56 protein-coding genes and 2 tRNA genes (1 of these 58 running past the window's edge) are annotated in these 57,671 nt (G+C 39.6%); 5 read left to right on the plus strand and 53 right to left on the minus strand.

The window, feature by feature from the left end:
- Positions 1–173: 173 nt before the first annotated feature.
- Positions 174–264 (minus strand) — tRNA-Ser (locus NE558_RS11005).
- A 42-nt stretch (positions 265–306) separates the two neighbouring features.
- Positions 307–392, minus strand: a tRNA-Ser gene (locus NE558_RS11010).
- 425 nt (positions 393–817) lie between these two features.
- Here NE558_RS11010 and pepT point away from each other — a divergent pair.
- The 3 genes from pepT (at position 818) to NE558_RS11025 (ending at position 4,496) form a co-directional block, all read left to right on the plus strand.
- On the plus strand, positions 818–2,047 hold the full coding sequence (gene pepT / locus NE558_RS11015) for a peptidase T (RefSeq protein ID WP_256150122.1): 1,230 nt from the start codon (positions 818–820) through the stop codon (positions 2,045–2,047).
- Between the two features lie 319 nt (positions 2,048–2,366).
- Complete coding sequence (tyrS, locus tag NE558_RS11020; RefSeq protein WP_330643461.1) at positions 2,367–3,596, plus strand: tyrosine--tRNA ligase; 1,230 nt, start codon at positions 2,367–2,369, stop codon at positions 3,594–3,596.
- A gap of 321 nt (positions 3,597–3,917) precedes the next feature.
- Complete coding sequence (locus tag NE558_RS11025) at positions 3,918–4,496, plus strand: DJ-1/PfpI family protein (protein WP_256150124.1); 579 nt, start codon at positions 3,918–3,920, stop codon at positions 4,494–4,496.
- Positions 4,497–4,630: 134 nt separating this feature from the next.
- Here NE558_RS11025 and xerD read toward each other — a convergent pair whose 3' ends face one another.
- From xerD to spoIVB, 7 genes are all read right to left on the minus strand, one after another.
- Entirely contained in the window at positions 4,631–5,515 is an 885-nt protein-coding gene (gene xerD / locus NE558_RS11030) for a site-specific tyrosine recombinase XerD (protein WP_256150126.1), read from the minus strand.
- A 154-nt stretch (positions 5,516–5,669) separates the two neighbouring features.
- Complete coding sequence (locus tag NE558_RS11035; protein ID WP_256150127.1) at positions 5,670–6,245, minus strand: stage II sporulation protein M; 576 nt, start codon at positions 6,243–6,245, stop codon at positions 5,670–5,672.
- Between the two features lie 53 nt (positions 6,246–6,298).
- Complete coding sequence (locus NE558_RS11040; RefSeq protein WP_256150129.1) at positions 6,299–6,829, minus strand: NUDIX hydrolase; 531 nt, start codon at positions 6,827–6,829, stop codon at positions 6,299–6,301.
- A gap of 47 nt (positions 6,830–6,876) precedes the next feature.
- A complete protein-coding gene (locus tag NE558_RS11045; protein WP_256150130.1) occupies positions 6,877–8,073 on the minus strand; it encodes a pyridoxal phosphate-dependent aminotransferase in 1,197 nt (398 codons plus the stop codon).
- Between the two features lie 262 nt (positions 8,074–8,335).
- Complete coding sequence (locus NE558_RS11050; protein ID WP_256150131.1) at positions 8,336–9,268, minus strand: dipeptidase; 933 nt, start codon at positions 9,266–9,268, stop codon at positions 8,336–8,338.
- 279 nt (positions 9,269–9,547) lie between these two features.
- The gene (locus NE558_RS11055; protein ID WP_256150132.1) at positions 9,548–10,363 is read right to left on the minus strand and encodes a sporulation initiation factor Spo0A C-terminal domain-containing protein; all 816 of its coding nucleotides are present in this window, start codon (positions 10,361–10,363) and stop codon (positions 9,548–9,550) included.
- Between the two features lie 443 nt (positions 10,364–10,806).
- A complete protein-coding gene (gene spoIVB / locus NE558_RS11060; protein WP_256150133.1) occupies positions 10,807–12,072 on the minus strand; it encodes a SpoIVB peptidase in 1,266 nt (421 codons plus the stop codon).
- A gap of 276 nt (positions 12,073–12,348) precedes the next feature.
- Between spoIVB and NE558_RS11065 the strand changes: the two genes are divergently transcribed.
- Complete coding sequence (locus NE558_RS11065) at positions 12,349–13,065, plus strand: GntR family transcriptional regulator (protein ID WP_256150134.1); 717 nt, start codon at positions 12,349–12,351, stop codon at positions 13,063–13,065.
- Positions 13,066–13,669: 604 nt separating this feature from the next.
- Here the strand turns inward: NE558_RS11065 and eno are convergent.
- The 12 genes from eno to NE558_RS11125 all read right to left on the minus strand — a co-directional run bounded on the left by eno (position 13,670) and on the right by NE558_RS11125 (position 26,674).
- Entirely contained in the window at positions 13,670–14,983 is a 1,314-nt protein-coding gene (eno, locus tag NE558_RS11070; protein WP_256150135.1) for a phosphopyruvate hydratase, read from the minus strand.
- A 131-nt stretch (positions 14,984–15,114) separates the two neighbouring features.
- Positions 15,115–16,662, minus strand: coding sequence for a 2,3-bisphosphoglycerate-independent phosphoglycerate mutase (gpmI, locus tag NE558_RS11075; protein ID WP_256150136.1), 1,548 nt, complete (start codon positions 16,660–16,662; stop codon positions 15,115–15,117).
- A gap of 26 nt (positions 16,663–16,688) precedes the next feature.
- Positions 16,689–17,438, minus strand: coding sequence for a triose-phosphate isomerase (gene tpiA / locus NE558_RS11080; RefSeq protein WP_256150137.1), 750 nt, complete (start codon positions 17,436–17,438; stop codon positions 16,689–16,691).
- 14 nt (positions 17,439–17,452) lie between these two features.
- Positions 17,453–18,355 (minus strand): polysaccharide deacetylase family protein, encoded by a 903-nt coding sequence (locus tag NE558_RS11085; protein ID WP_256150138.1) that lies wholly within the window; start codon positions 18,353–18,355, stop codon positions 17,453–17,455.
- 10 nt (positions 18,356–18,365) lie between these two features.
- Complete coding sequence (locus NE558_RS11090; protein WP_256150139.1) at positions 18,366–19,559, minus strand: phosphoglycerate kinase; 1,194 nt, start codon at positions 19,557–19,559, stop codon at positions 18,366–18,368.
- Positions 19,560–19,741: 182 nt separating this feature from the next.
- Positions 19,742–20,770: a sugar-binding transcriptional regulator gene (locus NE558_RS11095; RefSeq protein WP_256150140.1), complete on the minus strand. Its 1,029-nt coding sequence runs from the start codon at positions 20,768–20,770 to the stop codon at positions 19,742–19,744.
- Between the two features lie 125 nt (positions 20,771–20,895).
- Positions 20,896–21,192 carry a hypothetical protein gene (locus tag NE558_RS11100; RefSeq protein ID WP_066052258.1) on the minus strand — a complete coding sequence of 99 codons (297 nt, stop codon included), beginning with the start codon at positions 21,190–21,192 and terminating at the stop codon, positions 20,896–20,898.
- 14 nt (positions 21,193–21,206) lie between these two features.
- On the minus strand, positions 21,207–21,671 hold the full coding sequence (locus NE558_RS11105; protein WP_066052263.1) for an NUDIX hydrolase: 465 nt from the start codon (positions 21,669–21,671) through the stop codon (positions 21,207–21,209).
- Positions 21,672–21,775: 104 nt separating this feature from the next.
- Positions 21,776–22,432, minus strand: a complete 657-nt coding sequence (locus NE558_RS11110) for a PrsW family glutamic-type intramembrane protease (protein ID WP_256150141.1) — start codon at positions 22,430–22,432, stop codon at positions 21,776–21,778.
- Between the two features lie 152 nt (positions 22,433–22,584).
- The gene (locus tag NE558_RS11115) at positions 22,585–23,916 is read right to left on the minus strand and encodes an ABC transporter permease (protein WP_256150142.1); all 1,332 of its coding nucleotides are present in this window, start codon (positions 23,914–23,916) and stop codon (positions 22,585–22,587) included.
- Positions 23,913–26,009, minus strand: coding sequence for a COG1361 S-layer family protein (locus NE558_RS11120; RefSeq protein ID WP_256150144.1), 2,097 nt, complete (start codon positions 26,007–26,009; stop codon positions 23,913–23,915). Before NE558_RS11120 ends, NE558_RS11115 begins: the two co-directional genes overlap by 4 nt.
- Positions 26,009–26,674, minus strand: a complete 666-nt coding sequence (locus tag NE558_RS11125) for an ABC transporter ATP-binding protein (protein WP_256150295.1) — start codon at positions 26,672–26,674, stop codon at positions 26,009–26,011. The genes NE558_RS11120 and NE558_RS11125 overlap by 1 nt, the downstream gene beginning before the upstream one ends.
- A 225-nt stretch (positions 26,675–26,899) precedes the next feature.
- Between NE558_RS11125 and NE558_RS11130 the strand changes: the two genes are divergently transcribed.
- On the plus strand, positions 26,900–27,145 hold the full coding sequence (locus NE558_RS11130) for a hypothetical protein (protein WP_256150145.1): 246 nt from the start codon (positions 26,900–26,902) through the stop codon (positions 27,143–27,145).
- Between the two features lie 69 nt (positions 27,146–27,214).
- Here NE558_RS11130 and hflX read toward each other — a convergent pair whose 3' ends face one another.
- The 32 genes from hflX to NE558_RS11290 all read right to left on the minus strand — a co-directional run.
- A complete protein-coding gene (gene hflX / locus NE558_RS11135; protein WP_256150146.1) occupies positions 27,215–28,492 on the minus strand; it encodes a GTPase HflX in 1,278 nt (425 codons plus the stop codon).
- A 24-nt stretch (positions 28,493–28,516) separates the two neighbouring features.
- Positions 28,517–29,356 (minus strand): diaminopimelate epimerase, encoded by an 840-nt coding sequence (gene dapF / locus NE558_RS11140; protein ID WP_256150147.1) that lies wholly within the window; start codon positions 29,354–29,356, stop codon positions 28,517–28,519.
- Between the two features lie 49 nt (positions 29,357–29,405).
- Positions 29,406–29,633: a DUF378 domain-containing protein gene (locus NE558_RS11145; protein ID WP_066052285.1), complete on the minus strand. Its 228-nt coding sequence runs from the start codon at positions 29,631–29,633 to the stop codon at positions 29,406–29,408.
- 60 nt (positions 29,634–29,693) lie between these two features.
- Complete coding sequence (locus NE558_RS11150) at positions 29,694–30,965, minus strand: M16 family metallopeptidase (RefSeq protein WP_256150148.1); 1,272 nt, start codon at positions 30,963–30,965, stop codon at positions 29,694–29,696.
- A gap of 131 nt (positions 30,966–31,096) precedes the next feature.
- Positions 31,097–33,244: a polyribonucleotide nucleotidyltransferase gene (locus NE558_RS11155; protein ID WP_256150149.1), complete on the minus strand. Its 2,148-nt coding sequence runs from the start codon at positions 33,242–33,244 to the stop codon at positions 31,097–31,099.
- A gap of 171 nt (positions 33,245–33,415) precedes the next feature.
- Positions 33,416–33,679, minus strand: coding sequence for a 30S ribosomal protein S15 (rpsO, locus tag NE558_RS11160; RefSeq protein WP_256150150.1), 264 nt, complete (start codon positions 33,677–33,679; stop codon positions 33,416–33,418).
- A gap of 146 nt (positions 33,680–33,825) precedes the next feature.
- Positions 33,826–34,725 carry a DMT family transporter gene (locus NE558_RS11165; protein WP_256150151.1) on the minus strand — a complete coding sequence of 300 codons (900 nt, stop codon included), beginning with the start codon at positions 34,723–34,725 and terminating at the stop codon, positions 33,826–33,828.
- A gap of 18 nt (positions 34,726–34,743) precedes the next feature.
- Complete coding sequence (locus NE558_RS11170) at positions 34,744–35,700, minus strand: bifunctional riboflavin kinase/FAD synthetase (protein WP_256150152.1); 957 nt, start codon at positions 35,698–35,700, stop codon at positions 34,744–34,746.
- 11 nt (positions 35,701–35,711) lie between these two features.
- A complete protein-coding gene (gene truB / locus NE558_RS11175; protein ID WP_256150153.1) occupies positions 35,712–36,614 on the minus strand; it encodes a tRNA pseudouridine(55) synthase TruB in 903 nt (300 codons plus the stop codon).
- 12 nt (positions 36,615–36,626) lie between these two features.
- Positions 36,627–37,589, minus strand: a complete 963-nt coding sequence (locus NE558_RS11180; RefSeq protein ID WP_256150154.1) for a DHH family phosphoesterase — start codon at positions 37,587–37,589, stop codon at positions 36,627–36,629.
- Positions 37,573–37,956, minus strand: coding sequence for a 30S ribosome-binding factor RbfA (rbfA, locus tag NE558_RS11185; RefSeq protein WP_066052305.1), 384 nt, complete (start codon positions 37,954–37,956; stop codon positions 37,573–37,575). The genes NE558_RS11180 and rbfA overlap by 17 nt, the downstream gene beginning before the upstream one ends.
- A gap of 12 nt (positions 37,957–37,968) precedes the next feature.
- Positions 37,969–40,428, minus strand: coding sequence for a translation initiation factor IF-2 (infB, locus tag NE558_RS11190; RefSeq protein WP_256150155.1), 2,460 nt, complete (start codon positions 40,426–40,428; stop codon positions 37,969–37,971).
- Between the two features lie 44 nt (positions 40,429–40,472).
- Positions 40,473–40,787 carry a L7Ae/L30e/S12e/Gadd45 family ribosomal protein gene (locus tag NE558_RS11195; RefSeq protein WP_256150157.1) on the minus strand — a complete coding sequence of 105 codons (315 nt, stop codon included), beginning with the start codon at positions 40,785–40,787 and terminating at the stop codon, positions 40,473–40,475.
- Positions 40,780–41,055 carry an RNase P modulator RnpM gene (rnpM, locus tag NE558_RS11200; protein ID WP_256150158.1) on the minus strand — a complete coding sequence of 92 codons (276 nt, stop codon included), beginning with the start codon at positions 41,053–41,055 and terminating at the stop codon, positions 40,780–40,782. The genes NE558_RS11195 and rnpM overlap by 8 nt, the downstream gene beginning before the upstream one ends.
- Before the next feature lie 19 nt (positions 41,056–41,074).
- Positions 41,075–42,217 carry a transcription termination factor NusA gene (gene nusA, locus NE558_RS11205; RefSeq protein ID WP_256150159.1) on the minus strand — a complete coding sequence of 381 codons (1,143 nt, stop codon included), beginning with the start codon at positions 42,215–42,217 and terminating at the stop codon, positions 41,075–41,077.
- A gap of 23 nt (positions 42,218–42,240) precedes the next feature.
- Positions 42,241–42,708: a ribosome maturation factor RimP gene (gene rimP / locus NE558_RS11210; RefSeq protein WP_256150160.1), complete on the minus strand. Its 468-nt coding sequence runs from the start codon at positions 42,706–42,708 to the stop codon at positions 42,241–42,243.
- A gap of 272 nt (positions 42,709–42,980) precedes the next feature.
- Positions 42,981–43,673, minus strand: a complete 693-nt coding sequence (locus tag NE558_RS11215; RefSeq protein ID WP_256150161.1) for a DUF554 domain-containing protein — start codon at positions 43,671–43,673, stop codon at positions 42,981–42,983.
- A 408-nt stretch (positions 43,674–44,081) separates the two neighbouring features.
- Positions 44,082–44,339: a hypothetical protein gene (locus NE558_RS11220; protein WP_256150162.1), complete on the minus strand. Its 258-nt coding sequence runs from the start codon at positions 44,337–44,339 to the stop codon at positions 44,082–44,084.
- Between the two features lie 15 nt (positions 44,340–44,354).
- Positions 44,355–44,702 carry a helix-turn-helix domain-containing protein gene (locus NE558_RS11225; protein ID WP_256150163.1) on the minus strand — a complete coding sequence of 116 codons (348 nt, stop codon included), beginning with the start codon at positions 44,700–44,702 and terminating at the stop codon, positions 44,355–44,357.
- A 539-nt stretch (positions 44,703–45,241) separates the two neighbouring features.
- Positions 45,242–45,970: an amino acid ABC transporter ATP-binding protein gene (locus NE558_RS11230; RefSeq protein WP_256150164.1), complete on the minus strand. Its 729-nt coding sequence runs from the start codon at positions 45,968–45,970 to the stop codon at positions 45,242–45,244.
- Positions 45,957–46,628 carry an amino acid ABC transporter permease gene (locus tag NE558_RS11235; RefSeq protein WP_256150165.1) on the minus strand — a complete coding sequence of 224 codons (672 nt, stop codon included), beginning with the start codon at positions 46,626–46,628 and terminating at the stop codon, positions 45,957–45,959. Before NE558_RS11235 ends, NE558_RS11230 begins: the two co-directional genes overlap by 14 nt.
- Before the next feature lie 35 nt (positions 46,629–46,663).
- Complete coding sequence (locus NE558_RS11240; RefSeq protein ID WP_256150167.1) at positions 46,664–47,464, minus strand: transporter substrate-binding domain-containing protein; 801 nt, start codon at positions 47,462–47,464, stop codon at positions 46,664–46,666.
- Positions 47,465–47,537: 73 nt separating this feature from the next.
- Positions 47,538–48,182 carry a deoxyribose-phosphate aldolase gene (gene deoC, locus NE558_RS11245; RefSeq protein ID WP_256150168.1) on the minus strand — a complete coding sequence of 215 codons (645 nt, stop codon included), beginning with the start codon at positions 48,180–48,182 and terminating at the stop codon, positions 47,538–47,540.
- 390 nt (positions 48,183–48,572) lie between these two features.
- Positions 48,573–49,385, minus strand: coding sequence for a transporter substrate-binding domain-containing protein (locus tag NE558_RS11250; RefSeq protein ID WP_256150169.1), 813 nt, complete (start codon positions 49,383–49,385; stop codon positions 48,573–48,575).
- Between the two features lie 487 nt (positions 49,386–49,872).
- Entirely contained in the window at positions 49,873–51,852 is a 1,980-nt protein-coding gene (locus NE558_RS11255) for a bifunctional 4-hydroxy-3-methylbut-2-enyl diphosphate reductase/30S ribosomal protein S1 (RefSeq protein WP_256150170.1), read from the minus strand.
- Positions 51,849–52,439, minus strand: coding sequence for a lysophospholipid acyltransferase family protein (locus NE558_RS11260; protein ID WP_256150171.1), 591 nt, complete (start codon positions 52,437–52,439; stop codon positions 51,849–51,851). The genes NE558_RS11255 and NE558_RS11260 overlap by 4 nt, the downstream gene beginning before the upstream one ends.
- Entirely contained in the window at positions 52,436–53,119 is a 684-nt protein-coding gene (gene cmk / locus NE558_RS11265) for a (d)CMP kinase (protein ID WP_256150172.1), read from the minus strand. Before cmk ends, NE558_RS11260 begins: the two co-directional genes overlap by 4 nt.
- Before the next feature lie 14 nt (positions 53,120–53,133).
- Complete coding sequence (locus NE558_RS11270) at positions 53,134–54,369, minus strand: NAD(P)/FAD-dependent oxidoreductase (RefSeq protein WP_256150173.1); 1,236 nt, start codon at positions 54,367–54,369, stop codon at positions 53,134–53,136.
- 4 nt (positions 54,370–54,373) lie between these two features.
- Positions 54,374–55,018 (minus strand): histidine phosphatase family protein, encoded by a 645-nt coding sequence (locus NE558_RS11275; RefSeq protein WP_256150174.1) that lies wholly within the window; start codon positions 55,016–55,018, stop codon positions 54,374–54,376.
- Positions 55,019–55,311: 293 nt separating this feature from the next.
- Positions 55,312–56,028 carry a pseudouridine synthase gene (locus NE558_RS11280; RefSeq protein ID WP_256150175.1) on the minus strand — a complete coding sequence of 239 codons (717 nt, stop codon included), beginning with the start codon at positions 56,026–56,028 and terminating at the stop codon, positions 55,312–55,314.
- Between the two features lie 210 nt (positions 56,029–56,238).
- Complete coding sequence (locus NE558_RS11285) at positions 56,239–57,387, minus strand: D-alanyl-D-alanine carboxypeptidase family protein (RefSeq protein WP_256150176.1); 1,149 nt, start codon at positions 57,385–57,387, stop codon at positions 56,239–56,241.
- Between the two features lie 107 nt (positions 57,388–57,494).
- Positions 57,495–57,671 carry the 3' portion of a hypothetical protein gene (locus NE558_RS11290; RefSeq protein ID WP_256150177.1) on the minus strand. The gene runs 171 nt beyond the window's last position, so the window shows 177 of its 348 coding nt (coding positions 172–348); the start codon falls outside the window, past its right edge; it ends in the stop codon at positions 57,495–57,497.

Below are 57,671 nucleotides of genomic sequence, written 5' to 3' on the forward strand. Positions count from 1 at the left end.
GAATTGACTATGGGTTGTGTGTTTGTATCTCTACTGTTTAGTTTTCAAGGATCAACCCGCTTTTTTCAGCGGCGAAAGTTATCTTATCAGATTCCTTTCTTTTTGTCAAGCACTTTTTAACTTTTTTTCGAAAGTTTTCCTTTTTTTCAAAATTCACTTTCGTTGAGTTAAAATGGCGGAGAAGGAGGGATTTGAACCCTCGCGCCGCGTTAACGACCTATCCGCTTTCCAGGCGAACCCCTTCAACCACTTGGGTACTTCTCCATAATGATCTCAGTCAAAAAATGCTTTATTAAGTTGTAGCAACGGAGAGAGTGGGATTCGAACCCACGGCCCCTTTCGGAGTCACTGGTTTTCAAGACCAGCTCCTTAAACCACTCGGACATCTCTCCATATGGGTTTTCATCGCTTTTCTTGAGCAGCGAAACCTTTAATATTATATCCATGTAGATACCATATTGTCAAGAACTTTTTCTACTCTTTTTTCACTTTTTCGCCTCAAAATGTTTTTACATCAGCGGCGGTGCTACTTAATATATCTTAAAATCATCCTCTTGTCAACCCTATTTTCCATTTTTTTTGACAACTTTTATCTTTTTTTGTTTTTTCTGTTACTTAATAAGGATAACGTCAATTTCGTGACATAATATCTTCCCATAAGGGTGGCTTTTATATTGAATGAATGCTACAATATAAAAATCTATATCATTAAAAATTGGTTATAATAATGAATAATCTTTTTTCTATATTATATCTTATATTTACATCTATTAAGAAAAAAGCAATCAAGCATTTCTACCAAGGAGGAAATCATTCCATGAAAACTGTTACCCAACGCTTGTTAACTTACGTTAAACATAATACAACATCGGATTTTAATTCAGCAACCTATCCCAGCACGCGTACCCAACTGCATTTTGCTGATTATTTGGCAAAAGAGTGTAGAGAAATTGGTCTTGTAGACATCACTGTCGATCAAAATGGCTATGTCATGGCTACACTACCCGAAACTGTTCCTGGTGCACCAGTAATCGGTTTTATCGCTCACATGGACACTAGCCCTGATGCAAAAGGGGATGGAATTATGCCTAATATAGTAGAACAGTATGATGGAGGAAATATTCCTTTAAATAATATTAGTATTTCCCCCGAAGAATTTCCCATACTACAAAATTATATCGGCGATACTTTAATCACATCTGATGGCACTACCCTTTTGGGTGCTGATGATAAGGCTGGCATTGCTGAGATTCTCACTGCTATGGATTATTTGAAAAGACATCCAGAGATACCCCATGGAAAAATTCGAATTGCCTTTACACCGGATGAAGAAATTGGCCGTGGTGTTGATTACTTTAGTGTAGAAAACTTTGGTGCGGATTTTGCTTATACTGTTGATGGTGGAGAGTTGGGTGAGCTACAATACGAAAACTTCAATGCAGCCCGTGCTGTCATTCATATATCAGGAAAGAATGTGCACCCTGGTACTGCAAAAAATATAATGATTAATGCAACCCTTTTGGGAACTGAAATTGCAGCTTTGCTTCCGGAAAAAGAGATTCCTGCCAAAACAGAAGGATATGAAGGCTTTTTTCATCTTTGTTCCTTCCAAGGCACGGTTTCTTCTGCTACTCTTACCTATATCATTAGAGATTTTGATAATAGTACCTTTGAGCACCGTAAAAATATGATGCAAATGATTGTTGACCGAAAAAAAAATCAATATCCCAATGCCATTAGTTTAGAAATCAGGGATGAGTACTATAATATGTCATCTTGCATTGCGGAGCATATGTCTATTGTAGGTTTGGCAAAAGAAGCAATGGAGGTCTGCGGCGTAACGCCAATTATCCGCCCAATTAGAGGTGGCACCGACGGAGCACGGTTATCCTATATGTCCTTACCATGTCCTAACCTGTTTACGGGTGGCCATAACTTCCATGGCCCTTATGAATTCATTCCTGTGTCTGCGATGAACAAAGCAGTAAAGACGATTATAAAAATTGCTGAGATGGGAAGAAACCTTGACTTTAAAAAAAAGGTATGATAGAATAACGCCATATTGAATATCAGCGTTGATTGAGATATATGGGCAAAACTGGTTACAGCCGCAGAGAGCAGCTTGTTTGGTGAAAAAGCTGCAGTACAGTCTTTGTAAATTACGCCTCATGAGCTTTGTGCAGGGAATGGCACAGCGGTTGCTCTCCGTTATATGAGTCGGAAGATGTTTGTCTTTTTGTATTGATAAACATAAATTAAGGTGGTACCACGGGTTCTCTCGTCCTTTCGGCGATAGGACCCTTTTGTTTTGTCCATAATATTAATAACCAACCCGAAAAAATGAAAAGAAGATAAGGAGAATGGATATGAATGCTTATGAAGTTTTAAAAGAACGAGGCTTTATCGAACAGCTAACCCACGAAGATGAAATTAAGAGCCTTTTCCAAAAAGGTGGTGTTACATTTTATATAGGTATTGACCCCACTGCAGATAGCCTTCACGTAGGACACTTTTTAACCGTTATGGCAATGGCACATATGCAGCAATGTGGCAATCGTCCAATCTGCTTAATGGGCGGTGGCACAGGAATGATCGGAGACCCCTCCGGCAAAGCCGATATGCGTAAAATGATGACCGTGGAAACCATTGACAATAATGTCGCATGTATCAAAAAGCAGCTATCCCGCTTTATCAATTTTGATAATGACAAAGCTATTATTGTAAACAATGCCGATTGGCTGAGAAATCTCAATTATATTGAATTCCTTCGTGATGTTGGTGTTCATTTTTCCGTAAATCGTATGTTAACTGCCGATTGCTTTAAAGTGCGTATGGATAAAGACGCCGGACTCTCATTTTTGGAATTTAACTATATGATTATGCAGGCTTACGATTTCCTGGAGCTGCATGAACGCCATAACTGTATTATGCAATTAGGTGGTAATGACCAATGGTCCAACATCATTGCTGGTGTAGAATTAATTCGCCGCAAACTAAGTAAACCTGCTTATGGCATGACCTTTAAATTGCTTACAAACAGTGAAGGCATTAAAATGGGGAAAACTGTAAGCGGTGCCGTTTGGCTTGATCCGGAAAAAACAACACCCTACGAATTCTACCAATACTGGAGAAATATCGGCGATAAGGATGTTGAAAAATGCTTGGCACTGCTCACCTTCCTTCCCATGGATGAAGTACGTCGACTGGGTGCATTGCAGGGAAGTGAAATCAATCAAGCAAAAGAAGTCCTGGCTTTTGAACTGACACAAATTGTTCATGGTGAAGAAGAAGCTACAAAAGCGCAAGAGGCAGCACGTGCTCTTTTTGGAAAAGGCGCTGTTGCAGGTTCCGTTCCCACAACAGAATTATCCTCTGCTGATTTTGCCGAGGGTATGGACATTTTAACCCTTCTTACCGAAACCGGCGTAGTACCTTCCCGTTCCGAAGGAAGACGTGCCGTACAACAGGGTGGTGTCAAAGTGGCTGATCAAGCAATTACCGATATAGATTTTAAAGTAACAGAGAGTTTATTTACAGATGGAAAGCTTTTACTGCAAAAAGGAAAGAAAGTGTTTCATAATGTAGTTTTAAAATAACACTTCTCTTGTTTCATCAATATTTAATAGTAATCTTATCACATTAAAGGAGTTGCCAAAACAGGCAGCTCCTTTTAAATTTTTTTCATTCCTTAACATAATATCTTTGTCAGTGAACATTCAGATTTTGATTCTCATTCAGTTTTCGCATTTGTTTCCAAGAGACAAAACAAGCCAAATTTTCAGTAAACTACAATTTAAAAAGCTTCCCGCTTCTTGATTTTCCCATAAAATAGCATTATACTATTCTTATAACACTAGTCCTTTTATTCGTGATGTGCAGCAATATGCTGTTCCAATAAAACAAAGGAGGAATTTTTTATGGCAAAAAAAGTGTTACTATTAGCAGGCGACTACACTGAGGATTATGAAACAATGGTTCCCTTTCAAACCTTGCAGGTTTTAGGGTACCAAGTGGATGCGGTTTGCCCCGAAAAAAAAGCGGGGGATATTATTCGCACAGCAATCCATGATTTTGAAGGCGATCAAACTTATTCTGAAAAAAGAGGCCATAATTTTGCTTTAACCGCCGATTTTGATGCAGTAAACACATCTGATTATGAAGGTTTATTCATCACTGGCGGGCGTTCTCCTGAATACTTAAGGTTAAATGCTCGTGTTATTGAGATAGTACAGGAATTTTTTGCGGCAAATAAGCCCGTTGCAGCAATCTGCCATGGTCCACAATTATTGGCGGCTGCAAATGTTTTAAAAGGGAAAAAAGCTACGGCATACCCAGCTGTTGGCCCTGATGTTACTTTGGCAGGTGGCGAATATGTTGCAGTGGATGCTGATCAAGCAGTGGTTGACGGTAATTTGGTTACTTCACCCGCTTGGCCTGGAGATTCTGCAATTTTAATCGAATTTGCAAAACTCATGGGTGCAAAAATTGAAATCTGATTAGTATAAAAATAAATGAAACCTCCATAGTTTTTAGACCATGGAGGTTTTTTTCTATCCTATGACAAAGCATTGCGTGGAACTTAAAAAGAGTGCCGTTTAAACGACACCCTTTTAAACATCTTATCATGTACCTAAGCCCTAGGGTGAGCCTTGGCGTAAACACTCTTTAATTTTTGATTTGTTAGCTTTACATATATTTGAGTGGAAGAAATATCTGAATGCCCCAACATCTCCTGTACAGATTTAAGATCTGCACCATTTTCAATCAAATGTGCTGCAAAGGAGTGCCTTAGCATATGAGGGGTAATTTCTTCATCAATACCAGCTTTTTTCGCATAGCATTTTATAATTTTCCAGAATCCCTGTCTTGTCATAGGTTTTCCGTTGCAATTAACAAAAAGCATATCCTCGTTATCCGCCAGAATCATTCTGCTGCGACCTTTTTCAATATACTTTTTCAGTGCCGCTTTTGCCTGACTGCCAATGGGAATAATGCGACTCTTTCTTTCAGCTCCGCATCGTATATACTCCAAAGGCAAATTTACATCGGAAACTTTCAGAGATATCAACTCAGAAACTCGTATTCCTGTGGCATAAAGCAACTCTAGCATAGCCTTATCTCGTATTCCTTTTGAGTCAATACCTTGTGGTTGTTCCAATAATTGCTCAACCTTGTCCAAAGTAAGAATACCCGGCATCTTCTTTTCGATTTTAGGTAGCTCCAAATTCGCCGCCGGATTATCTGTTATTGCCCCCTGCCTAATCAAATAATTATAGAAAGCACGAATTGAAGCAATATTTCTGGATACAGTTGCCCCCGCCTTTTTCTTGCTTTGCAGCTCATAAATGTATGACATGACGTTGGTATAATTCACCATCAGCGCATCACTCACACCACATACCCGCATAAATTCGGTAAAACCTCTCAAATCTCTTATGTAAGAAAGCACCGTATTCTCAGATGAGTGCTTATCATTTCTGAGGTAGCTCGCAAATTCATTTACTGCTCGTTCCATGCCCAAGACCCCTTTTTATCATGTATGTCTAATTATACTTAGTTTTCACAGGGTTGTCACTATTTTTTGTAAAAAAAACCAATTATCGTTATTTTTTACCTTCAACTTATTTCTTTCTGCTGAAAAACTACACAAAGATTCTTTTCTTCTTTGTTTATAACGGGTATAAAACCACTTCAATCCCAGCTCCGATGGCAATTAAAATAACAGAGGCAGCGAACAATAAGCAATACTCTGTTTGCTTTCTTCTGCGTTCCCGCTTCAAGCCTCTTTTCCCTTTTCCCTCATTCCAAGTTAAAAGGTAATAAATTGCCGTACACATTATAAAAATATAAGCTGGAATTAAAACAATATTTTGGGGTAAAAGTGTAATCATAGCACTCCATACTCCCTTAAAACCATAAGTGACCATCATCATGGCTGAGGCAAAACCTATTGAAATACTGCGAAGCAAAAAGGCCATACCAGAAAGAAATAAACCCAATTGCAGCCATCCCCCAAGCCAAATAATAATATCATACTTCAGGTATTTCCAAAAAGTTGCAGTAAAGCTGCCTGTCTGCTGTATTTCAATGGCATTACGAACCACCCCCGATAGTTCCGATTTTGCATCTGCACCCATCAAATTCGCCGCGATTGCGCCACCCAATACACCAAACAAAAAAGAAAGACAAACGATAAAAATTATCTTTTGTCCTCTTTTATCTAACCAAGTTTTTCGTTTTACCATAAATGCCATCCTCCTCTCGCAATCCTCTGCTAACAGGATATGGCTCGTCTGCGTTAAATATGCTTGCTTTTATATGCAAACAACGCAGCGATTGTTTTTCCGTCTTTTATCTGTCCTAAAGATATCATTTCCAATGCCTCATCCAGCGTATAGCTTTCCAATTCAATAAATTCATCCGGATCAAGCTTTTGCTGCCCCTGGGTTAAATCAAATGCAAAATAGAGAGAAATTGTCTCCGAGCAAAAACCCACAGAAGGATAGAATTCACATATAAACTCCAGCCTGCCGGCTTTTTGACCAGTTTCTTCTTCCAACTCTCTGCGAACACAAAGTTCACATACCTCGCAGTCATTCAAAACCCCCGCTGGGATTTCCAAAAGTGTTTCTCCAAAAGCATGGCGATACTGTCGCACGAAAAGTAATTTTCCATCATTCATAATCGGCAATACTGCCGCTGCATTTTTATCTCTGAGTACAGTTTCTCGATAAGCCGCATTTCCATCTGGCATCTCAATTTTATCAATGGTTACTCTAAGAATTTTTCCTCTATAAGTTTCGTTACTTTCCAATACCTCATAGCTCATGAAAATAACCCCTTTCTATGGGAAAAGCAGTAAACACTTTCTTCAACTTACACCAATTCTTCTATCATTTCTGCTAGACGATCCATGCCTTTTTTAATTAACTCCATGCTAGTTGCATAGGATAGTCTGATATAGTCAGGCATACCAAAATCAGCACATGGAATAACTGCTACAAATTTTTTGTCTAGTAAAATCGTGGCAAAATCAGCTGCAGAATTTATCTCCACACCATCATGCTTTTTGCCGTATGTCTTAGAAACATCAACGAATAGGTAAAATGCGCCTTCTGGTTTTAATGCCTGAATCAACGGGATTGCTTCTTCTCTTTCAAAAATATAATCCCTTCTCTTTTTAAATTCAACGCGCATTTCCTCAACACAATCCTGAGGACTATTCAAAGCTGTCAAGGTTGCCATTTGAGCAATCGTATTAGGATTGGATGCCATATGTGACTGCAAGGAACCCATTAGTTTTGCAACCTCCAGCGGAGCCGCCGCATAACCAATTCTCCAGCCTGTCATGGCATAGCTTTTGGAAACGCCGTTAATCACAATGGTTCTATCGTAGATTTCCTTGCCCAAGGATGCAATACTAATATGCTTTTTGCTTTCATCATAAATCAATTTCTCATAGATTTCATCAGAAATTACAAAAATATCCTTTTCAACTGCAAAATCAGCTACCATCTTCAAATCTTCATAAGATGTTACCATGCCAGTTGGGTTAGATGGGCTGGTTAAAACCACTGCCTTTGTTTTCTTAGTATATGCTTGCTCCAGTTCTTCTTTGCTCATCATAAACTGATTTTCTTTTTTAGTATGTATTATAACAGGTTCGCCACCTGCAATTCTCACCATCTCTGAATAGCTCAGCCAATATGGTGCAGGAATAATCACTTCATCTCCATCATTTAAGATAGCCATGAAAACATTCATTAACGAGTGCTTAGCACCATTGCTGATGATAATCTGAGCCTGTTCGTATGCCAGACCATTATCATTCTTCAGCTTGTCACATACCGCTTGGCGCAATGCAGGTATACCTGCTGCTGCAGTGTATCTTGTTTGACCGCTTTCAATGGCAGCAATGCCCGCCTTACGTATATGCTCAGGTGTATCAAAATCAGGTTCACCTACACCAAAAGTAACAATATCCTTCCCTTCCGCTTTTAATTGAGCGGCCTTAGAAGAAATAGCCATGGTACTTGAGGGTTTGATACACAATGCTTTTTTTGATAATTCCATAAATTCTACACCTCATAATTATAATTTATATAATAGCATATCTTAATTTCGTCAAGGATACTAAAAATTCTTTTGTATAGCTTCTTAAACATATTATCAAAAAGCATTAATAAAGGCAAGATATTTAATGATTTTGCCCCTGCAATAAATCATAAATATTTCCCCCTAATGAAGCACTTTTTAGATATTTTTACTCCTTGAAATAGATAAGCGCTTTTATAAAATGAGTCTGTCGTTCTATTTCCTCACACCTTTTTTCATCCTACAGCACTGCCTTCAAAACTCGCAATAAATTCTCCGAAAAAATTTTTTCTGCTACTACCTTTCCAAATTCATTTTCAATACTGACAAATAGTGTGTCCATATCTGCAACATTGCTTATCTCCTTTGGTGTACTTTCAATCCCATCAAAATCAGTGCCCAACGAGATAAAATCCTCTCCCATAACAGAAAGCATATGTTGGATATGGTTTAAAATATCATCAATCCCGCCCTGTCCATATTTCACAAGAAAAGGGGAATACAAATTTAGACCTACCACTCCGCCCTTTTCCGCAATTTTAAGCAACTGATTGTCTTTTAGGTTTCGTGGCACATCGCAAATCGCCCGTGCATTAGAGTGACTGGCAATAAAGGGTTTTTTTGCAAATTTTATAACATCAGAGAATCCAGCTTCTGAAAGATGGGAAACATCAACAAGCATACCCAATTCTTCCATTTCTTCAATTACCTGTCGTCCAAATCTTGTTAAACCACCACGACTCTCCTCCTCTGCCACACCATCAGCCAGTCGATTTCTGTGGTTCCAAGTTAGTGTTATGGATCTAACACCTAAACGATAATAAGTATGAATGGCAGAAATTTCTCCCTCAAGGGCTTCCCCACCCTCTAAAGCAAGCAATGCACTAATTTTATTTTCCAGCCCGTTCTTTATCACATCCGAAAAGCTGTTGATATGACCAATTACTTGTTCGTTTTTCTGCAATTGACTATAATAAAATTCAATATACTTCATAGCTTGTCGCATGGAAATTGGATGATATTTAGAATCAAGCCAAATCGCAAAAAATTGCAGTGGTGCTTTAAACTTATTTAAACGAACAATGTCTATATGCCCGTCATTAGAAAACAGCTCCTGATTTTTCTCATAAAGCCTCACAATGGTATCACAATGTCCATCTGCATATCCTACCACATTCCCATCTCCATTCTTTTTATTCTATATAGTTATAGTAGGACTTGGTAAGAAAAGAACCAAACTGTAATATTTTTCCACTATTAATTCATTTTTTAACAATACATTTACTTCTTTCTCCATTCTAAATATAGATTTCTTCTTCATCAAACCTAATTTAAGGGTTTCTTAGTTTCAAAAATCATTATGAAATTAACCAAAAAACCCTCTTTGCAATTTGCAAAGAGGGAAAATTTTAAATGTTTTTGAAACTTCTACGAAAAATTTTGATGCCATTCATCAACTAATTTTTTTAGAAACCTCATTCTGACGAATACGGAAATATTCTGTTAAAGCCGCAATAAACTGCCCATTTGTAGGCTTGTCCGGTGTCAAATATCCAACTACTTCAAAATAAACCTGTTGTCCATTTTTCTTCCAAGCACTTTCAATGGCATGACGAATTGCTCTTTCAACTTTGCTTGCAGAGGTTTTGAATAATTTACCGATATCAGGATACAATCCTTTCGTAATACCAATTAAAACTTCTTCATTATCAACTGCCATCATGATTGCTCTTCTGATAAAGTGATACCCCTTAATACTTGCAGAAATTCCCATTCGACTTAGCGTGGCTGATATATCTGCTTCTAAATTATGATAACTGCCTTCCATCACATATATCGATGCTTCTTCCTTTGTACTACTACCAATTGATTCTTGCATTTCTCTGTTGTCGCCTTCTACTAACTGGTGGATACGCTCCAGCAACAGTTCGCCTTGAATGGGTTTGGCCATATAATAATCAGCACCCAGTCCAATTGCTCTTCTTACCAGCTTGTCGCTGTCCATTGCCGAAATCAAAATACAAATACAATCGCTGCCTAGCTTCTTGAGACTCTCTAAAACCCAAAAGCCATCACGATCTCCTAAAAGAATATCCAGGAGTACAACATCTGCGTTTAGCTTTCTAACCATCTCCAGAACCGCTGGGCCACTGTCCGTCATGCCGACAACAGTCATATCACCCTTGCGTTCTAAGCAACGCTTTAGTTTTTGCAAATAGAAACCATCCCTATCTGCAAGAACTACCTTTAACTTTTCTGATTCGTTCATTTTGACTCCCCCATTCTTAAATTAAGTTTTCGGTTGAAAAGGCTTCCCTTCCTTTCTCCCGCAAGCACTATTATAACATGGAAATAATTATCCGTCAGTATTCGAGAACATTTCGCAAGATTTTTACCTTTCAAAGTTTTTTGTCAAACTTTACTCACCAAACATTCCTATAAAATTACAATTGAGTATTAATTAATAAAAAATAAAATGAAAAATAGTATGAAATATTTTTTTAGTATAAAATTTGACAAATTATATTCATTATCACCCACAAATGTTGTAGGATATAGATGTCTACATAATAATTACTGTAGTTTTTATGGTATACTAATTGAAAAAAAAATATAAAATTCCTTAAAACTATACAATAGAACTAGTTACCTTAGGAAAAGGAGATATCTCTCGTTAAGAAATATCTCCTCTCTCCTCAAGATCTTTATGATTTACTTTTTGTTCATTTCCTCAAGCATGGATTCAATAAAGGTTCCATAACCTTGCTCCGGATTATTAACCAACACATGGGTTACTGCACCAATCAATTGACCATTCTGTATGATTGGGCTTCCACTCATACCCTGCACAATACCACCAGTCTTTTCTAATAGCCTTTTATCTGTAATACGAATCATCATGTCCTTGCCGCTTCCCTTGCCAATGCTTTCAATTTCAATCTCATATTTTATTACGTTTTCACCCTCGATATTTGATAAAATTTCAGCTTTACCTAATTTTATTTCCTGTTTCAACCCAATGGGCAGAGCAGTGCCATTATATTCATCTGGTTGATTTAAAGTTCCATAGATACCTACTTCAGTGTTCTTTCTTACCGTTCCTAATTCTTTATCCCGTTCAATAATACCAGTCAGTTCTCCTGGCTCACCTTTTTTTCCTTTTACAATATCCGTCAATTCCGACGAAATAATTGACCCTTTTTTTATAATCATCAATCCACCGGTGTCGACGTCAAAAACGCCATGGCCTAATGCACCAAATTGATTGGTTTTAGGGTCATAAAAAGTGATCGTGCCTATGCCTTGGATACTGTCTCTTACCCAAACGCCCAATTTAAACGCCTGTTCAGTCTGGCTATATACTGGAGATAAAGAGATTTGCTTCTGTTCGCCCTTTCTTTCCAGCAATACGTCTATTTTTGCTCCGTTACTTTTAGAAACCACATCAACAAATGTTTCTTTGTTGATTAGCTCTTTTCCATTTGCTTTTAGCAAAAGATCTCCAGATTTTAAAAGACCTCTGCAAGGCTCCTCTGTTTCATTTCCCTTCACATTTACTTCTCCTGTTCCCAGAACCAAAAGACCTTTTGTATCTAGGCTTACACCAACAGTTCTGCCAACAGGAACTAACATGGCTTTTGGAATTACCGTTGCATCTATGGTTTTTATGGGCACCGCATTACATAAATAAAAAGTTACTTTTGTTGTTCCTGCCTGAATAGGATTTGCCAAAATGGAGGAACCTAAAGACAAATGAAAAGCGTCTGCCAATGGTTTTGTGGTAACACCCAAAACGCCAACGCTTTCCTCTGTTTTGGCTGAAATAGGAAGCTGCGTAGCAATTTCCGTTCTTTCACCCTCCAATAGTGTCAAATTATTTGGCAGGAGCCAGCTTACACTGCACCAGAGCAGTGTTGGGATCAGAACCGCCGCAACAGGTATTAATAAACGGCGCTTAATTTCCTTTTTTAACCACATAAGTCCCACTCCCGACTGCCGCTGATTTTGAAACAAAAATTTTTTTGCTTCACAATTAATTTGACCAAACAGAAACCTTGCTATGCAACCTATAAAATACAAAAAAACCAAAAGCCCAATTTTAGCGTGTTAAAGCTTCTGGCACATTTTTCGTCAAGATAAATGATAGGGTTTACAATGTGAATTTCAAGCATTATAATAAAAAAGAATTGTTTTGAATTTTATTTAATGTTTTTTAAATTGAATTTGTTTATCAAGTAGAAAGAGGTACAATATATGGAGCATGCGGAATCTCTGTTGGACTACGCTTTTCGCGAAATTCGGGCACGCATACAAAACGGCACATATCCACCAGGATCAAAATTATCCACACAGGAAATCTCTGATTCTTTGGGAATCAGCAGAACCCCTGTTGTTTCTGCAATTAACCGTCTTGTTGCCCAAGGGTTGGCAATTGCCTTGCCCAGACGAGGTGTCATCGTTGCAGATTTTTCACCACAGCAGCTAAAAGAAATTATCGAAGTACGCGAAATGTTTGAACTTTACGCCGTAAAGGGTGCAATTCAAAATATAGATTATTCCGGAGAAATTTTGGATGAAATGGAACAGGTGGCGAAGGAACTTGCCGGTATTGATAGTCAAAATTTTAATCGGGCAACGGAGCTTGAAATCCGTTTTCACACACTGTTTGTTACCCTTGCCGGAAACTCTCAGCTAACAAAGCTGTACATCAATAACTGGAATATTGGGGCAATGTTTCAAATCTTTATGCTTTCCAAAATGCCTTTGTCAAAGCATCAGCCATCCTTTGATCAGCATTTGGAGATTATTCAGCTATTAAAAGATAAAAATGAAACAGCCTTGTTGGAGTTCATTCCCTACCATTTAACGCCCGTGTATGGTGCCATTGAATGGATTATGCGAAATGGCAATATGGACATGCAGGACTTGTTTAAAATTATGTTGGCGAAATCAGAAGAAAAAAAGTTGTAAAAGCGTATACAAAAAAAGGCATCCTGTTTATATTAGCAAGGATGCCTTTTTTCTTTCTCTTGGCTAAATTCTTTAACTTCAACAAACTTCTTCTTGAAACTTGTCACGAAGCCAAAATTAATATTTTTTTTATACTTGTACATATATACTCTACTAAAAAACCATAGCTTTTTATGTATAATAAACTAAATATTCATTTTATATATAATCCCATAACATTTTTATATGGTACTAATATATAGCTATCTTAAAATGTAAATATAATAATTTTTGTAAATTCACTAGAATTTCAAGTGACCTGTATCTTTACATCGACACATCATTTTTTTAACCTACCCCTTATCAACCTAAAAGGACTATCATATTGACTGACGTCAAGAAATGGGGGCTTTATCAATTTGATTAGCAAAAGAGCTATTACAACAAGATAACAGACATATCTTCCATTTTCCTCTACCTATGAAGCATGCTTGCTGATTCCTTCATTATAAAGTGATACAAAACATTTCCAATGGTATGGGGTATCTAAATTTCTCTCACCGAAAAAAATAAGGCTCTCTATGATTTATACACCATAAAGAACCTAATTCTCATTTCAGCGAAATTATTTTATATTAAAGAACGCATCCATGCCTGCAAATTCTGCTGCATCATCTAATTCCTCTTCAATTCTAAGAAGCTGATTGTATTTTGCAACACGGTCTGTTCTTGCAGGTGCACCTGTCTTAATCTGACCTGCATTCACAGCTACAACAATGTCCGCAATGGTTGTATCCTCTGTTTCTCCACTTCTGTGGGAAACAATGGCTGTCATTTTATTTCTGTTTGCTAACTGAATTGCATTGAAAGTTTCTGTCAAAGTACCAATCTGGTTTACTTTAATCAAAATGGCATTTCCTGCCTTCAATTCAATACCCTTTTGTAAACGTTCTGTGTTTGTAACAAAAAGGTCGTCGCCAACCAACTGAACTTTGTCGCCCAATTCCTTGGTCAATAACTGCCAGCCTGCCCAATCTTCCTCGGCCAGACCATCTTCGATGGAAACAATGGGATATTTATCAGCCAATGTCTTCCAGAATGCAACCATTTCTTCCGATGTTCTTACAATCTCTTTGCCCGCCATTTTGCTTTCACCGGGGAAATGATACTTGCCATCCTTTTCGTCGTACAATTCTGTCATAGCAGGGTCTAAAGCAATTTTGATTTCTTCTCCCCACTTGTAACCTGTTGCATCAACAGCCTCTTTAATCAAGTCAATTACAGCGTCTGCTGTAGGAAGATCAGGTGCAAAACCACCTTCATCACCTACTGCTGTAGAAAGACCTTTGTTTTTCAAAACCTTTTTCAACATATGGTAGATTTCAGCACACATACGAAGGGCTTCCTTGAAGGAAGGAGCACCAACTGGCATAATCATAAATTCCTGGATATCTACTGTGTTGTCCGCATGCTTGCCACCGTTCATAATGTTCATCATAGGAACAGGCATAGTTTTTGCGTTAAAACCGCCCAAATATTGATATAAAGGCATATCCAAAGCTTCTGCCGCAGCCTTTGCCACAGCCATAGAAACACCAAGAATAGCGTTAGCACCTAATTTTGCTTTGTTGGGTGTGCCATCCAATGCAATCATAGCTTTGTCAACAGAAACTTGATCCAAAGCATTCATGCCAATAATTTCTTCCGCAATAATGTCATTTACATTATCCACTGCCTTCTGCACACCGGTACCATTGAATCTCTCTCCACCATCACGCATTTCCATCGCTTCAAAAGCGCCTGTGGAAGCACCACTGGGAACAGCAGCACGGCCCATAATGCTGTCATCAACAATGACCTCAACTTCGACCGTAGGGTTGCCTCTGGAGTCCATAACCTCTCTTGCATAAACATCTGTAATTTCAAAAAAACCTTTCATTCGTAACTTCCTCCTTGTATTTTCTGATTCCTCTTGCTTGCCCTTTTAAAAGGGCTTAAGAGAAACCTTAATATAAAAACAACATCGTCTTTACTTATTAGCTACTTTTCATATACATTATATTTAAATACTCACTTGCTAATCAGCAAGCTTTTCCCTGTCATTTCCTCGGGAATAGTCAAGCCCATCATTTCTAATAGAGTCGGCGCAATGTCCGCCAATCTACCGCCTTCTCTTAACTCAACCCCATCAGTATAATTAATTAATACAAAAGGTACCGGATTTGTAGTATGGGCTGTAAATGGCTCATGGGTCACGTAATCAACCATTTGGTCACTGTTCCCATGGTCTGCACATAAAAACATGTTGGAACCGGTTTCTAATAATGCATCCATTACCCTACCCACACATGTATCTACCGCTTCCACTGCTTTGATTGCAGCTTCTATGATACCCGTATGTCCAACCATGTCAGAGTTAGCATAATTTACAATAATTAAGTCATATTCCTTGGAACGAATCGCCTTAACTAAGCCATCCGTTACCTCATATGCGCTCATCTCCGGTTGTAAATCATAGGTTGCAACCTTTGGCGAAGGCACAAGCCAACGATCCTCGTTGGGATTTGGCTCCTCTACACCCCCGTTAAAAAAGAAAGTAACATGGGCATACTTTTCTGTCTCGGCTGTTCTTAATTGCTTTAAACCCAAAAAAGATATATAAGTCCCCAATGTATTCGTCAATTTCTGAGGCTTAAATGCGACCTCCTTATTGGGTATGGTAATATCATATTCTGTAAAACAAACGTATTTCAAGTCCTGCAATACCTTTTCTCTTTTGAAACCATCAAAATCAGGGTCGCAGATTGCTCTGGTAATCTCCCTTGCCCGATCAGGACGGAAATTGAAGAAAATAACTGCATCATGGTCAGCAATTTTACCTTTTGCCATTCCCTTTTCATCCACAATCACTGTGGGCGGCACAAATTCATCTGTCTTACCTTTTTCATAAGATTGCTTAATTCCGTCAATGGCATCGGTGGCAGTTACGCCCTTGCCTAAAACCATGGCATCATAAGCTCCCTGCACTCTTTCCCAGCGTTTATCACGATCCATGGCATAATAGCGTCCCATGACTGTAGCAAATTCACCAATCTCCATTTCACGCATTTTTTCCGCTAATTCTGCGGCATAATCCGCCCCTGAAGAGGGAGGAGTGTCTCTACCATCTAAGAATGCATGTACATAAACCTTTTCCAAATCATGCTTTTTTGCCAAACGCAGTAATGCATATAAGTGCGTGTTATGGCTATGAACACCTCCATCAGAAACCAAACCAAATAAATGTAGAGCTGAAGCATTTTTTTTGCAATGTTCAATGGCATGAAGCAACTCGGCATTTTCATAAAAATCTCCATCTTCAATGGCCTTTGTTATACGGGTTAACTCCTGATATACAATGCGGCCAGCGCCCATATTCAGGTGTCCAACCTCAGAGTTACCCATTTGCCCTTCAGGCAAGCCAACGTCACGCCCGCTGGCGTACCCCTTCACAAAAGGATACTTTTTAAAAATACCATCTAAAATAGGTGTATTCGCCTGTTTAATGGCATTTCCTTCTACTTTATCATTCATTCCAAAGCCATCCAGTATCATTAATACTGTTGTTTTCTTTCCCATATTTTCACCTCGCTTTCCTCGCTTGGTTATTTCTGATAGTGTACGATTTCCTTGAACTCTTCTTTTAAGCTGGCACCGCCAACCAATCCACCATCAATATCATCCATGGCAAACAACTCTGCCGCATTCTTTCCGCTTACACTGCCGCCATATTGAATTCTTACTTCTTCTGCAACTGCATCGCCGTAAACTTCACCTACAACTTGGCGGATCGCCTTGCAAACCTCTTGCGCCTGAAGAGAAGATGCAGTCTTGCCAGTACCGATTGCCCAGATAGGCTCATAGGCAATTACAACTTTTTCAACCTCCTCAGCACTCAAGCCAAGTAAACCACACTTCACCTGCATACGAATCCATTCTATTGTAATTCCCGCTTCCCTTTGTTCCAAGGTCTCTCCACAACACATGATAGGAGTCATTCCCACCTCTAAAGCCTTCTTTACTTTTCTATTTACCATCTCGTCTGTTTCACCAAAATATTGACGACGTTCAGAATGCCCTAAAACAACATAAGTAACACCCAATTCTTTTAGCATAAGAGGAGAAACCTCTCCTGTATAGGCACCACTGTCCTCAAAATGCATATTTTCGGCACCTACACCAATTCCGCTGCCCTTCAATTCTTCTATAACGGGGTATAAATCAACAAAAGGTACACAAAAAACCACATCAACTGCAGAGGATGCAGCCTTATCCTTCATCAGTCTGCAAAATTCAATCGCCTCTTTAGGCGTTTTGTTCATTTTCCAGTTTCCTGCTATAATCTTCTTTCTCATGAACCTCACCTCTCTTACGGAACAAAGCTCTTTCTGGCCGTCCGCTCTATGTTTTCCATCAAAGTTTCACCATCCCACCCGGATTCCACAGCAATTCTTGGAATCTCGTAGCGAGATGTTTGTTTTGTAATAACCTTTTGTTCCACAGTGAATAATAAGTCAAAGCCCATCTCTTTCAGACCTTCTTGGCATGCAATGGTAAAATGTCCGTTGGGAAATGCCAAAGCCTTGCATCCATCTTGTCTAAGATACGTTTGCAATGCAAGCTCTCCTTTATCCACCTGTTCAAGAAATTCTTCTTCCGTTTCCATATCCGCAGGTACATGGTTGGCTGTGTGGTTATATATTTTAACCAATCGGCTGTCTACCATTTTCTTAGCTTGCTGCCAGTCTAATTTTCTTAATCCTGTCTGGTTGGTAATGCTGTCCGTTACAACAAAGATAGAGGCAGGGACACGATACTCTTGGAAAATCGGAAAAGCCAATTCATAGTTACTCAAATATCCATCATCCATGGTGATGCAGATATATTTTTTATCTAACTCAAGGCTAAACTCATCTTTTTCCTTTTTTCTATTTAGAACCTTCTCTTTTTCCACCCGCTGAAGGAGCTCATTCAAAGTTTCCAGAGATATAATTTCATACCCTGCATTCTTTAAATAAGAAATTTGATCCCTCAGCTCGGCTTGGGTGGTAACAACGCCGTTTCCCTCGCCCATATCTCGTATTGCAAAATGATGATACATCAATACCGGAATATAGTCTGTCGGCGGAAAAATGGTTTTCTCCGCCGGTTCTATCAACTCTTCTTCTTCAACACAGTCCATGGCAACAACCGTTTTTCCCCAAGCAGTCAACTGAAAAAGGAAACTGCATAACAAAACCATCACTGCGAATATTTTCCCCTTGCGTTTCATAATTCAAGCCTTATTTATCTTGCACTGCTACTACACCCGGCAAGTCCTTTCCTTCCAAAAATTCCAATGATGCACCGCCACCTGTGGAAATATGGGTCATTTTCTCCCCAAATCCCAGCTGATTTACAGCCGCAGCAGAATCGCCACCGCCAATAATCGTTGTTGCATCAATATCCGCCATTGCCTGCGCCACTGCCTTTGTTCCTGCAGCAAAGTTTTCAAATTCAAACACACCCATTGGCCCATTCCAAATAACTGTCTTTGCACTTTTAATTGCATCTGTAAATTGTTCTCTGGATTTTTCACCGATATCAAGTCCCATCCAGCCATCGGGAATTTCCAAAGCAGAAACTGTTTTAAACTCTGTGTCATTCTTAAATTCTTTCGTAATTACCGTATCCACAGGAAGCAATAGTTTTACACCTTTTTTTTCAGCTTTTTCCATCATTTCCTTTGCGTAATCCACCTTGTCTGCTTCCAGCAAGGAGTCTCCAACCTTCCCCCCCTTAGCTACAGCAAAGGTATACGCCATACCGCCTCCAATGATTAGTGTATCCACTTTTTCCAATAAATTGTTAATAACATTGATTTTATCAGAAACCTTGGAGCCACCCAAAATTGCCACAAAAGGGTGCTGGGGATTATTCACAGCATTCCCCAAAAACTCAATTTCCTTTTCCATTAAATATCCAACCGCAGATTCCTTTACAAACTCCGTTACCCCTACCGTTGAACAATGAGCCCTATGGCTGCTGCCAAATGCATCATTTACAAAAACATCAGCCAAAGATGCCAGCTCTTTACTAAAAGCTTCTTCATTCTTTGTTTCTTCCTTACGATAGCGTGTATTTTCCAATAGAATTACGTCGCCGTCCTGCATTGATGCCACAGCTTTTTTGGCATTCTCACCTACAACTGTGTCATCTTTTGCAAAAACAACCTCTTTTCCCAGCAATTGAGAAAGTCTTTTTGCCACAGGTGCTAAGGAAAGCTCTGGCTTTGGTTCACCCTTTGGTTTGCCCATGTGGGAACAAAGGATAATCTTACCTCCATCTTCCACGAGTTTTTTGATTGTAGGAAGGGCTGCGGTTATTCTATTTTCATCAGTGATTGCCCCGTCCTGTAAAGGCACGTTAAAGTCGCATCTGACCAAAACCCTTTTCCCCTTTACCTGTAAATCATCAATGGATTTTTTGTTTAACATTCTTCATACTCCTTTCTGTTTTAAAACAGCTTCTACCAAATATGTTATACTTTTCCCCAAAACTTTGCTTTTCCATTCATTTGAAGCATTTGCGCTTAAATAGATTATGATTCCTAATCCTCATAGCACAATGTTTTTATGTTTTAAATATCCTTATAATTTATAAGAAAATGTATTCTTACTTAGGCCTCTAAAGCTCTCAGCATTTTCATAGCGGCGCCCTCATCGGTAATAAATATTCCGCCAGGAATACTCTTGCTAACAGCTAAAATACTTTCGGCCTTTTTCTCACCACCGGCTACCACAATCACTTCATCCATCTTGCTGATTTGATCAAAATCAATGGCAATAGAACGGGTTCTGTAAAGCACCTCACCACTACGGTTAAAATAATAACCGCAGGCTTCTGCAATAGCATCTTGTTTTACTAAATTGGCCATTATTTCTTCATCTAGCCTGCGTTTCTCCGCCATATCCAAGGCATTGCCAACGCCCAAAAGTAAAATATTTGCACGATCCATTTCCTGTATGGTTTCCAGTATTTCAGGCTGCTTTTTCATTTCCTCCAAGGCTGTCTCACTTAAATTATCAGGCAAATGCAAAAGCCGATATTCTGCCTGCAGCTTCTCAGCCAACTGTACCGCTAAGGTATCTGCCTGCAATTCCATTCTACGGCCGATACTACCTCTAGCGGGCACAACCATTTTAGCCATAGGCTTAGACATTTCCGGTGCCGCAAGCACCAAATCCTCCATTGATGAGCCACCGGTAATGGCAATGCGACTTTTCTCATTTGTCTTCTCCAAAAGATGCCGCATAGCAAGCTGGCCCATTTCCTTGCGGCTTCGTTCACTTACATCTGCATCCCCTTGGGCAATGAGAACACGCTTAACACCTAAGAGCATCGCCAGTTTTTCCTCCAAAACTGATAACCCTGTCATTATGGAAAAAACAGTATCCAGCCCCTCTAAAACCTCCAAACCTTCATCCGTAACCACCATGCCTGTCTTTGAAACTTGAACCAATTTTTGCACACTAAACCGTTCAATTTCACTGCGAACCGTTCTTTCTGTCATGCCTAGGGCAAGTACCACCATTCTTCTCCCACAGGGCTGCAAAAGGCGCACAGTCTTTAAAACTCGATACCTTTTAATCATTTCTTCTGTCAAATCAGGGGCAATTTTACGAATTAATTGTAGTTTGTCTTCCATGTCACACCTTCCTTTGGTCTTTTTTTGTCCTATCCTATTTTTTTTGTCCCAACCAAAAGAAAAAAAGGGAGGTGGCGCGCAGTCAGTAGTAAAAACCATACCGGCCACCTGCCGCCCCATCTTCCTTATACTTTTTCTACCTTTACGGAATCATCAACATCTTTGTCTGTGCAGCAGCAATCATCTTCGTTGCAATATTCATCTTCAAGGTCGTCCCAATCGTAGTCCCAATCCTCGTCATACTCGTCATCCATTTTTGTTTTTAGTAAATAAACAACGCCTAAAGCCACCACTGCCAAAACAGCAGCAAGAACTGCTAAAACAATAAACAAGGTTTTCTTTTCATCATCTTCTTTGTGTAACACTACGATTTTATCCTTTAAATCTTCAAAACTGGGTTTTAGCTCAAAATATTTTTTCATACTCCACTACTCCTTTACGTTTTTTTTTCAGAAAATTTCCGTTTCAGAAATTCCTTATTCTTACGCATTTCACTATACTCATAATATGCTTTTTTTAAAATCTGGCGTTCGTCATTAAATTTTAACAGATGATAGGCTTCATGGAATTTATAAAAACCTGCATCGGCGAAATATTCTTCACTTTGAGGCTTACAAAAAAAGGAATTGGCACTCATCAAATACCAATGCACTGTTTTGTTTACGGTATCCTCACTGCCTTTAAACGTATATTGGGTTTTCCCCACATATTTGATAATTTCACCTGTGGCACCGGATTCTTCCTTTACCTCACGCAAAGCGGTTTGCCGATAGGTTTCGCCTTCTTCCACAGTGCCCTTGGGCAATACCCAACCCATATATCTGCCGTTTTGGTTTTTGTATAAGAGAAGAATTTTCCACTTATAAATCACAACGCCTCCACAGCTCACCGCTTCTACCACTGGTTGACCTCCGTAATTGTGTTATTTTCTGCCAAGTATTCTGTTTTAATCAGTATACCGCTTTTTCCTATTTATTTCAAGTCCAACAGTAAAATCGTGTCATTTTATTCTCTAAAAGGTGAAATACGAACCAACTCTTTGATGTGCTTGAGACCCGACCACCATAGCCAAACTTCCAATATCCAAAAGGGAATCCAAAAAAACGAATATTTTTCAAGCAGAAAATAATTATATAGGGCATGAACCATATACGGCACAAAAAAAGCAAGCCAAAGATGTTTTTTCCCGCCGAAAAATTTAGCCAATCCTAAATAGTACCCCATCTGCACACCGAATAATGCATGTCCCGGAACAGAAAGAAATGCCCTGGAAAAGGCAGTGCTGTACCCACCCATAACGGGATGTGTTACATATATAATGTTTTCAATCCACGCAAAACCTAGGGAAACAAAAACACCGTATACTATGCCGTCCAAAGGTTCATTAAAATTACCATTCCTCCATATTAATAGTATTAAAAATATATACTTTGTCACCTCTTCCACCCCTGCTGAGCTGAAAAAAGATGTATAAATGGGTGACTCCATATGAGGGAAAATTTTTTCCAATCCCAATCCCACTGCATAAATAACTGCAGTTGTGTAAATTCCATACAGTAAACCTAGAAAGAGCATTCTCCAAGGCTCTTTTTCATATTTATCTCTTACATAAATATAAAATAAGCCTAAAAAAACTGGTGCGGCTGCCAGTTGGATTAACATTTTCAATCAATCCCCTTTTTTTATGACATTTCTTCCTCCATAGTCTTTCCAAAAAATCAATAGATATCAACATTTACATAAAAAAACACACTATTTTTTGTTTATAATTAAAAATAGTGTGTTTTCATCGTTTATATGTTTATATGTTTTTACTATTCTGTTTTAATTGCCGATAATGCACTTAGCTTCATTGCCCGCTGTGCAGGTAAATAACCTGAAAGAACACCGATGATCGTTGCAAAGGCGATAGAACCAAGATATAACCAAATAGGTATGGATGAAGACATATCACTGCCTTGCTGCATGGCTACAAAATTAACCAGCTTTGATGTAACAAAGCTTACACCAATACCCAAAATCCCCCCTGCAAATCCGATAAACGCAGCTTCTGTTAAGAAAAGAAGCTTAATGTCTCTAAGTGAAGCTCCAATTACCTTCATAATACCAATCTCTCTGGTTCTTTCATATATTGCCATAACCATGGTATTGGTAATACCGATTGCCGCAACCACCAATGAAATTGCACCAATTGCCCCTAAAACCATACGGAGCATTTTTGTGGTCTCTTTCATAGCATCCAATTCATCTGATAAGCTGGTTGCCCGATAGCCCAAATCCTTAATCTGCTGTTGTACAGCCTGAACATTTTTAATATCTTTAACCTTAACCATAACCTGTTCATATTCGTGGGATTGCTGTTTTTGCCCTCTGCCACCGGAAGAACCATTCCGTTTTTTCTCCCATTCTTGCTGTGCTTTTTCTATTTTTTCAAGCTCTTTTATAGGCATAATGACGCTCCAGCCATTACTTCCATCAGCAGACATGGTTCCAACCACTTCGAATTTATTGGCTTTGATGGTTTTATCGGCATGTTTTGAACCATAACTCCAGTCATAGCTAACCTCAACCTTATCGCCAACCAATTCTAATTTTGGTGGTTCAGAATTCATTCTCATTTCCCAGTTTAATTTAGGGTCATAAAATTCTACTCCGCCACCAACAACAATGGATTTTACATCTTCGCCATTCAAAGCTCGGCCCTCATCAATTTTATAGCCCAAAGCCTCCATAGCTGCCGGATCAAGTCCAATAAAATTTGCATCTGCAACAAGCTTACCACTGCCAAGCATCAGGTAAAGATTTTTTATTGGAGAAACAGCCTCAACTCCTGCCATTTGGCGAAAAGATTCCACTGCCACGGCATCCAATTTTACTTTCTTACCGTTTTTATTGGCATCTTTTGCAGAATCATCGTCTTGCATATATCGGCCATTATCGCCATTGGGCGAATAAACATTAATTACTTGCAGGCTCCCCCAACTTTCAAGCTGACGGGCAAAGCTCTCGTTCATTCCAATTCCGATGGACACCATTACAACAATGGAAGCCGTACCAATTACCACACCAAGCACCGTTAGGAATGTTCGGAGCTTTCGCTTCAGCAAATTACGAAGAGCCATATCTAATAAGTCCTTCGTACTCATAAAGACATATCCTCTCTGTCATCCTCGTCCTCTTCGTCTAAGTCACTTTTGCTTTCTGCAAAAGTATTCTGGGGTTCTTGTTTCTGACGTCTAATAAAGATAAATAATCCCATAGCCAAAAGTGCTAATATGGAAATAGAAATCATTACCTTTTTCATATCCATGGGGGCTGTTTCGTTATTTGTATTATCAACATCATCAGGCATCACAGGCTCTGTAACATTTAATACAAAATCTCTGCGTTCTTCCTTCAACTCACCTGTTGCATCTTCATAAGAAATCACAATACTTACAGGTACCTCTCCGCTTTTATTAGGTGTAAACGAGGTCTCAAAATATTCTCCGTTACCTGATTCCATGTTGCCGATATATGTACTCTTATTCTGGCATTCAACATCGCCCTCTACCTTAACCATTACGTTATTCAGTGTAACCTTACCTGTGTTGTTATAACCAAAGGAAACGGCAACTGGTGTACCCATTTCCACTGTTTCAGGTATCGCAAAGTCATCTACCTGCATTTCGGTTACCTGTTTTACATTAATACCAAGTAATTCTGTTGCAGTATATTCCTTGCCTGCTGCATCCTCATACTCAAAGTTTACCGTCAAAGTATATGTCTTGGGCTGAGCCTCAGGAACAACATATAATCTTAATTTCTTTTGAGTCTTGCCCTTTGGTCCGATAGCATCAAAATAGAATGTATTACTGCTGTTTACAGGGGTAAAAATATTTCCTGATTTTTGACTTTCAGAAGAAGTCTCCTCTGCCAATGTTAAAAACATTTTAATATTTTTAACGCCCTTTGTTGCATGGGTGTTTAAAATATCCATGTTTAAGTCAAATTCTTTTCCTGCCATAACAATCAATGGGTTACACTCATAATTGCTTACAATTAATTTTGGCTTGCTGGCATTTTCCTCGTCTTTGCTAGGATTACTAACATTCACCCCTGCATATTGCTTAAAAGAGGTTACCGCTGTTCCACCGGAGGTATATTCTGTAGTAAATAGTATTGCATAATTCTGCGTTTTTGCTGCTGCAGTTCCCGCAAAGGTAAAGGTAAGCGTTGTTGTTGCCCCAGCCTTTAACTCAGAAATTGTTTTCACACTTGCTGATTTAGGAACAACCGCGGAAGCATCTACAGGTTCTGCCTTAACCACAATATTTTTTGCTGAAATCTTACCACTGTTATACAAATCAAAGCTGACTGTGAAATTCTGATTTACACCATAAACGCCACCGGGCTCTTTCATATTTCGTATCTCCAACTGAGATTTCTGCCCTGCTACTCCACCAACATTCACATAATAATCCTGTGCTTTTTCAACAGCCTTTCCAAATTTATCTTTGTATTTCAGTTTTATGGACACAGGATAGTTGCCTGCCGTCATATCAGCACTGGCTACCAGTGAATAGGCAAAATTAACGCTGCCTCCTACGGGAATACTGGCAAAGTGTTTACTGCTAAATCCCCCGCTTAAACTGATTTTTTCTGTAGATAAATTCTCTAAGCTAATATCCACATCTTGTAAATCCTTTTCGCCGTTATTTACAATTTTACCACTTAAATTTGCGCTACTACCGGGAGACATACTGTCTGGACTAAGGGTCATGGCATCCAGTTTAAAGCTTGGTTCATTGTCAAACCCTTTCATTTTTAAATAAATTGTTTCCGAGCTGGTAAATGTGGAATCATTGGCATTTCGGTATGTAAAGTCTAACGTAACAGGGTAACTGGATTCCTTCACTTCACCATTAAAACTAACAACCAATGTTACATTCTGATATCCGTTTGCCCCTACACTGCCTATGTCACCACCACCAGGAATGGTCACACGAAAAGGATCCGTGGGGCTTCTCTTAACGCTGACATAAACATTATCTGCGGGTGCTCCACCTTTGTTTTTTACTTGAATGGTGGCACGGTTTTCCTGTCCAGCTACAACCTCAATCAACGCATCTCCACCAACTATTATTTTTGGGGAACCGTTACTACTAAAATCATCTGCCAATATGACTGACGTTTGCCCCAGAACAACGGAACACATCATAATCAATGCAAATACCCTTTGAAACAACCTTTTACTCATCACTCTTTCTCTCCTTCAACCTGGGTCTTATCCTCAATACGTTCTATAATTCCATCTGAGAGCATTACAATTCTGTCTGCATACTCTGCCAGCTCCAAATCATGGGTTACAATTACTAGGGTCTGGTTATTCTTCTTTGCCATTGCCGTAATCAAATCCATCATTTCATATGTTGTGCGGGTGTCCAAATTCCCCGTTGGTTCATCGGCAAATACTACCTGAGGGCTATTGATAAATGCTCTGGCAATACTAACCCTTTGCTGCTGTCCACCACTCATTTCATGGGGTTTATGATGGGCTCTTTCTTCCAATCCTACATTTTTTAACATCTCCATGGCGCGGTCATTGCGTTCCTTCAAGGGAACATTCTTAAAAATCAGTGGTAACGTAACATTCTCCATGGCCGTTAATGTTGGCAAAAGGTTGTATGACTGAAAGACAAAACCAACATATTTCTGCCTAAAATCCGCCAATTGATCCTCATTCATCCGCTCTATGTGTTTTTTGTTAAAAATAATTTCACCGGAAGTGGGCTTCTCCAATCCCGCAATCAAATTTAATAACGTGGATTTGCCTGAGCCTGATTTTCCCAACAAACAGCATACTTCTCCTTGTCGGATATTTAAGCTGATGCCATTTACTGCCTGAATATGTTCCTTACCCATTTGATAAATCTTTTTAACATTTTTAATTCGAATTACGTTTTGACTCAAGCTTCACACTCCCCTACATTAAAAAATAATGTCGATTTTTAATATTTATCGTAACATATACTTGTTACAGAATTGAACCAGAAAGCTTAAATTTTTCTTAAAATACGGTTTCAATTTGGTAATTTTGGTTGCAATGCCACCATCTTCCTGATATTCTTAAGAAAGGAGTGATTTGTTATGATTACAATATTTAACCGCAAAGGATTATTCATAACCTATTCTTTAGAAAAGCAATGGCAAATTAGAAATCTTCTTTCTGCCCATAAAATTGAATATATCATCTCCACCATGGGCAACTTCTGGCAAACTGATTCCCGAGGTGTTGGTTACACTATACCCGTTAGAGCACAAACAGAATACAAAATATATGTAAAGAAAAAAGATTATGATAAAGCCGTTTATATCTTAGACGAAAACAAATAAAATAAGTTTCATTTTTTACCTGTAAAAAATCTCCTAGGATTCATTCTCAATAAATCCTAGGAGATACTTTTATTGTTTATATTTTTCTAATCGGTTTGCAGATTCTTCATCCACATATACCTCCAATAAAACTCCTTCTGGCGTATGCTCTTCCCGAATGATTTCACATCGCCCATGAACCCAGCCAATAAGTCCCCCTTCTGTGTAAGGAACCAGAACCACCATGGATTTTCGGAAACTCTTTAATAGGTTTTCCACCATACCCAGCATGCCATTCAAGCTATCCCCGGTAAATGCGGAAACCTGTGCAATCTCCCTTGCCTTTGTGTCCATTGGCAAAGGTAATTCAATATCTCTATCCATTTTGTTAAACACGGTAATAACAGGAGTATCACTACACCCCAAATCCTCCAATGTTTTATACACCACCTGCATCTGTTCCTGTCTGTTGGGATTGGATGCATCCACCACATGAAGGAGAATATCCGCATATTTTAATTCCTCTAAGGTTGCCCGAAAAGCTTGTACCAAATGATGGGGCAACTTCTGAATAAATCCTACGGTATCCGTTAGTAAAATCTCAGAACCATTGGGCAATTCTACCTTTCTGGTGGTTGTGTCAAGGGTAGCAAACAGCTTATCTTCCGCCAAAACCCCTGCATCTGTTAGTTTATTAATGAGTGTAGACTTTCCCGCATTTGTATAGCCAACCAAAGATACCACAGGCGTTCCTTTTTTCCCTCTTTGGCTGCGTAATAATTCACGGTGGGTCTGTATCTCTTTTGCCGCACTGTTTAATTCAGCAATGCGGTCTTTGATATACCGTCTGTCTGTTTCCAGCTTTTTCTCACCAGGACCTCTCGTTCCGATGCCGCCCCCCAGTCTTGACATGGATGCACCCATGCCTGTCAAACGGGATAAACGATATTTTAGCTGTGCCAGTTCAACTTGTATTTTACCTTCACCAGAAATGGCTCTTCCTGCAAAAATATCCAAAATTACAATGGTTCTGTCCATCACCTTTGTTTCCAGCATTCGTTCTAGATTCTTCAGCTGTGCCGGTGAAAGTTCATCATCGCAGACAACCCCTGATGCACCGTATGCCTCCACCATCATTTTTAACTCTTCAATTTTACCCTTACCTAAGTAATGACCAGGGTGCACCCGTTCTCGCTTTTGTATGCTTCTGGCCACAGCAACCGCCCCTGCTGTACGCACCAACTCTTCCAATTCATCTAAACATGCCTCTGTTTCCATGGTTGAGCGACTATTGCGTTCATCCGGCTCAACAGCAAACAAAATCACTCTTTCCTCTAAATCAGCAGTATCATGTAAATCTCTCGCCATATATTTCCTCCTCTACACCCAACATTAAATGCCTTTTAACCAAACGCCATCAAAGGAAAATGCCGCTGGGCCTGTCATATATACATGATTATTCTTTTCATCCCAATTTATAGTCAGCTCCCCACCAAGGAGGGATACCTTAACTTCCCTATCGCAAAAACCATTTAAAATAGATGCAACCACCGACGCACAGGCACCTGTGCCACAGGCAAGGGTTTCGCCGCTGCCCCGTTCCCACACACGCATTTTGATGTGTTTCCTGTCTAAAATCTTTACAAATTCCACATTTGTCTTTTTTGGAAATAAGGGATTCCTTTCTACCTGCTTTCCATATTCTTCAACAGGGAACATCTCTGTGTCCTCTACAAACGTGATCCCGTGGGGATTTCCCATAGATACGCAGGTAAATAGAAAGTCATTATTATTGATTACTATGCTTTTTCCAATCACAGGACTGGTTTCATGCTTAACAGGTATTTTCTCCGCCTCCAAAATAGGCTCACCCATATCTACCCGAACAGTTTTCACAATTCCATTTTCAATATTGCATTTTAAATATTTTATTCCACCGCCAGTTTCCAGAGAGATTTCTTCTTTGTTTGTTAAACCTCGTTCATAGGTATATTTCCCAATGCAGCGCACTGCATTTCCGCACATTTCCCCTTCTGAGCCATCCAGATTAAACATGCGCATGCGAAAATCTGCCTTGTCCGATGGCATAATTAATACTAAGCCGTCGGCACCAACACCAAAATGCCTCTCGCTCATGGCAATGGCTAACTTTTCAGGCTGATCCACCGCTTCTTCAAAACAGTTGATATAAATATAATCGTTTCCGCAGCCTTCCATTTTTGTAAAACGCATTTTGCTCCCCCTGTTCTATGTAAAGCAGCGGTTTCCCGCTGCAATTTGATTAATGTCTTGCAATACGAACGGTAGGGTTTTCTTGTACAAGGGAATTATAGAAAGATAATGACCAAAGCCCTGCCAAGCCAACCAGACCAAAAATCACTCTGGAGATCCAGAACATGTTTCCGCCAAAGATGCTGGTTACAACATCATAGCCGAAAAAGCCAATCAATCCCCAGTTTAACGCACCGATAATCACCAGTGTTAATGCTATTGCATTTGCAGTTTTCATAAAAGACCTCCTATAAAAAGAATTACGGAATGATACCGTATCCTTATTATCCCTAGGATTCTATGATTTATGAAAAACTTTTTTTCCTATTTTGTCAATATCTTTACCTTTTACATTTCCAACTGCACTCCAACTCACTTTTTCCGTATCAAAAATCATATTTGTAACCTGCAAAATATCATGGGCTGTTACTTCACTAAGCTTCCCAATGACCTCTTCAGAATCCTGAACCACGCCACGCAAAAGCAAGGCCGATCCTGACGCTGTCATTCTATTCAACGTACTTTCCGTACCAATGATAAAATTGCTAATCAACTGTTCTTTGGTCACATCAATGAGTTTTTGTGGTAGTTGTTTCTTTTTTACATCTTCAATTTCCCGCAAGATAAGGTCATACACCCGCTCCAATTGGTTTGGATTCATACCACCGCAAACAGAAAATAATCCTGTATCGGAAAATGCCGTTGTGTAGCTGTAAATGGAATAGGTCAAACCATTTTCTTCACGAACCTTTTGAAATAATCTAGAACTCATCCCACCACCAAAAATAGTATTAAATACTCCAAGGGCATACTTCATAGGATGATCCCGCTCCACGCTGGGAAAGGCAACACAACTATGCACCTGTTCCACGTCCTTCTCCCTTACTACATGGGCAATTTGATACTCTGCTTTAGAGTCATATTGTATAAATGGCTTCTTTCGTTCCCAAGAACCAAGGGCTTTATTCAGCTCCTCCATCACTTCGTCGGTTTTAAAATTTCCTGCAATGGATAGTACAATATTCTCCGGTTGATAATTTCCTTCATAATAATCACGGATACTCTCCGAGGTAAATGCTGAAATGGTCTCTGTAGTTCCCAAAATGGGCATTCCTAAAGAGCTTCCACGCCAAATACTATCTTGTAAAGCATCATGCACCAATTCCTCAGGCGCATCTTCATACATATTGATTTCCTCAATAATAACATTACGCTCTTTTTCCACGTCTTTTTGAGCGAATAAAGAACGCAAAAGCATATCGCTCATAACCTCTAACGCTCTGGTAAAATGCTCATCCAATACACGGGTATGATAACAAGTGTATTCTTTTGTGGTATAAGCATTAATCTGTCCACCCACAGCATCCATAGCCTGGGCGATTTCCTTTGCACTTCTGTTTTCTGTTCCTTTAAACATCATATGCTCGATAAAATGAGATACCCCATTTTCCTCAGGCTTCTCATTTCTGGAACCATTTTTTACCCAAATACCAAAAGAAATGCTTCGTACATAGGCAATTTCCTCTAAAGCAACAGAAATCCCATTTTGTAATTTTTTAATGATAACCATATAATCTCTCCCATGCAAAACGCTAATTTCTTTTATCATGTTCCAAACTATATTTTTTATGCTTTCATAAAGAAAGAGACTGTGCAGGAAAACCTTCCTTTTCACAGCCTCCTATCTGTTAGATATTATGCTTAATGACTATGCTTTTCTTCCTTAGGCTTTTCTTCCTGAGGTACCGCATCTTTCATTGAGAAATTCAGTCTGCCCTGCTTGTCAATTTCCATCAGCTTTGCGCTAACAATGTCACCCACAGCCAATACATCCTCAACCTTTTCCACACGTTTGTTGGAAATTTTGGAGATATGAACCAAGCCTTCTTTGCCCGGTGCAATTTCAAAGAATGCGCCAAAAGCCATTAGTCTAGTGATTGCTCCTGTGTAAATTGTGCCTGGAATAGGATCTTTTACAATGGCATTAATCATATCGATGGCACGCTGAATATCTGCAGCATTAATACCCTTGATAAAGATTGTGCCGTCATCCTCAGTATCAATCGCACAGCCTGTTTCCTCAATAATCTTTTTGATTACTTTACCTCTTGTACCAATCACTTCTGCAATCTTTTCAACGTCAATCTGCATAGAAGCAATCTTTGGTGCATGAGGAGAAAGCTCTTTTCTGGATTCAGAAATAGCCTTCAGCATGACCTCGTTTAAAATATATTCTCTTGCTCTGCCAGTCTGAGCAAATGCCTGCTCAATCATGGCAAAAGTTAAGCCTTTAATCTTCATATCCATCTGGATAGCGGTTATACCAACGCTGGTTCCTGCAACCTTAAAGTCCATATCGCCAAAGAAGTCCTCAACGCCTTGAATATCAGTGATTTCAACAAAATCATCTTCTGTATCACCTGTTACCAAGCCTACAGAAATGCCTGCAACGGGACGCTTAATGGGAACACCTGCCGCCATCAGGGACAACGTAGAACCACAAATACTTGCCTGAGAGGTAGAACCGTTGGAGCTTAAAATATCGGAAACCAAACGGATTGCATATGGGAATTCCTCTTCACTGGGAATAACGGGCAATAAAGCTCTTTCACCCAATGCACCGTGACCAATTTCACGTCTACCGGGACCTCTGGAGGTTTTTGCCTCACCTACGGAATAACCAGGGAAGTTATAATGATGGATATAACGCTTGCCTGTTTCATTGGTATCTAAACCATCCAAACGCTGGCCTTCACTAATCATGCCCAATGTGGTTACTGTCAAGCACTGCGTCTGTCCTCTGGAGAACAATGCAGAACCATGAACACGAGGCAATACATCAATTTCAGCGGAAAGCTTTCTGATTTCTTCAATACCACGACCGTCAGGACGCTTGTGGTCTTTCAAAATCATACGTCTAACTGTCATCTTCTCAAATTTATAGATAATCTCGCCCAACAATTCGCCGATTTTTGCGTCTTCACCATAAATTGCAGTTAATTTTTCTGTTAAAGCCTCTGTTACTTCTTCAGTAATCACCTTAAGCTTGGCATCTCTGTCCTGCTTCAATTCAGCAAAAACAGCATCTTCCATTCTTGCATCAGTAATATAGCTTGTAACCAAGTCATAAGCTTCCTGATTAATAACATGCTCTTCATAAGGCGCTTTTTCCTTGCCTTCTTTTTCTACGATTTCTTTGATAAATTTTACAACCTGAAGGTTTGTGTCAAAAGCCAAATGGATAGCTTCCATCATCAATTCGTCAGGAATTTCGTCTGCTCCTGCTTCAATCATCATAACCTTGTCCTCCTTGGAGGAAACAGTTAAGGATAATCTAGAGGTTTCTCTTTGCTCTGCCGTAGGGTTTACAACCAACTGGCCATCGCAATAGCCAATGCTAACGGAAGAAACAGGATCAGTGAAAGGAATATCAGAAATATTCAACGCCAAGGAAGCACCAATCATAGCGATTACTTCGGGTGAACAATCCTGATCAACAGACATAACTGTTGCCACAATTGCAACATCATTTCTGTAATCCTTGGGGAATAAAGGTCTTAATGGTCTATCAATACATCTGGAGGTTAAAACAGCCTTCTCAGAAGGTCTGCCTTCTCTTTTAATAAAGCCCCCGGGAATTTTACCAACAGAATAAAGTCTTTCTTCGTAATCAATGCTCAGAGGGAAAAAGTCAATTCCTTCTCTGGGCTTTTGAGATGCAGTAGCGGTTACCAAAACTGTGGTTTCACCATAGCGCAAAATAACAGCGCCATTGGCCTGTTCTGCAACTCTGCCAATTTCAGCCGTCAGGGTTCTGCCTGCTAAATCCATGGTATAAGTTCTAAACATAATGAAGTCTCCTTTTGTTTTTTCTTCTATGCACCATAGATCTTCAGCTTTTTTCATACCCTCAGCTATGAAAAAAGCTGGAAATCTATAGTGCCACATACACTTACTTTCTTTTTGAAATCATAGAAGAAAAGAGAGGAAATTTCCTCTCTCTTCCCTATATCGCAATTCTTACTTTCTCAGACCGAGTTCGCTAAGGATAGCACGATATCTTTCAATATCCAGATCCTTCAAATAGTTCAAAAGACCTCTTCTCTGTCCTACCATTTTCAAAAGACCTCTTCTGGAGTGGTGATCCTTCTTGTGATCCTTCAAATGATCTGTAAGCATTGTAATTCTTGCTGTCAACAGAGCGATCTGTACTTCGGGAGAACCTGTATCGTTAGGGGTTCTGCCGTATTTTGCGATAATTTCCTGTTTGTTGATTGTTGCCATTGTTATTTCCTCCTTAAATAATTCCTGAAATATTTTACTATGCATCCCCAAAGACTAAGTAATGGTTGGAGAGTCCAAAGACCGAGTCTCGGATTTACAGCATTTTTATTTTAGCATACTACCTTTGCCATTGCAAGGACAATACGCTAATTCTCTGGGTTTTCCTCAACTTTTTCATCGACAGATTTTGTAAAATCAAACTGAGATAAAATAATTGCTATAAAAATTACAGCAAAACCCAATGCCATTTTTATTGTTATCTGCTCTTTAAATAGTAGCACAGAGAAAACTACGCCAAAAACAGATTCCAGGCTTAGAATAATTGTGCCCACCGTTGCATTAATATATTTTAACCCAATACTTTGTAAGGATAAACATACAGCCGTTGAAAATATTGCCAAATAAAGCACATTTCCAGCCGCCGCCAACGATATGCTTTGGGGGAATCCACCGGTTACGATGACAGAAATCCATCCCAATATCCCTGCCACACAAATTTGCAGCATGGTCAAAAGCATAGGGTCTCTTCCTCTGCAATAATATGCAATAGAAATAATATTTGCGGCAAACGCACCACTGCATAACAAGGTAATGCCATCACCAAAGGTGATTTTCATACTGCCTTCCAAGGATATCAGTCCAATCCCGACTAAGCATATGGCTGCGGAGATAATATGATTTCTCTTAGGACGCTCTTTCATAAATATCCAGCCTAAAAAAGGTACAATAACACAGTAGGCGGAAGTTAAAAATGCACTTTTGCCTGGGGTCGTGCCATAAGTCATAGCCACAGTTTGTAATCCGGAGCCCAACACCATGGTAGAACCTGAAACAAGTCCCCCTATTAAATATTCCTTATCAATGCGATGCCACTTTTTAATTGTTGCAAGGGCAGTAATAATCCCTGCAACACTAAAGCGAGACGCAACAATAAAAGATGTAGTTAATTCGTCAACGGCAAACTTTTGGAAAACAAAGGCACTGCCCCAAATGGCAGCTGTTAAAAGCAACGCAAGGGTTGCCCATATTTTCTTGTTTTGACTCATATTTATACTCCCCAAATTTTACTCTTGGGCGCTTTTCCATTTGATTAAATACTCCTCAGATGCAAAATACTCTGCTGCCTGCTCAGCATTTATTTTGATTTGCTGACGCAATTCCTCAACACCGGGAAATTTACGTTCACTGCGTAAAAATTTATAGAAAAATGTTTGCAATGTTTCACCGTAAACATTTTCATTAAAATTCAGCAAATAGGTCTCTACAATTTTCTGTGTACCATTTACTGTAGGATTAATTCCAATATTGGTCACGCCATAATAATATTTCCCTTTATACAAAGTTTTTGTCGCATACACACCATTTGGCGGAAACAGCTTTAAGGGGTGGGCAAGAATGTTAATTGTAGGAAAACCAATGGTTCTGCCCAGTTTTTTCCCCTCAGACACCGTCCCCAAAATGAAATACGGCTCTGTCAGCATACGGTTTGCTTCTTCCAAATCCTTTTGTATCAAGCACTTGCGAATTCTAGAAGAGCTAACCCGTTCTTCCTCAAATAAAACAGAGGGTACTGCAATAACCTTAACGCCACGGGCTTCTCCCAGCCTTTGCAGCATTTCGTAATCACCTGAACGGTTTGCGCCAAAGTGATAATTTTCTCCTACTATCAAAACACGGCACTGCATTCTTTCAAAAATCAGCTTTATTGCAAAATCTTCGGCACTCATTGCTGCAAATGTTTGGTCAAAGGGATACTCAATATAAGTATCAATGCCCATTTGCTCCATGGTAAATTTCTTTTCCGAAGGAGCCATAATCAGCGCAAAGTCATCTTTTTTCCCGAACACCAGCATCGGATGGGGAGAAAAAGTAAAAACAACACTTTTTAACCCTTCTTCCTCTGCAAATTGCTTTGTCAATTTGATCAACGCACGATGTCCCAAGTGCAAGCCGTCAAAATTGCCCAACGTTACCGCCGTCGGCTGATTCTGGTCTATGTGCGTATCCGTGATATGTTCCATTTTTCTACTCCTTAAATCAACATCTTTAATGGTTTGATAAAAAAGCTTTTTTCTTCCTGTACGATTGTATATATCCCCGTTAAATCCCTGTTATGGTCAAAAACAATTACCTCTTGACCTTCTTTTAACTCTTTTTCAGACTTAAAAAATTCACTACGTATCTTACCGCCGTTGTATAACAGCTTTGCAGATTTTTCTGAAACATAAACCCTTGTATACCCCTTCAAGGCATCTGCCAACCCCAAAAGCACAGTGTCAACCTGCCCTGTTTCCTCCAAAGCCTTTAATTCATGAAGCTTGATGGCATTTTCCAAAGTGAATGCACCGGTAGCAGTTCTTAATAAACCTGCCATATGCCCGCCGCACCCCAAAGCCTTGCCAATATCAGCACATAGTGTGCGGATATACGTGCCTTTGGAGCATTCCACATCCATCTCTACTTGGCAAGGAGGAATAAAACGACGTATTTTAATATCATAAACCGTAATTTTCCGAGCCTTACGCTCAATCTCTTTTCCCGCTCTGGCCAATTCATAAAGCTTTTTGCCATTGATTTTTACCGCAGAATACATGGGCGGTATCTGCTCCTGCTCTCCAATGAAGGAACTTATGGCTCTTCCAATGCTCTCCTCATCAAAAACCACAGGCTTCTCCTCCACTATTTCCCCCGAGGCATCCTCTGTTGTTGTGGAGATACCTAAATGGAGTATAGCGCGGTAGCTTTTTCTACCATCCATAATGATATCCGCAAGCTTAGTCCCCCTGCCTACGCATATAGGCAATACGCCCTCTGCATCAGGATCAAGGGTACCTGTATGCCCAACCTTTTTCATGTGCAGTGTTTTTCGCACCACTGCAACAACATCATGGGAGGTAAAACCTTTTTCTTTATAAATATTTAGGATTCCGTCCAAAAGGTCTCCCCCTCATAGCATTTTTTCTATTTCAGCAAAAACCAATTCCTTTGCCGTTGCCAAAGGTGCCACGATAGTACACCCTGCCGCCTTTACATGTCCGCCGCCACCAAATTTTTGTGCCAAGGCACAAACATCGTAGCCATCGTTGCCTCGGAAGCTGGCTTTCACATCCATTTCATTCTTTTCATATAAAAAGCATGCAATTTTCACGTCATTGACACCCTTTATATAATTGATGATTGCATCAAGCTCCTTATTGGTACCCTTACACTCCTCCATATCCATCATAGTAATGGAGGTAAAAATCACCTTGCCATCAAGACAAAGCTCAGCTTTATCAAAAGCTCTACCCATAATCTTCATTTCCGAAAAGCTTCGGCTGTCGAATAAAGCATTATAAATTTTAGTAAAAGGGATTCCATAAGACATTAACTCTCCTGCCGCCTGCATGGTATCAGTCGTAGTGGAGCTATGGCGAAAACCACCAGTATCATAAATAATTCCAGCATATAACGCTGAAGCAATCTCTTCATCAATAGGATAAAATCCTTTCAGCAGATTAAAAACAATCTGGCATGTTGAGGAAGCATTCTCCTCCACATAGTTATATTCTCCAAAAAAGGAATTGCTGGCATGGTGGTCAATGTTCATGGTACACTTTGCACCTTTGAAAATATCCTCAATCCAGTCAAAGCGTCCCATATCTCCGCAGTCTAAGGCAATAAAAAGCTCTGCCCTGGTCACATCTTCCTTTTGCACAACCAAATTGCCATTGGGAATCACTTCATATTTAGACGCATAGGGTCTCAAAAGCACCTGGACATTTTTACCCGCCTTTTTCAGGGAGGCCGCCAAGGCAAGATTTGCCCCAATGGCGTCCCCGTCAGGATTGATATGACCGCAAAGCACAATGTTCTGATGAGCAGAAATGATTTCTCTGATTTTTTCTAAAGAATCATTCATTCCCTTCATTGGCTTCTTTCTCCTTTAAATCCTTAGAAATTTGGCTAATCAGCTGATTCATGTGAATGGCATATTCTGCGGATTCATCCAGCTTAAAGGTAAATTCCGGCGTAATGCGAAGATTAATTCTTTGGGCAATCAAACGACGCACAAATCCTGCGGCATTCTTCAACCCCTGCATTACACTGCTCTTTTCTTCGTCATTACCTAAAACAGAAACATACACCTTGCAATATTTTAAATCCGATGTTGTTTCAACCCGTATTACACTGGTCATTGAACCAATACGGGGATCTTTTAGTTCCCCTCTGATAATTTGGGATAGTTCTTTTAAAATCTCGTCATTTACACGAGATATTCTTGTGTTGTTTTTCATAAATTCACCTAATTATCTGGGTACCTCAACCATGGTGAAGGCTTCTACCCAGTCACCTTCCTTTAAATCATTAAACTTCTTGAAAACCAAACCGCATTCATATCCTGCCGCAACTTCTTTCGCGTCATCCTTGAAACGCTTTAAGCTTTCCAAATCACCTTCGTAAACAACAATATTGTCACGCAAAATACGCACCTTACAATTACGAATAAATTTGCCATCCTTCACATAGCTGCCTGCAATGGTACCTACGCCGGATGCCTTAAACAGCTGACGTATCTCAGCATGACCCAGTACTTTTTCTTCAAATACAGGATCCAGCATACCCTTCATCGCCGCTGTTACATCCTCAATTGCATTATAGATGACACGATACAAACGAATATCAACCTTTTCTTCATCACCAAAAGCTTTTGCCGCAGGTTCAGGGCGTACATTAAACCCAATGATAATAGCATTGGAAGCGGAAGCCAACATAACGTCACTTTCTGTAATGGCACCAACACCACCATGAATAATGCGCACACGTACTTCTTCGTTAGACAAACGCTCTAAACTCTGGCGAACGGCCTCAACAGAACCCTGTACATCCGCCTTAACAACAATATTTAATTCCTTCATGTTGCCGCTTTGAATTTGAGAGAACAAATCATCCAAGGAAACCTTCTGAGGTGTGTCCTTAATCAGATTCTCTCTGTTTCTTGCTACAATGCTTTCTGCAACCTGTCTTGCTTGCTTATCATTTTCTGCAACATAGAAACCGTCACCGGCAGTAGGCACCTCAGAAAGACCCAAAATTTCAACAGGAGTAGATGGACCTGCTTTCTTCACACGTCTGCCCTTATCATCAGTCATTGCTCTGATTTTACCATAAGCACAGCCTGCTACAATGGGGTCGCCTACTTGGAGTGTACCACCCTGTACCAAAACAGTTGCTACGGGGCCTCTGCCCTTATCCAACTGAGCCTCGATGATAACACCTCTTGCGTTTTTGTTGGGATTGGCACGTAATTCCTTCATTTCCGCAACCAGAGTAATCATTTCCAATAAGGTGTCAATGCCGTCCTTGGTAGCCGCAGAAACAGGTACACAAATGGTTTCACCGCCCCAATCTTCCGCCAACAGCTGGAATTCTGTCAATTCCTGTTTTACACGGTCAGGGTTTGCAGAGGGTTTATCCATTTTGTTAATAGCAACAATAATTTCAACACCTGCCGCTTTTGCATGGTTAATGGCTTCAACCGTCTGAGGCATAACACCATCGTCTGCCGCAACCACCAAAATAGCGATGTCTGTAATTTGAGCACCACGCATACGCATTGCAGTAAAAGCTTCGTGTCCTGGTGTATCTAAGAACGTAATGGGTTTTCCCGCAATTTGAACGGTATATGCACCAATATGCTGTGTGATGCCGCCTGCTTCACCTTTGGTTACATCGCTATGGCGAATTGCATCCAATAAAGAGGTTTTGCCGTGGTCAACGTGACCCATAACAACTACAACGGGAGGACGTTCCTCTAAAAGGCTGTCATCTTCCTCTTCCTCAGCAAATACAGTTTCCATAATATCAGCTTCTATTTCTTTTTCCAGAATAACATTATATTCTAAAGCAATCGTAGCAGCTGTTTCAAAATCAAGAGCAGCATTGATATTCATCATTTTGCCCTTTTTCATTAAACTCATCACAAGGTCAGAACCTTTTTTCCCAAGCACCTCAGCCAAATCCTTCACTGTAGTTGTTTCAGGAATGCTCTTTGTTACAGGTTCAGGATTTGCAGCTCTTTCTTCAGCCTCCAAAATCTCCAACTCTGCCATAAGAGCAGCTTCTTCTTCTCTTTCACGACGTCTACGCTCAATGGGATTTTCCTTAGGTCTTTGATCTTTTTTATTCCCTTTTGCGTTTCTGTCATCCTTTTTATTGCCCTTAGCATTCTTGTCATCTTTTTTCACTGGTGCACTAGGCTGCTGACGAGGGGCTTCTTTCTTTTCTACATCCTTCTTAACCTCGTCTTTATTTCCTCCCTGATTCTGGGCAGGTCTATTACCTCCTTGATTCTGGGCAGGTCTATTACCTCCTTGATTCTGGGCAGGTCTATTACCTCCCTGATTCTGAGCAGGTCTATTACCTCCCTGATTCTGAGCAGGTCTATTACCTCCCTGATTCTGGGCAGGTCTATTACCTCCCTGATTCTGAGCAGGTCTATTACCTCCTTGATTCTGAGCAGGTCTATTACCTCCTTGATTCTGGGCAGGCTTATTGCTTCCCTGATTCGTCCCATCCTTTTGCACTGCATTCTTGTCAGATGCTCCGTCTTTGGGCGCGTATAATTTCTTTACCTTTTCCACAGAATCCGCTTCCAAAACACTCATATGGCTGGACGCTTCAATCTCAATACTTTTTAGTTTTGCCATTAAATCCTTATTTGTAACACCAAGCTGTTTTGCTAATTCATAGATTCGAATCTTTGACATTCACTACACCTCTACTTTCCAAACGAAAAACCGTTTTTCCCTTTTCATTCACGACCTTTTTCTTCTTCCGCTAACTCCATAAGCTTTTTTGCAAAGCCTTTATCCGTCACCCCAAGGATTGCCCGAAATTCATCACCAATCGCACTGCCCAAACTCACTTTATCCCCCATCTCGATGAGTGAAATTTCATAGTACGCCGCCGAATTATTGAATTTCTTTTTCGTATTTCCTGATGCATCCCCTGCTAAAATCAGCAACTCTGTTGTCTTTTGACGGATTGCATTTTCCACGGCAACTTCTCCGCCAACCACCTTGCCGGCCTTTTTACACAATCCTAAAAGAGAGTAAAATTTACTCATGTTCCTCACCACTCAGTTCTCTCAAAAGCTGTTCGTATACCTCTTTTGGTACAGGTGCCTTAAAGGAACGCTCCAAACCTTTCGATTTCTGCGCCTTTGTCAAGCACTCGCTGCATGGGCATATATATGCACCTCGACCAGGTTTTTTCCCTGTTCTGTCCAAGGAAAATTCACCTTCATCATTACGAACAATGCGAATGAGTTCTTTTTTACTTTTCATTTCCTGACAACCGGTACATTTTCTAAGAGGAATTTTTCTTTGCTTCATACTATCATCCTCCCCGCTCTTATTCTTGTGTCAGTTCCTCTTCCTGTATCTCTTCCATATCCACAGCATCAATAACCTCTTCCATATCCACGGCACCTGCAGGTTCTTCGGATATAAAGTTTGTTGCCTTAGCCTGTGTTTCACTCTTAATATCAATTCTCCATCCGGTCAGTTTTGCGGAAAGTCTTGCATTCTGGCCTTCCTTACCGATGGCCAATGAAAGCTGATGATCAGGCACAACAATTTTTGCGCTCTGTTCTTCCGCATTCAATGCAACCGCCAAAACCTTGGATGGGCTCAATGCCGCCGCAATAAATTCCTTAGGGTCATCGCTCCAATTGATAACATCAATCTTTTCCCCACCAAGCTCTTTTACAATGACATTCACACGATATCCGTTTTGTCCAACACAAGCACCCAATGCATCCACGTTTTTGTCTTTGGAATAAACAGCGATTTTTGTACGGCTTCCTGCCTCTCTTGCAATGCTTTTAATTTCAACTGTACCATCAAATACTTCAGGTACTTCCTGTTCAAATAAACGCTTTACCAGCTCAGGGTGGGTTCTGGATACAAAAATCTGAGGGCCCTTTGTTGTCTGCTTTACTTCCAAAACATATACTTTCAAACGATCCATAAAGTTGTACTGTTCCCCGGGAATCTGCTCATTTGATGCCAAAACAGCGTCAATTTTACCCATCTGAACTATAATATTACGTCTGTCTCTTCTTTGAACAATACTTGTTACAACTTCACGTTCTTTTGTAATGTATTGATTATACAGAATTTCTCTTTCTGCCTCACGGAATTTTTGCACTACAACCTGTTTTGCAGTCTGTGCGGAGATTCGGCCAAAGTCTCTGGGGGTTACTTCTAAGTCAACCACATCACCCACTGTATAGTTGGGGTTCAAAACTCTTGCAGCTGCCAGTAAAATTTCATTCTGTTCATCCTTAATTTCATCAGTCACTGTTTTCTGTGCATAGCAAGCCACATTACCAGTTTCTCTGTCAATCACTACCTTAATATTTTGACCACTGCCGAAGTTCTTTTTACAAGCCGAAACCAAAGATGCCTCAATGGCTTCAAAAATAATTTCTTTATCGATGCCCTTTTCCTTTTCAATCAAATTCAAAGCATCCATAAACTCCGCTCTATCCATTTTTCCTATTCCTCCTCTTAGCTTTAGAAGATCACTGCCAAGCGAACCCCGGCAACTTCCTTCTGTTCAAACGTAATAACCTTGTTTTCCTCGTCTTCAATGGAAATCACACCATTTTCCAACCCCAATAGTTTTCCCTGATATTGCTTTTGCCCATTTAATCCTTTATAGAGCTTAATATCAATCATTTCACCACGATATTTATCAAAATCGGCATCTTTTTTCAATGGTCGGTCAATGCCGGGAGAACTTACTTCCAATATATATGCCTGTTCAATCGGGTCTTCTGTGTCAAGCTTTGCCTCCAATGCACGGCTTACGCCCTCGCAATCATCAATATCCACGCCGCCCTCTTTGTCAATATAAACACGTAGATACCAGTTTGCACCCTCTTTTACAAACTCTAAATCAACAAGTTCCAAATTTCTCTCTGCAATAATGGGCTCCAAAATCGGCAGTATTTTTTTATCAGTATTACTAACTTTCGCCATTCCCACACCTCTTTATAAAAATTTAGCCTATGCAATAACAAAGAGTGGGCATTTACCCACTCTCTCGTCCGCATACTATAAGTTTCTTTTTAGAGTATAACACCGTTTTGCCCCAAATGCAAGGACTTTCCTAATTTTTTCCGTATCCTAAAGGCACCCAGCACTTAGAGCTTTTCCATTTTAAAGAAAGATATTCCGTAGATAGAAAAATAAATTTTGTTATATTTTGATACAACCCAAAATAATTTATTAGTCCTAAAAATATCTCCTTTTCAAATAATTTGAGCAAGCAATGGCGTCAGTAATATAGGCAAAAACATTGCAGGTAAAAAATTTAAAACCTTTAATTTGGTAATCCCTATAATATTTAGACCTAATGCAAAAATTAAAACAGAACCTACGCAAGTCATCTCTGCCACTACGCCATCCGTTAAAAAAGGAGCAGCCACTTGTGCCAGCAAAACAATGCCCCCTTGAAAAATTAGTACAAATACAGCAGAAAGCATTACCCCAATGCCCAGAGTGGAAGCAAATATCATAGATGATATAAAATCCAGTACTGATTTTGTAAAAAGCATTTCGTAATTTCCTGATAGACCCGCCTGTAAAGAGCCTACAACTGTCATGGCTCCAACACAAAACAATAGGGAAGCCGCAATAAAGCCCTCTGCAATAGAAATGCTTCCATCCTGTTTACTAAATTTTTTTTCTAATTTCTCAGCAAAATTATTAAGTCTTTTATCCAAATCAAATCCTTCACCAATAACAATGCCTATGGCCATAGAGATAATTAAAACTAATGTATTGCTTCCTTTTAGTGCACCTGACCATCCAATATATAATGTACAAAGCCCAAGACCTTTCATCATGGTCTCAGAAATTTTTTCAGGAATTCCCTTTTTCAAAACCATGCCAATCCCACTGCCTAGGATAATCACAATCACATTGACAATAACACCCAGCATATTTCTCCCCCTATTCTTTATATAAACATCGAAAGTATACCATTTTTTGTAATGTTTGTCCATAAATACAATATTGATATCTTTTCTGAATGCTATGCAAAAACAGAAATTTTTCACTCTTCTACCCGATTACTTAAATTCTACCACATATTATTATACAATTCGAAGATTTGATAAATACAAAAAAACAGTGCTGAGACTTAAAATCCCACACACTGTTTTTTATATTTCGTGCCAATTCCTTATGCTAATAGAAATCTTTACATAAGCAGCCTCCGCCGTTGAAAGCAGTCATGTCACAGCACTACAATGGTTCCTCCCATATTGGATTCAAAGGCAGTTGACAATAAAATCTTCTTCCGCCCTTGGGATTTAAAATTTTTCCATGTTTACGATAAACTTATTTTGCTATTCTTTCTCCTGGGATTCCGTAAGAGCTTTCTCTACCCGATCAACAATTTCCACTGCAAAGTCAAAGGTTTCACCTGAATATTCTTCTTTTAATTCTTCTCTCACTTGTTCTAAAGATTGCAGAACCTCCTGCTTTTCTTCAAAGCTTAAATCATCCATTCCCTTATTATTATATACACAACCACTCATGGAAAAAACCATGCATATGGAAATTATGATAAACAAATTTTTTTTCAGTTGACTTTCTCTAACCAAATTTAAAAAACCTCCTTAAATTCCTAATTTTGATAATGTTCCTAATGCAAAAATAAATAATACTGTTATCATTGCCGTCGACGCTATAATAGCAATGATTCCAATGGTTTTCTGAGCGGTATGACTTAGTTCCTTCTTTTGCTTAGGTACAACTTGGGTATGGTTTTCCTGACCAATTAAAATATAGTCAGCACTCACTTTATAAATCTCCATAAGCTTAATTACATTTTCAATTTCCGGCTTTCCTTGTCCGCTCTCCCATTTAGATACAGCCTGCCTTGAAATACCTAACATATCAGAAACTTGCTCTTGAGAATAGTTTGCTCTCTTGCGCAAATCATACAGTCTTTCTGCCATGTTCATATTATCACCCCCTGTAAAAATTGTAGCATCATTTATTCGTTGCACACCACCAACACCTGTTTAAACGTTGTAAACCATTCGTTGCATATAGGAAATCTATGGTTGCATATCATAAAGTCATGTGTTGAAGGTTTATTCTATCTGTTTATTACTATTGAAAATAGTACTTTTCATTCCTACGTAAAAGCATATCATATATTTCTGTAAAGCTCCACTAATGCTATTTATAAATCAAGTTATATAAATTATTTGCAATTTCTTGAACAGCTAACAGCAGTACAATCCTCGTTCAGTTTCCCTTCCGGAAGAATTCATCATAATATACACCTTTCTATCTTACCAAATAGAGTCACTTATTTCTCAAGTTGTCATTCCTACTTGTTAGATAGTTTTATTTCATAAAAAAATCCTCCAATTAAGATTATTTACAATTCATCATAGTCGTCGTTTGTTTGAAACATCTATGATTTTGTAAACATCCTGATTGGAGGATTGCTGAGTGGGCGTACAAAACTTTCCCTCTCGGATACACTTAAGTTTTATAATACTTTATTTAAGAAATCTTGGGTTCTTTTGTTTTTAGGGTTGCCAAATACAGCTTCTGGTGTCCCCTCTTCCACAATATAACCACCGTCCATAAAAATCACTCGGTCAGCCACTTCTCTTGCAAAACCCATCTCATGGGTAACAACTACCATGGTCATGCCATCTGCCGCCAGCTTTTTCATGACCTCTAAAACCTCCCCGACCATTTCAGGATCAAGGGCAGAGGTTGGCTCATCAAAAAGCATAATATCCGGTTCCATAGCTAACGCCCTTGCAATTGCAACACGCTGTTGCTGACCACCGGAGAGATTCGCAGGATATTCAGCTGCTTTTTCTGATAAACCAACTGTTGACAATAAAGACAATGCCTTTTCTTTTGCCTGCTCTTTTGTCATCTTTTTTCGATCCACAGGAGCCAGCATAATGTTTTCCAGAACATTCAGATGAGGAAACAGGTTGAACTGCTGAAATACCATTCCAATGTTTTCCCTAATTTTATTGATGTTCGAGCCTTTTGCAGTCAAGTCATTGTCATCAACAATAACAATTCCACCGGTGATTTCTTCCAGACGATTTAAGCAGCGTAAGAAAGTACTTTTGCCAGAACCCGAGGGTCCGATTAAGCAAACCACTTCTCCCTCTTTCACCTCAAGATCAATCCCTTTGAGAACCTCAAGTTCTCCAAAGCTCTTTTTTAGGCCTTCTACCTTAACTTTTACCATTTGCCAGCCTCCTTTCGATCATTTTCGCCGCCTTTGTCAATATTGTAATCACAATGTAATACATCACTGCAATTACTGCATAGGTTTCAAAGCCGCGAAAATTTCTTGCAACAATGAGGTTGCCCTGGCGCATAAGCTCTGCACAACCAATGGTCGAAAGGATAGAGGTATCCTTTAACGTAATAATAAACTGATTTACCACTGATGGAATCACAATGCGAATTGCCTGTGGCAAAATGATCTTCACCATAGCCACACCATAGGGCAGTCCAAGGCTTCTTGCCGCTTCCATCTGCCCTTTATTTACTGCCATAATACCACTGCGGAATATTTCTGATAAATATGCCCCAGCATTTAAGCACAGCACAATTACCGCCGCAGAAAAAGGTTGGATCTTTATTTCCAAAACAGCAGGAATGGCAAAGTAAATAAAAACTGCCTGTACCATCAAGGGTGTTCCGCGAATCAAGCTTAAATAGATTCCTGAGAAAACGTTTAATACTTTAATTTTAGAAATATTAAACATACAGGAAATAATACCTATTATCAAAGCCAAAATCAGTGATAAAATCGTCATCTGTAGCGTTAAGGACATCCCTCGCAAAAGCTGAGGAAAAATCCCTATTGTATATTCAATAAAATTCGAAAAGCCATTCATAAGGCATTGCTCCTTACTACAATTTATAAAAATTTTTATTTCTGGATGTATTTATCTAAAATCTCCTGATATTTTCCGTTAGCCTTCAAGTTTTCAAGGCCCTTGTTAAACATATCCAGAAGCTCTTTGTTCTTATCTTTGTTAACTGCAAAGCCGTAGGAACTGCCTTGTTCCATATCAGTTACCATCTTCAATTCTACGCCCTGGGCAATTGCATATCCCATTACAGGGTAATCTTCAAAACAAGCTACGCTGTTGCCGGACATAACATCCATATACATTGCGCTGGAATCATCAAAAGTTACAGTTTTGAAACCATACTTATCCTTAACAGATTCTGCAAAAGTTGCACCTTCTGTTCCAATTTTGATTGCAACTGTTTTTCCTGCTAAATCCTCATAGCTCTTAATGTCTTCGTTGCTCTTCCCAATACCCATTACAACACCACTGTCAAAATAAGGTGTGGAGAAATCAAATTTCTGCTGTCTTTCATCTGTGATGCTCATGCCGGCAATTACTGCATCAGCCTGTCCTGCTTCCAAAGCCTGCACCGCTGCATTAAAGCCCAGAGGGTTCAGTTCATATGTAAAGCCCTGATCCTCAGCAATTGCTGCCAATAAATCCAAATCAATACCTACATATTCCCCTGCCTCATTTTGAAATTCAAAGGGTGCAAAGGTGGTATCAGTTGCAACAATATATTTTTTCGCCGCTTCAGGTGCCTTTTCTGCATCCCCTTCACCGGCTTTGTTTGTATCATCGCCGCCGCACGCAGCCAAACCCATCACCATAGCAAATGCCATTGCAGTTACACTTACTTTTTTGAATAAACTCATTTTTAAATCCTCCCTTTTTTGTTTTTGCATGATTCTTATATGAATACCGCTTACGCAGTGTCATAAAGCAATATTATTGAAGCATGCCCAGCAATGAACTGCTGCCCAAACGTTCTGCCCCTGCCTGCAAAAAATCTTCTGCGTCTTTTACACCTTTAATGCCACCGGCAGCTTTTATCTTTGTTCCGCCAAAAACATGCTTAGAAAACAGTTGAATATCCTCCAGCGTAGCACCGCCCTTGCTGAATCCTGTACTGGTCTTAATATAATCCGCCTTAGATTGGCTTACAACTTCGCACATTTTAATCTTTTCTTCTGGAGTAAGCAAGCAGGTTTCCACAATCACCTTCAAGATCTTCTCCCCGCAAATATATTTTATTGCATTGATTTCTTGCAATATTTTGTCGTAAAAACCCTCTTTTAACCACCCTAAATTGATGACCATATCAATTTCATCAGCACCGTTCTTTATAGCATCACTGGCTTCAAATACCTTCACCGCAGTGGTTTGATATCCATTCGGGAAACCAATGACAGTACAAATTGGAACTTGTCCTTGCACAAAGGACGCCGCCTGGGAAACAAAGGATGGTGGAATACAAATCGATGCAGTTTTTTGTTCTATTCCTTCTTTGCATATTTCCATAATTTCCTGCCAAACAGCATCTTGTTTTAACAGGGTATGATCAATATGGTTTAGAATAAACTGTTTTTCCATCATTCAACCTCCTTAGATTTATGCATTTTAAAATTATAACACAAATAAAACCTGACAACAATGTTGTTTTTTCAATCGGTTCTCCTCTTTTTTTCTATGAATTATTTTAATTAATTAAATTCTTACATATTTTACAAACAAACTATATTCCAATATTTAGGATGATATTTCATTTATTTTTCGCTTTTTTTGTATTTCCTCTGTAAACATCAAATAGAATAAATAGATTGTGCCAACTCTTCTTTTCAAGATAAAAAACGCTGAAAAAAAGGGCTTGCCGTTTGTAATTCAAACAATAAGCCCTTTGGTTTTTTTAATTATATAAGTTTTTATGCCTTATTTTATTGAAAAGAATCGTCCTTCTGTTTTGAAATTGAGCACTGGAAAATATTAACTCTGTACATAAGTGTTTATTACCTTATCATAGACACCATTTTCCATTATGTTCTTTAGCCCTTTATTAAACATTTCTAACAACTCCCCATTCTTTCCCTTGGGAACCGCAAAACCATAGGGACTCTTTTTTTCTATATCAGAAACAATTTTCAGTTCCACTCCTTGAGAAATTAAATATCCCATTACGGGATAATCTTCGAACAGCGCTTGACTGTTTCCACTTATTACATCCTGATATACCTGATTAAATTCAGGGAAAGTCACTAGTTCAAAGCCATATTTATCTTTTATAGACTGAGCATAAGACTCTGCCTCCGTACCCAATGCAACAGCCACGGCAACCGTTTTTCCTTTCAAATCATCAAAACCTTTAATATCATGCCGCGTGGCATCTACTGCCATAACGATCCCACCCTCAAGATAAGGTTCGGAATAATCATAGATTTCCTTTCTTTCATCCGTTATGCTGATTCCTCCCATGGCGGCATCCACTTCTCCTGCCGCTAAGGCCTGTAACATTTGATTAAATGTCATATGTACTAGCTCATATTCAAACCCCTGATCTTTTGCTATTTCGTTTAATAAGTCTATGTCTATGCCTACATATTCGCCAAATTTATTTTGAAATTCAAACGGGGCAAACAATGTATTCGTCGCAATAATATATTTTTTCGTTGCTTTAGGTGTATCACTGGTATTTGTATTGTCCACACTAATTGTCACCTTGTGTTTACCACCACAGGAAGCCAACCCAACAACCATAAAAACTGTTGCTAAAATAGCTACTATTTTTTTTAATCTTACCATCTCCTAATGCCCCCTATTATTTTTAAAATATCTTTTAAGAAGCTCTTTCGAAATTATCAGAAAATAGAATTGTATTTAGTGACAATACTCAATTTAAAGTGTCACTTTACATCTATTCCAATACAAATGGATAAACTTTTGCAAAAGAGTGACACTTTATAAAACCAGTCAGCACCTTTTATTTTAATCAAAACTTCTGTGTTATAATAGCTTATGGAATTTTCAGTAAAATATTCTTTATTTTTACTCTACCATTTTAATAGGTTATTGTTCTTAAGACAATCATTGTCCTTTATATTTCAATGGAAAAGGATAGCTTTCAGTCCTTGTTTCTGTAAAATGACTTCCTTCTATTATGAATCAAAAAAGCCCGATTGCTCCTCATGGATATATCCTGTGAGGAACAAACGGGCCTTATTCTTATAGAAAGCCTAATGTGAATAGCTTTTCAATTTCTTACCTTTTCAAACAAGGGTCTTTAAATTAATTAAGCCTCTGTTTCAACAGCTTCTGCTGCAACTTCTTCAGCTGCTTCTTCTGCAGGAGCTTCCGCCTGTCTCTTGGAAAGGCTGATTTTCTTCTGCTCTGTATTTACCTCAAGAACTTTTACGCTGATAACCTGACCAACCTTCAATTCATCTTCAGGCTTCACAACGTGCTTGTTTGCGATCTGTGAGATATGTACCAGACCATCTACGCCGGGTTCCAATTCCACAAATGCACCAAAAGGTACCATACGAACAACTTTACCCTCAACGATTGTACCAACAGCATATTTCTCAACTGCAAGGTTCCAAGGGTTCATATTGTTATCTTTCAAGGAAAGGCTGATTTTTCCTTTTTCCTTGTCAACATCTAAGATAAGCACTTCAACTGCCTGACCTTCTTTCAGAACTTCCTTAGGGTTGGTAATTCTACCCCAGCTCATTTCGGAAATATGAATCAAACCGTCAACGCCGCCCAAGTCAACAAATGCACCAAAGTCAGTCAATCTGCTAACCTTACCTGTTGCCTTTACGCCAGCTTCGATGGAAGCAAACAATGTAGCTCTCTTTGCACTGATTTCTTTTTCAACCAACGCTTTTCTGCCACCGATAATACGACGTTTTACTCTATCCATTTCAATAATATTGAAATCCAATTCCTGGCCTTTGAAAACGCTTAAATCTTCAATAAATCTATTTGAAACCTGAGAAGAGGGAATAAATACTCTTACGCCGTTTACAACTGCGATCAAGCCGCCCTTTACAACCTCAGTTACTGTACCTGTAACAACTGATTTCTCGTTGAAAGCTGCTTCAATTTCCTCCATGCCCTTCTGCGCTTCAATACGCTTTTTGGACAAAAGAACATTACCGTCGCCGTCGTTTACACGAACTACAAATACTTCAATCTCATCTCCGGGCTGAATTACTTTACTAGGGATTACTGTGGGATCACCGCTGAATTCACCTCTGGGGATAACACCATCGGACTTATAGCCGAGATTCACAGATACTTCTTCGTTAACAACCTGAATTACAGTGCCTTTCACAACATCGCCTGTATGCAGAGTAACGAGAGATTCTTCTAACATTTGTTCGAATGAAATTTCCTCACTTCCTCCTAAATTTTGTACTGCATTGTCAAATGCTTCGCTCATAGTAACAACTACCTCCTTAATTATTGCAGGTGGTGTAGACGCACCCGCAGTTATACCTATTTTATCATTCTTTGAAAAATTATTCAACACCAAATCACAAATTGTTTCAATGTGAACGGTATTCTCGCAATTTTTTCTGCAGATTTCCACCAATTTTTGGGTATTAGAGCTTTTTTTGTCGCCTATGACAATCATTTTGTCAACATTTTGTGATAACGACACAGCTTCCGCTTGTCTCTTCTCCGTTGCAGAGCAAATGGTGTTGAATACCAAAAGATGAATATTTTTCTTTTTCAATTCCGCCACAATTTCATCAAAACGACTCTGACGGAAGGTTGTCTGCACCACAATAATATATTCTGCCCCATCTTGCAAATCCAATGCAGTGGCTTCTTCCGGTGTTTCAATGATTTTTGCGGCATTCTCACACCAGCCGTTAATCCCAACCACCTCAGGGTGCTGACTGCTTCCTGCAATAATAATTTCTTTGTTTGCATCGTGGTTTTCCTTCACTATGCTATGTATCTTTTTCACAAAAGGACAAGTTCCATCAACCACAGGAAGCCCTTTTTCCTCCACTGCATCATAAAGCGCTTTTCCGACACCATGAGAACGCACCAAAATTGCTCCTTGAAAAATGTTATCCAGATTTTCAATAATCGTAAGTCCCTTCTTCTCTAAATCTCCCGTCACTTCCTTATTGTGGATTAACGGTCCATAAGAATAGGTTTTTTCTTGATTTTCTATCTGTTGATAGGCCATCTCGATGGCTCTTTTCACACCAAAACAAAACCCAGCCGACTGGGCAACTGTAATATTACTCATAGCTTAACCTTCATTTCCTGCACTCTGCTCATAATCTTTTCTGTGATCTCTTCCATCAAATCAGTGGTGATTCTAGCACCACGATATTCTTCTAAAGTCATTGGTTCTCCGAATTCTATCCTGATTTCAGAACGGAACTTATAATTTCCTGAAATTGCCACAGGAATTACTGGTGCATCACCCTTTAGTGCAAACATGGCTACGCCGGCTTTTGCAGCTTTATCTTCGCCTTCTTTTACTCGAGTTCCCTCAGCAAAAATACCCAGCAGTTCTCCACCTTTTAGCACATTTATGGCTGTTTTAAATGCTTTCATATCCATCACTGCTTGACGATCAATAGGGAATGCCTGTAAATTGCGAAGCAATGCTCCTAATAATTTATTCGAAAAAAGCTCTTTTTTTGCGATATATCTGGGTAATCTATCCAAATATACAGCCATAGTCAATGGATCAAAATTGCTGATGTGGTTACAGCAAAGAACCCCATTGCCCTCTTGGGGTACATTTTCCTTACCCACGATGGTCACTTTAAATAGAACTTTAAAGAGAATCTTTACAATTACTTTTATAAAAGGATACAAGTTCATACCCACACCTCCCCTAGTTTTTCCTGCACAATGGATAATATTTTCTCAACAGCTTCTTCAATGGACATTTTCGTCGTATCTAAATAAACTGCATCCTGGGCTTTGCGCAAAGGATTGTGCTGGCGGTTCATATCGTTTTCATCCCGCTGAATAATCTCCTTACGCACTGCCCCAAAGTCAGGTTTTTCCCCCTTTGCTTTCAGCTCTCCCATGCGGCGCATTGCTCGCTCATCCACACCGGCATCCATATATATTTTCACTTCTGCTTGGGGTAGTACATACGTACCAATATCTCTGCCATCCATAACAACGGAATTTTCTTTTGCCATCGCTCTCTGCATATCTCCAAGTTTCTGACGAACGGATTGAATCATAGCTACTGCGGAAGCTCCTTGTCCAATTTGCTGGGTTCTTATTTTTTCGGTAATGTCTTGGTCTTCCAGAAAAATTCGTTGCCCTTCCTCTGTAGGCTGAATTTCTAAATGAATCTCTTCCAGCAATGACAAAACAGCCCTTTCATCTGAACAATCTACACCCTTTTGTATACAATCAAAAGCCACCCCTCGATACATGGCTCCTGTATCCACATAAATAATGCCTAGTTTTTTTGCCACAGCCTTAGCAACCGTACTTTTCCCCGATCCTGCAGGTCCATCCACCGCAACGGCAAACTTTTTCATACCGATTCCTCCAATCATTGTGAAAGCACTTCTTCTCCCGCCGCATAACCGCTGGAAAAAGCAATTTGCAAATTATAACCACCGGTATAAGCATCCACATCCAAAACCTCTCCTGCAAAATGCAGGTTTTTCACAAACTTACTTTCCATGGTGGCAGGGTCAATCTCGTCCACAGAAATTCCGCCGCAAGTGATTACCGCCTCATTAAAGCCCGCCGTACCTGTAATGGTTAATGGCAGTCCCTTTAATAAAGAAAGAAGGGTTTTCCGTTCTTCCTTTGTAATACTATTTACCTTTTTATCCCCGGCAATACCGGAAAGCTCAGCAATCACCGGAATCAGTTTCTGCGGCAGTAAATCACCCAAAGCATTGATAAAATCCCGATTTGCATATTTCTCAAAATCTCTGAGCAAACGCATGTCCAGCTTCTTTTCATCCATAGCAGGCTTCAAATCAATAAAAAGCCGATACCCTTGGTCAATAGAAAACAAAATGTGTCTGCTAGCGCTTAAAATAACAGGACCTGAAACTCCATAATGGGTAAAAAGCATTTCACCGAATTCCTCAAAAACAGTCTTGTCTTTATTATCTTTTATTTTGATGGAAATGTTCCGCAAACTTAACCCCATCAGACTTTTGCACCACGCCTCCGCCGCTTTTAAAGGCACCAGTGACGGGTATAATTTGGTCACATGATGACCAACTTTTTTTGCAAAACCATATCCGTCTCCTGTTGAGCCTGTTGCAGGGTATGATAATCCTCCCGTGGCTACAATAACTGCATCAGCTTCAATAATAGTACCTTTTTTTAAACGCACACCAACAGCCCTTCCGTCAGAAACCAATATTTCCTCCACAGGGCTGTCCAAGTGCTGTTTTACCTTGTTTTCACGCAAATACTGTTCCAACGCAAAAACCACATCCAAAGACTTATCGGAAACAGGAAAAACACGGCGTCCTCTTTCCACCTTTGTCTCCAATCCCAAACGATGAAATAGTCCTTGGGTCTCACTGCTATCCAGACGATAAAGTGAGCTATACATAAAATAAGGATTCCCCGGTATATTCTCTAACAGTGTCTCTACATCACAATCATTGGTTAAATTGCAACGGCCTTTTCCCGTTATTAGAATCTTCTTTCCAAGTCTGTTGTTCTTTTCAAATAAATGCACTTCGTGACCACGGCTTCCGGCCTTACCCGCCGCTATCATTCCGGCAGCACCGCCGCCCACCACAATAATTTTTCCCATATTTTCACCCGTTTTTCAGTAATTCCGCCATTTCCAAATGTGCCTTGTCATTCAATGTCATTAAAAACATTTGGTCCTCCGGAGTAATATCAATCATAGAAATAGATGTGTTTGTCAGCCACATCTTACGGTATAAATTTAAATCCAGTCCTAATAGCTTAATCATAAAAACACGTAACAGCCCTCCGTGGGAAACAATAGCAACACGCTGTCCTCTGTGCTTTTTAATAATTTCTTGAAAACCTGCCAAGGAACGCTCAGCCACTTTATGAAAGGAGCCTTCTCCGGGCATGGTGTGGGCAAAGGGGTCATGAAAAAAATCCGTATAAGGCTTTCCATATTTTTCTGTTAATTCAGCAACGGTATGGCCTTCCCATTCCCCAAAATTAATTTCCTTAAAATGCTCGTCCATAATAAGGGGAAGTCCCTTTTGTTTTGCAATAGGTTCCGCTGTAGCAACAGCCCGCTTCAAGGGTGACACATAAATGGCGTCAAGGGGCATATACTCAAATCGCTTTGCCAAGAGTGCGGCTTGCCATTTACCCTCCTCAGAAAGCTCAATGTCTGTCCACCCTTGATATCTTCCACCTTTATTCCATTCCGTTTCACCATGACGAATTAAATATAATCTTGTTTTATCCTGCTTCATATGAAATCATTCCTTTTTTTCAAATATCCTAAGGGATCCCGCTAATTCAAATACGGCATCAACCGTAAAGAATGGGGTGTTGCCCTAACTATATATTATACGGTATTGCACTTATCCTTTCAATAAAAAATGCCCCGAAAGCATCTCCTTGCGTATATCAAACCCATAATCAATACTTTGCATTTGGGTTCAAAAGCCACAGCGGATGTTCCGGAGCTTACTATTTTCAAAATCAACACTTTAACATTAATGATGCCTTGATTTCTCCCATGACTTTATATAAACCATAAAACTTACAAGCTTTTTAAGTATTTGACTTCTTTTGGGGTAAGATGACGATATTTGCCTTTGGGCAAATCCCCTATTGTCAAATCCCCAGTGGCAACACGTTTTAACTGGGCAACAGGATGCTTAATGGCTTCGCACATTTTACGAACCTGTCTGTTTCTGCCCTCATGAATAATAATTTCCACAGTGGATTGACGCTCACCCTTTTCTAAAATTTGCATTTTCGCAGGCTTGGTTTGTTTCCCGTCAATTACAACACCACGGCGAAATTTCTGTAAATCCATATCATCAGGTGTTCCGTACAGCTTCGCTATATAAGTCTTATCCACATCATGCTTAGGATGGGTTAATTTATATGTCAAATCTCCATCATTTGTTAAAAGCAACAAACCCGAGGTATCATAATCCAATCTACCCACAGGAAAAATTCTTGCTTTCACATCTCTAACCAAATCCATTACGCCGGGACGACCAAATTGCTCCTTCGCCGTGGTTACATATCCCTCCGGTTTATGAAGCATAACGTATACCAGCTCTACTTCCTTTGTGCTGACTTCTTTATCCAGATACAGTACCTCATCCTTTTTGGGGTCAATTTTGGTACCTAACTCCGTCACTACTTTTCCGTTTACCTTTATTTTTCCCGCTGCAATCAGTTCTTCCGCCTTACGGCGAGATGCAACGCCTGCTTCCGCTAGAAATTTTTGAAGTCTTTCTTCCATACTGTTCCTCCGTCTTTATCTCATTGGAAACAGTATACCCTACAAATTGGGGAAAGTCAAAAAAACTCTGATAAAACGTTGATTTTATGAGGATTAGGAAGGTATTGGTAAAAAGTGTCCAATTATAAAAAGCAATTACTCTTACTACTGGGTATTTTAGCTTTCTTAAACCACTCCACTGTAATTTAAAAAGCAAATTTCACTCCATTCTTAAAACCATGTAATCCAATTTTCGGATAAATAGGATAGCCAGTCTGCTAAGGTATATGCAGGAGCAGTCTGATCCGCTAAAATTGGAATATCCGCCAAAACCTCATCCTTTAGCTTTAGCTGGGCATTTCCCAATTGCTGTCCTGCCTGCACAGGCGCTTCAATACTTTCGGGCAAAGAAATGCTAAGCTGAATGGCCTGCTGCTCCTCTTTGGAAAATAGGCCTTGATATCCATCCTGTAAAACAGCATTCACCTCACCCACTTTGGAGTGAAGCATAGATACTTTTCCACAAACCTGCCCTTTTTTTGCTGCTTCAAACGGAAAAAAAGTGTCAAACCCATAATTCATAATCGCCTTTGTATCTGACCATTTCTTCTCTTTTCCCGTACTTCCCCAACCACTGCCCAAAACCGTACTAACCAAACGAACCCCATTTTGCTCCACCGCTCCAACAAAACAGTGTCCCGCTTTATTGGTATAGCCAGTTTTAACCCCCATTGCTCCCTTATATTCCTTTAAAAAACGGTCGGCATTGGTAACCTCACACTGTCTTTTACCCGTCACCTCTTCAATGGTGATGGAGGGCTGTGCAATTACACTGCAAAACTTTTCATTTTTCAATGCATACGCCCCAATCAAAGCCATATCCTTAGCAGTTGAATGGTGCTTAGCAAAAGGAATTTGACTGTCTAGACCGTTGGGAGAACCAAAAACGGTGTCCTCCGCACCAATTTCTGCGGCTTTTTTTGTCATCAGCTGGCAAAATGCCTCTACACTGCCAGAAACATGTTCCGCCAGTGCCACAGCCGTATCATTATAAGATCGCATCATCATAACTGAAAGCAAATCTCCAACCTTCCATTGCTCCCCTGCCTTTAAATCCATATGTACCTCCGGTTGATTCGCGGCATTTTTGCTCACCGTCACCACATCATCGAGATTCGCATTTTCTAAAACTAAAATAGCAGTCATAATTTTTGTTGTGCTTGCCATGGCCAATGGCTCCTCTGCATTCTTCCCCCATAATAAACGACCTGTCGTTCCATCTACCAAGGCCGCGCCCTGTGCGCCTACGGAAGGCTCTGCCCCATAAGCAATGGAACAGCATAAAAAAAGCAGGAGAACCAAGATTCCCGCACGCCTCATGTGCATCACCCCTCTCCTGCTATGTTTATTCAGCTTATTTTCATTTCATACAAAAAAAGGATTCAATTTCAATCATCAACATATCTATTAGTTAATCAAATTTTTTCTCAGTCACATAAAATGCTGACCTTGGTGATTTGATTTTCCTGCATCTCCAGCACCAACCATTCACTGTCAATGGAAATCAACCCCCGCTCCGGCCCCAAGTAATAAACCATGTTGTTCTCCGTCTTAAAATACTCTGTATCCGTAGATTGTCCCAGCAAAGTAATAACTTCTTCTTT

Source organism: Anaerotignum propionicum (assembly GCF_024461735.1).
GTDB lineage: Bacteria > Bacillota > Clostridia > Lachnospirales > Anaerotignaceae > Chakrabartyella.

What these genes read in the sequence shown, in the direction of transcription:
- NE558_RS11095 (WP_256150140.1), bottom strand. Translation starts at nt 20,770, where the DNA reads ATGGAAGACAAACTACAATTAATTCGTAAAATTGCCCCTGATTTGACA.
- NE558_RS11130 (WP_256150145.1), top strand. Translation starts at nt 26,900, where the DNA reads ATGATTACAATATTTAACCGCAAAGGATTATTCATAACCTATTCTTTA.
- NE558_RS11065 (WP_256150134.1), top strand. Translation starts at nt 12,349, where the DNA reads ATGGAGCATGCGGAATCTCTGTTGGACTACGCTTTTCGCGAAATTCGG.
- NE558_RS11100 (WP_066052258.1), bottom strand. Translation starts at nt 21,192, where the DNA reads ATGAAAAAATATTTTGAGCTAAAACCCAGTTTTGAAGATTTAAAGGAT.
- NE558_RS11270 (WP_256150173.1), bottom strand. Translation starts at nt 54,369, where the DNA reads ATGGGAAAAATTATTGTGGTGGGCGGCGGTGCTGCCGGAATGATAGCG.
- deoC (WP_256150168.1), bottom strand. Translation starts at nt 48,182, where the DNA reads ATGGAAAAACAGTTTATTCTAAACCATATTGATCATACCCTGTTAAAA.
- NE558_RS11180 (WP_256150154.1), bottom strand. Translation starts at nt 37,589, where the DNA reads ATGAAGGGAATGAATGATTCTTTAGAAAAAATCAGAGAAATCATTTCT.
- NE558_RS11235 (WP_256150165.1), bottom strand. Translation starts at nt 46,628, where the DNA reads ATGAATGGCTTTTCGAATTTTATTGAATATACAATAGGGATTTTTCCT.
- NE558_RS11025 (WP_256150124.1), top strand. Translation starts at nt 3,918, where the DNA reads ATGGCAAAAAAAGTGTTACTATTAGCAGGCGACTACACTGAGGATTAT.
- NE558_RS11035 (WP_256150127.1), bottom strand. Translation starts at nt 6,245, where the DNA reads ATGGTAAAACGAAAAACTTGGTTAGATAAAAGAGGACAAAAGATAATT.
- NE558_RS11280 (WP_256150175.1), bottom strand. Translation starts at nt 56,028, where the DNA reads ATGGAAGAAAGACTTCAAAAATTTCTAGCGGAAGCAGGCGTTGCATCT.
- NE558_RS11260 (WP_256150171.1), bottom strand. Translation starts at nt 52,439, where the DNA reads ATGAACTTGTATCCTTTTATAAAAGTAATTGTAAAGATTCTCTTTAAA.
- NE558_RS11045 (WP_256150130.1), bottom strand. Translation starts at nt 8,073, where the DNA reads ATGGAATTATCAAAAAAAGCATTGTGTATCAAACCCTCAAGTACCATG.
- NE558_RS11090 (WP_256150139.1), bottom strand. Translation starts at nt 19,559, where the DNA reads ATGTTAAACAAAAAATCCATTGATGATTTACAGGTAAAGGGGAAAAGG.
- rbfA (WP_066052305.1), bottom strand. Translation starts at nt 37,956, where the DNA reads ATGAAAAACAACACAAGAATATCTCGTGTAAATGACGAGATTTTAAAA.
- NE558_RS11255 (WP_256150170.1), bottom strand. Translation starts at nt 51,852, where the DNA reads ATGAGTAATATTACAGTTGCCCAGTCGGCTGGGTTTTGTTTTGGTGTG.
- spoIVB (WP_256150133.1), bottom strand. Translation starts at nt 12,072, where the DNA reads ATGTGGTTAAAAAAGGAAATTAAGCGCCGTTTATTAATACCTGTTGCG.
- NE558_RS11165 (WP_256150151.1), bottom strand. Translation starts at nt 34,725, where the DNA reads ATGAGTCAAAACAAGAAAATATGGGCAACCCTTGCGTTGCTTTTAACA.
- hflX (WP_256150146.1), bottom strand. Translation starts at nt 28,492, where the DNA reads ATGGCGAGAGATTTACATGATACTGCTGATTTAGAGGAAAGAGTGATT.
- NE558_RS11230 (WP_256150164.1), bottom strand. Translation starts at nt 45,970, where the DNA reads ATGGTAAAAGTTAAGGTAGAAGGCCTAAAAAAGAGCTTTGGAGAACTT.
- NE558_RS11275 (WP_256150174.1), bottom strand. Translation starts at nt 55,018, where the DNA reads ATGAAGCAGGATAAAACAAGATTATATTTAATTCGTCATGGTGAAACG.
- rnpM (WP_256150158.1), bottom strand. Translation starts at nt 41,055, where the DNA reads ATGAAGCAAAGAAAAATTCCTCTTAGAAAATGTACCGGTTGTCAGGAA.
- eno (WP_256150135.1), bottom strand. Translation starts at nt 14,983, where the DNA reads ATGAAAGGTTTTTTTGAAATTACAGATGTTTATGCAAGAGAGGTTATG.
- NE558_RS11225 (WP_256150163.1), bottom strand. Translation starts at nt 44,702, where the DNA reads ATGAACATGGCAGAAAGACTGTATGATTTGCGCAAGAGAGCAAACTAT.
- gpmI (WP_256150136.1), bottom strand. Translation starts at nt 16,662, where the DNA reads ATGGGAAAGAAAACAACAGTATTAATGATACTGGATGGCTTTGGAATG.
- nusA (WP_256150159.1), bottom strand. Translation starts at nt 42,217, where the DNA reads ATGGATAGAGCGGAGTTTATGGATGCTTTGAATTTGATTGAAAAGGAA.
- NE558_RS11120 (WP_256150144.1), bottom strand. Translation starts at nt 26,009, where the DNA reads ATGAGTAAAAGGTTGTTTCAAAGGGTATTTGCATTGATTATGATGTGT.
- dapF (WP_256150147.1), bottom strand. Translation starts at nt 29,356, where the DNA reads ATGCGTTTTACAAAAATGGAAGGCTGCGGAAACGATTATATTTATATC.
- NE558_RS11115 (WP_256150142.1), bottom strand. Translation starts at nt 23,916, where the DNA reads ATGAGTACGAAGGACTTATTAGATATGGCTCTTCGTAATTTGCTGAAG.
- NE558_RS11125 (WP_256150295.1), bottom strand. Translation starts at nt 26,674, where the DNA reads ATGGGTAAGGAACATATTCAGGCAGTAAATGGCATCAGCTTAAATATC.
- cmk (WP_256150172.1), bottom strand. Translation starts at nt 53,119, where the DNA reads ATGAAAAAGTTTGCCGTTGCGGTGGATGGACCTGCAGGATCGGGGAAA.
- NE558_RS11195 (WP_256150157.1), bottom strand. Translation starts at nt 40,787, where the DNA reads ATGAGTAAATTTTACTCTCTTTTAGGATTGTGTAAAAAGGCCGGCAAG.
- tyrS (WP_330643461.1), top strand. Translation starts at nt 2,367, where the DNA reads ATGAATGCTTATGAAGTTTTAAAAGAACGAGGCTTTATCGAACAGCTA.
- rpsO (WP_256150150.1), bottom strand. Translation starts at nt 33,679, where the DNA reads ATGGCAACAATCAACAAACAGGAAATTATCGCAAAATACGGCAGAACC.
- NE558_RS11285 (WP_256150176.1), bottom strand. Translation starts at nt 57,387, where the DNA reads ATGAGGCGTGCGGGAATCTTGGTTCTCCTGCTTTTTTTATGCTGTTCC.
- NE558_RS11150 (WP_256150148.1), bottom strand. Translation starts at nt 30,965, where the DNA reads ATGGTTATCATTAAAAAATTACAAAATGGGATTTCTGTTGCTTTAGAG.
- NE558_RS11145 (WP_066052285.1), bottom strand. Translation starts at nt 29,633, where the DNA reads ATGAAAACTGCAAATGCAATAGCATTAACACTGGTGATTATCGGTGCG.
- NE558_RS11240 (WP_256150167.1), bottom strand. Translation starts at nt 47,464, where the DNA reads ATGAGTTTATTCAAAAAAGTAAGTGTAACTGCAATGGCATTTGCTATG.
- NE558_RS11040 (WP_256150129.1), bottom strand. Translation starts at nt 6,829, where the DNA reads ATGAGCTATGAGGTATTGGAAAGTAACGAAACTTATAGAGGAAAAATT.
- NE558_RS11055 (WP_256150132.1), bottom strand. Translation starts at nt 10,363, where the DNA reads ATGAACGAATCAGAAAAGTTAAAGGTAGTTCTTGCAGATAGGGATGGT.
- NE558_RS11085 (WP_256150138.1), bottom strand. Translation starts at nt 18,355, where the DNA reads ATGAAACGCAAGGGGAAAATATTCGCAGTGATGGTTTTGTTATGCAGT.
- NE558_RS11155 (WP_256150149.1), bottom strand. Translation starts at nt 33,244, where the DNA reads ATGTTTAGAACTTATACCATGGATTTAGCAGGCAGAACCCTGACGGCT.
- pepT (WP_256150122.1), top strand. Translation starts at nt 818, where the DNA reads ATGAAAACTGTTACCCAACGCTTGTTAACTTACGTTAAACATAATACA.
- NE558_RS11215 (WP_256150161.1), bottom strand. Translation starts at nt 43,673, where the DNA reads ATGCTGGGTGTTATTGTCAATGTGATTGTGATTATCCTAGGCAGTGGG.
- infB (WP_256150155.1), bottom strand. Translation starts at nt 40,428, where the DNA reads ATGTCAAAGATTCGAATCTATGAATTAGCAAAACAGCTTGGTGTTACA.
- xerD (WP_256150126.1), bottom strand. Translation starts at nt 5,515, where the DNA reads ATGGAACGAGCAGTAAATGAATTTGCGAGCTACCTCAGAAATGATAAG.
- NE558_RS11110 (WP_256150141.1), bottom strand. Translation starts at nt 22,432, where the DNA reads ATGTTAATCCAACTGGCAGCCGCACCAGTTTTTTTAGGCTTATTTTAT.
- NE558_RS11170 (WP_256150152.1), bottom strand. Translation starts at nt 35,700, where the DNA reads ATGGAACATATCACGGATACGCACATAGACCAGAATCAGCCGACGGCG.
- rimP (WP_256150160.1), bottom strand. Translation starts at nt 42,708, where the DNA reads ATGGCGAAAGTTAGTAATACTGATAAAAAAATACTGCCGATTTTGGAG.
- NE558_RS11250 (WP_256150169.1), bottom strand. Translation starts at nt 49,385, where the DNA reads ATGGTAAGATTAAAAAAAATAGTAGCTATTTTAGCAACAGTTTTTATG.
- tpiA (WP_256150137.1), bottom strand. Translation starts at nt 17,438, where the DNA reads ATGAGAAAGAAGATTATAGCAGGAAACTGGAAAATGAACAAAACGCCT.